50 protein-coding genes and 1 other RNA gene (1 of these 51 running past the window's edge) are annotated in these 57,671 nt (G+C 40.1%); 35 read left to right on the top strand and 16 right to left on the bottom strand.

Annotated elements, in window-relative coordinates; all coding sequences use genetic code 11:
- The 3 genes in view from AAEY68_RS04640 to pspF are tightly spaced (at most 15 nt apart) and all read right to left on the bottom strand, a layout consistent with a single transcriptional unit that may run on beyond the window.
- On the bottom strand, positions 1–837 hold the 5' portion of the coding sequence (locus AAEY68_RS04640) for an ABC transporter permease (protein WP_007580956.1). The gene continues 198 nt to the left of window position 1, outside the view; the window shows 837 of its 1,035 coding nt (coding positions 1–837); the start codon lies at positions 835–837; its stop codon lies off the left edge, out of view.
- Positions 837–2,444, bottom strand: a complete 1,608-nt coding sequence (locus AAEY68_RS04635) for an ABC transporter substrate-binding protein (protein WP_007580958.1) — start codon at positions 2,442–2,444, stop codon at positions 837–839. The genes AAEY68_RS04640 and AAEY68_RS04635 overlap by 1 nt, the downstream gene beginning before the upstream one ends.
- A gap of 15 nt (positions 2,445–2,459) precedes the next feature.
- Positions 2,460–3,524 (bottom strand): phage shock protein operon transcriptional activator, encoded by a 1,065-nt coding sequence (gene pspF / locus AAEY68_RS04630; RefSeq protein ID WP_010553754.1) that lies wholly within the window; start codon positions 3,522–3,524, stop codon positions 2,460–2,462.
- Positions 3,525–3,710: 186 nt separating this feature from the next.
- On the opposite strand from pspF, the gene pspA reads away from it, so the two are divergent.
- The 8 genes from pspA to AAEY68_RS04590 all read left to right on the top strand — a co-directional run bounded on the left by pspA (position 3,711) and on the right by AAEY68_RS04590 (position 10,326).
- Entirely contained in the window at positions 3,711–4,370 is a 660-nt protein-coding gene (gene pspA / locus AAEY68_RS04625) for a phage shock protein PspA (RefSeq protein WP_002958333.1), read from the top strand.
- Between the two features lie 72 nt (positions 4,371–4,442).
- Positions 4,443–4,676 (top strand): envelope stress response membrane protein PspB, encoded by a 234-nt coding sequence (gene pspB / locus AAEY68_RS04620; RefSeq protein ID WP_024590985.1) that lies wholly within the window; start codon positions 4,443–4,445, stop codon positions 4,674–4,676.
- Positions 4,673–5,074 (top strand): envelope stress response membrane protein PspC, encoded by a 402-nt coding sequence (gene pspC / locus AAEY68_RS04615; RefSeq protein WP_007580963.1) that lies wholly within the window; start codon positions 4,673–4,675, stop codon positions 5,072–5,074. The genes pspB and pspC overlap by 4 nt, the downstream gene beginning before the upstream one ends.
- Before the next feature lie 63 nt (positions 5,075–5,137).
- Positions 5,138–6,556 (top strand): YcjX family GTP-binding protein, encoded by a 1,419-nt coding sequence (locus tag AAEY68_RS04610; RefSeq protein WP_350585591.1) that lies wholly within the window; start codon positions 5,138–5,140, stop codon positions 6,554–6,556.
- Positions 6,553–7,578: a TIGR01620 family protein gene (locus AAEY68_RS04605; RefSeq protein ID WP_350585590.1), complete on the top strand. Its 1,026-nt coding sequence runs from the start codon at positions 6,553–6,555 to the stop codon at positions 7,576–7,578. Before AAEY68_RS04610 ends, AAEY68_RS04605 begins: the two co-directional genes overlap by 4 nt.
- Positions 7,579–7,727: 149 nt before the next feature.
- Positions 7,728–8,909 carry a methionine gamma-lyase gene (gene megL, locus AAEY68_RS04600; protein ID WP_350585588.1) on the top strand — a complete coding sequence of 394 codons (1,182 nt, stop codon included), beginning with the start codon at positions 7,728–7,730 and terminating at the stop codon, positions 8,907–8,909.
- Positions 8,910–9,146: 237 nt separating this feature from the next.
- Positions 9,147–9,944, top strand: coding sequence for a phenylalanine 4-monooxygenase (gene phhA / locus AAEY68_RS04595; RefSeq protein WP_002958327.1), 798 nt, complete (start codon positions 9,147–9,149; stop codon positions 9,942–9,944).
- A 37-nt stretch (positions 9,945–9,981) separates the two neighbouring features.
- Positions 9,982–10,326 carry a 4a-hydroxytetrahydrobiopterin dehydratase gene (locus AAEY68_RS04590; RefSeq protein WP_024592779.1) on the top strand — a complete coding sequence of 115 codons (345 nt, stop codon included), beginning with the start codon at positions 9,982–9,984 and terminating at the stop codon, positions 10,324–10,326.
- 152 nt (positions 10,327–10,478) lie between these two features.
- On the opposite strand, the gene AAEY68_RS04585 is transcribed toward AAEY68_RS04590, so the two are convergent.
- The 4 genes from AAEY68_RS04585 to map all read right to left on the bottom strand — a co-directional run bounded on the left by AAEY68_RS04585 (position 10,479) and on the right by map (position 16,195).
- Positions 10,479–11,657 carry a coiled-coil domain-containing protein gene (locus AAEY68_RS04585; protein WP_010553749.1) on the bottom strand — a complete coding sequence of 393 codons (1,179 nt, stop codon included), beginning with the start codon at positions 11,655–11,657 and terminating at the stop codon, positions 10,479–10,481.
- A gap of 230 nt (positions 11,658–11,887) precedes the next feature.
- Entirely contained in the window at positions 11,888–12,715 is an 828-nt protein-coding gene (gene dapD, locus AAEY68_RS04580) for a 2,3,4,5-tetrahydropyridine-2,6-dicarboxylate N-succinyltransferase (RefSeq protein ID WP_002958324.1), read from the bottom strand.
- Positions 12,716–12,724: 9 nt separating this feature from the next.
- Positions 12,725–15,343: a [protein-PII] uridylyltransferase gene (glnD, locus tag AAEY68_RS04575; RefSeq protein ID WP_007580974.1), complete on the bottom strand. Its 2,619-nt coding sequence runs from the start codon at positions 15,341–15,343 to the stop codon at positions 12,725–12,727.
- Between the two features lie 66 nt (positions 15,344–15,409).
- On the bottom strand, positions 15,410–16,195 hold the full coding sequence (gene map, locus AAEY68_RS04570; RefSeq protein ID WP_007580976.1) for a type I methionyl aminopeptidase: 786 nt from the start codon (positions 16,193–16,195) through the stop codon (positions 15,410–15,412).
- Positions 16,196–16,466: 271 nt separating this feature from the next.
- On the opposite strand from map, the gene rpsB reads away from it, so the two are divergent.
- The 14 genes from rpsB to AAEY68_RS04500 all read left to right on the top strand — a co-directional run bounded on the left by rpsB (position 16,467) and on the right by AAEY68_RS04500 (position 30,093).
- Complete coding sequence (gene rpsB, locus AAEY68_RS04565) at positions 16,467–17,195, top strand: 30S ribosomal protein S2 (protein WP_007580978.1); 729 nt, start codon at positions 16,467–16,469, stop codon at positions 17,193–17,195.
- Positions 17,196–17,298: 103 nt separating this feature from the next.
- Positions 17,299–18,150 carry a translation elongation factor Ts gene (tsf, locus tag AAEY68_RS04560; RefSeq protein ID WP_007580981.1) on the top strand — a complete coding sequence of 284 codons (852 nt, stop codon included), beginning with the start codon at positions 17,299–17,301 and terminating at the stop codon, positions 18,148–18,150.
- Positions 18,151–18,307: 157 nt separating this feature from the next.
- Positions 18,308–19,057: a UMP kinase gene (gene pyrH / locus AAEY68_RS04555; RefSeq protein WP_007580982.1), complete on the top strand. Its 750-nt coding sequence runs from the start codon at positions 18,308–18,310 to the stop codon at positions 19,055–19,057.
- 49 nt (positions 19,058–19,106) lie between these two features.
- Positions 19,107–19,628 carry a ribosome recycling factor gene (gene frr, locus AAEY68_RS04550; RefSeq protein WP_206008562.1) on the top strand — a complete coding sequence of 174 codons (522 nt, stop codon included), beginning with the start codon at positions 19,107–19,109 and terminating at the stop codon, positions 19,626–19,628.
- 324 nt (positions 19,629–19,952) lie between these two features.
- Positions 19,953–20,732 (top strand): undecaprenyl pyrophosphate synthase, encoded by a 780-nt coding sequence (gene uppS / locus AAEY68_RS04545; RefSeq protein ID WP_007580985.1) that lies wholly within the window; start codon positions 19,953–19,955, stop codon positions 20,730–20,732.
- A gap of 19 nt (positions 20,733–20,751) precedes the next feature.
- Positions 20,752–21,618, top strand: a complete 867-nt coding sequence (locus tag AAEY68_RS04540; protein ID WP_007580986.1) for a phosphatidate cytidylyltransferase — start codon at positions 20,752–20,754, stop codon at positions 21,616–21,618.
- Positions 21,615–22,820, top strand: a complete 1,206-nt coding sequence (gene ispC, locus AAEY68_RS04535) for a 1-deoxy-D-xylulose-5-phosphate reductoisomerase (RefSeq protein ID WP_024590724.1) — start codon at positions 21,615–21,617, stop codon at positions 22,818–22,820. Before AAEY68_RS04540 ends, ispC begins: the two co-directional genes overlap by 4 nt.
- A 1-nt stretch (position 22,821) precedes the next feature.
- Complete coding sequence (gene rseP / locus AAEY68_RS04530; RefSeq protein ID WP_010553745.1) at positions 22,822–24,174, top strand: sigma E protease regulator RseP; 1,353 nt, start codon at positions 22,822–22,824, stop codon at positions 24,172–24,174.
- Between the two features lie 96 nt (positions 24,175–24,270).
- A complete protein-coding gene (gene bamA, locus AAEY68_RS04525) occupies positions 24,271–26,742 on the top strand; it encodes an outer membrane protein assembly factor BamA (RefSeq protein ID WP_007580991.1) in 2,472 nt (823 codons plus the stop codon).
- Positions 26,743–26,753: 11 nt separating this feature from the next.
- Positions 26,754–27,272 carry an OmpH/Skp family outer membrane protein gene (locus tag AAEY68_RS04520; protein ID WP_007580993.1) on the top strand — a complete coding sequence of 173 codons (519 nt, stop codon included), beginning with the start codon at positions 26,754–26,756 and terminating at the stop codon, positions 27,270–27,272.
- A 7-nt stretch (positions 27,273–27,279) separates the two neighbouring features.
- Entirely contained in the window at positions 27,280–28,302 is a 1,023-nt protein-coding gene (gene lpxD, locus AAEY68_RS04515) for a UDP-3-O-(3-hydroxymyristoyl)glucosamine N-acyltransferase (protein ID WP_007580995.1), read from the top strand.
- A 26-nt stretch (positions 28,303–28,328) separates the two neighbouring features.
- A complete protein-coding gene (gene fabZ / locus AAEY68_RS04510) occupies positions 28,329–28,781 on the top strand; it encodes a 3-hydroxyacyl-ACP dehydratase FabZ (protein WP_007580997.1) in 453 nt (150 codons plus the stop codon).
- 2 nt (positions 28,782–28,783) lie between these two features.
- Complete coding sequence (lpxA, locus tag AAEY68_RS04505) at positions 28,784–29,554, top strand: acyl-ACP--UDP-N-acetylglucosamine O-acyltransferase (protein ID WP_007580998.1); 771 nt, start codon at positions 28,784–28,786, stop codon at positions 29,552–29,554.
- A gap of 146 nt (positions 29,555–29,700) precedes the next feature.
- A complete protein-coding gene (locus tag AAEY68_RS04500; RefSeq protein WP_010553743.1) occupies positions 29,701–30,093 on the top strand; it encodes a septal ring lytic transglycosylase RlpA family protein in 393 nt (130 codons plus the stop codon).
- Here the strand turns inward: AAEY68_RS04500 and cydC are convergent.
- From cydC to AAEY68_RS04475, 5 genes are read right to left on the bottom strand one after another with little or no spacing between them, the layout of a single operon-like run.
- Complete coding sequence (gene cydC / locus AAEY68_RS04495) at positions 30,076–31,821, bottom strand: thiol reductant ABC exporter subunit CydC (RefSeq protein ID WP_024592780.1); 1,746 nt, start codon at positions 31,819–31,821, stop codon at positions 30,076–30,078. The two genes, AAEY68_RS04500 and cydC, sit on opposite strands and share 18 nt — an antisense overlap.
- Positions 31,814–33,607, bottom strand: coding sequence for a thiol reductant ABC exporter subunit CydD (cydD, locus tag AAEY68_RS04490; RefSeq protein ID WP_024592781.1), 1,794 nt, complete (start codon positions 33,605–33,607; stop codon positions 31,814–31,816). The genes cydC and cydD overlap by 8 nt, the downstream gene beginning before the upstream one ends.
- A complete protein-coding gene (gene cydX / locus AAEY68_RS04485; protein WP_002958303.1) occupies positions 33,597–33,761 on the bottom strand; it encodes a cytochrome bd-I oxidase subunit CydX in 165 nt (54 codons plus the stop codon). The genes cydD and cydX overlap by 11 nt, the downstream gene beginning before the upstream one ends.
- A gap of 12 nt (positions 33,762–33,773) precedes the next feature.
- On the bottom strand, positions 33,774–34,913 hold the full coding sequence (gene cydB, locus AAEY68_RS04480; RefSeq protein ID WP_024592782.1) for a cytochrome d ubiquinol oxidase subunit II: 1,140 nt from the start codon (positions 34,911–34,913) through the stop codon (positions 33,774–33,776).
- Positions 34,910–36,493, bottom strand: a complete 1,584-nt coding sequence (locus AAEY68_RS04475) for a cytochrome ubiquinol oxidase subunit I (protein ID WP_007581009.1) — start codon at positions 36,491–36,493, stop codon at positions 34,910–34,912. The genes cydB and AAEY68_RS04475 overlap by 4 nt, the downstream gene beginning before the upstream one ends.
- 301 nt (positions 36,494–36,794) lie before the next feature.
- Between AAEY68_RS04475 and lpxB the strand changes: the two genes are divergently transcribed.
- The 6 genes from lpxB (at position 36,795) to AAEY68_RS04445 (ending at position 44,752) form a co-directional block, all read left to right on the top strand.
- The gene (gene lpxB / locus AAEY68_RS04470) at positions 36,795–37,952 is read left to right on the top strand and encodes a lipid-A-disaccharide synthase (RefSeq protein ID WP_350585586.1); all 1,158 of its coding nucleotides are present in this window, start codon (positions 36,795–36,797) and stop codon (positions 37,950–37,952) included.
- Positions 37,942–38,544, top strand: a complete 603-nt coding sequence (rnhB, locus tag AAEY68_RS04465) for a ribonuclease HII (protein WP_350585584.1) — start codon at positions 37,942–37,944, stop codon at positions 38,542–38,544. The genes lpxB and rnhB overlap by 11 nt, the downstream gene beginning before the upstream one ends.
- 2 nt (positions 38,545–38,546) lie before the next feature.
- Positions 38,547–42,038 carry a DNA polymerase III subunit alpha gene (dnaE, locus tag AAEY68_RS04460; protein WP_010553736.1) on the top strand — a complete coding sequence of 1,164 codons (3,492 nt, stop codon included), beginning with the start codon at positions 38,547–38,549 and terminating at the stop codon, positions 42,036–42,038.
- Positions 42,039–42,054: 16 nt separating this feature from the next.
- Complete coding sequence (gene accA / locus AAEY68_RS04455) at positions 42,055–43,011, top strand: acetyl-CoA carboxylase carboxyl transferase subunit alpha (protein WP_007581016.1); 957 nt, start codon at positions 42,055–42,057, stop codon at positions 43,009–43,011.
- A gap of 82 nt (positions 43,012–43,093) precedes the next feature.
- The gene (gene tilS, locus AAEY68_RS04450; RefSeq protein WP_024592784.1) at positions 43,094–44,398 is read left to right on the top strand and encodes a tRNA lysidine(34) synthetase TilS; all 1,305 of its coding nucleotides are present in this window, start codon (positions 43,094–43,096) and stop codon (positions 44,396–44,398) included.
- Complete coding sequence (locus AAEY68_RS04445; RefSeq protein WP_010553734.1) at positions 44,399–44,752, top strand: hypothetical protein; 354 nt, start codon at positions 44,399–44,401, stop codon at positions 44,750–44,752. It begins immediately after the preceding gene.
- A gap of 29 nt (positions 44,753–44,781) precedes the next feature.
- Here AAEY68_RS04445 and AAEY68_RS04440 read toward each other — a convergent pair whose 3' ends face one another.
- The gene (locus tag AAEY68_RS04440; protein WP_024590733.1) at positions 44,782–45,678 is read right to left on the bottom strand and encodes a GGDEF domain-containing protein; all 897 of its coding nucleotides are present in this window, start codon (positions 45,676–45,678) and stop codon (positions 44,782–44,784) included.
- A gap of 133 nt (positions 45,679–45,811) precedes the next feature.
- Between AAEY68_RS04440 and AAEY68_RS04435 the strand changes: the two genes are divergently transcribed.
- Positions 45,812–47,785 (top strand): monovalent cation:proton antiporter family protein, encoded by a 1,974-nt coding sequence (locus tag AAEY68_RS04435; protein ID WP_024592786.1) that lies wholly within the window; start codon positions 45,812–45,814, stop codon positions 47,783–47,785.
- Positions 47,786–47,794: 9 nt separating this feature from the next.
- Here the strand turns inward: AAEY68_RS04435 and AAEY68_RS04430 are convergent, their stop codons facing one another.
- Complete coding sequence (locus tag AAEY68_RS04430; RefSeq protein ID WP_007584072.1) at positions 47,795–48,940, bottom strand: patatin-like phospholipase family protein; 1,146 nt, start codon at positions 48,938–48,940, stop codon at positions 47,795–47,797.
- A gap of 239 nt (positions 48,941–49,179) precedes the next feature.
- Here AAEY68_RS04430 and AAEY68_RS04425 point away from each other — a divergent pair, with 239 nt between their 5' ends.
- The 5 genes from AAEY68_RS04425 (at position 49,180) to AAEY68_RS04405 (ending at position 53,874) form a co-directional block, all read left to right on the top strand.
- Positions 49,180–50,055, top strand: a complete 876-nt coding sequence (locus AAEY68_RS04425; RefSeq protein WP_024590734.1) for a DUF3014 domain-containing protein — start codon at positions 49,180–49,182, stop codon at positions 50,053–50,055.
- A 139-nt stretch (positions 50,056–50,194) separates the two neighbouring features.
- An RNA gene (gene ffs / locus AAEY68_RS04420) (signal recognition particle sRNA small type) lies at positions 50,195–50,291 on the top strand.
- Positions 50,292–50,424: 133 nt separating this feature from the next.
- The gene (locus AAEY68_RS04415) at positions 50,425–51,054 is read left to right on the top strand and encodes a TnsA endonuclease N-terminal domain-containing protein (RefSeq protein WP_350585583.1); all 630 of its coding nucleotides are present in this window, start codon (positions 50,425–50,427) and stop codon (positions 51,052–51,054) included.
- Entirely contained in the window at positions 51,047–52,870 is a 1,824-nt protein-coding gene (locus AAEY68_RS04410) for a TnsB C-terminal domain-containing protein (RefSeq protein ID WP_350585581.1), read from the top strand. Before AAEY68_RS04415 ends, AAEY68_RS04410 begins: the two co-directional genes overlap by 8 nt.
- A 2-nt stretch (positions 52,871–52,872) precedes the next feature.
- Positions 52,873–53,874 carry a TniB family NTP-binding protein gene (locus tag AAEY68_RS04405; RefSeq protein ID WP_350585580.1) on the top strand — a complete coding sequence of 334 codons (1,002 nt, stop codon included), beginning with the start codon at positions 52,873–52,875 and terminating at the stop codon, positions 53,872–53,874.
- Positions 53,875–53,953: 79 nt separating this feature from the next.
- Here AAEY68_RS04405 and AAEY68_RS04400 read toward each other — a convergent pair whose 3' ends face one another.
- Positions 53,954–55,405: a protein kinase domain-containing protein gene (locus AAEY68_RS04400; protein ID WP_350585579.1), complete on the bottom strand. Its 1,452-nt coding sequence runs from the start codon at positions 55,403–55,405 to the stop codon at positions 53,954–53,956.
- Between the two features lie 14 nt (positions 55,406–55,419).
- Positions 55,420–57,009 carry a hypothetical protein gene (locus tag AAEY68_RS04395; protein ID WP_350585577.1) on the bottom strand — a complete coding sequence of 530 codons (1,590 nt, stop codon included), beginning with the start codon at positions 57,007–57,009 and terminating at the stop codon, positions 55,420–55,422.
- Between the two features lie 141 nt (positions 57,010–57,150).
- On the opposite strand from AAEY68_RS04395, the gene AAEY68_RS04390 reads away from it, so the two are divergent.
- On the top strand, positions 57,151–57,480 hold the full coding sequence (locus AAEY68_RS04390; protein ID WP_350585576.1) for a helix-turn-helix domain-containing protein: 330 nt from the start codon (positions 57,151–57,153) through the stop codon (positions 57,478–57,480).
- Positions 57,481–57,671: the final 191 nt, after the last annotated feature.

The raw sequence follows: 57,671 nt of genomic DNA, 5'->3' as shown, positions 1-57,671 counted from the left end.
CGCAAGCGTTATTAGCGTACTAAATTGCAAACCAATTTGCTTAATTACCGGCAGTAATGCATTACGCAGTGCATGGTGCATGATAAGTTGGCGGCGGTTAAGGCCTTTTGCCCTAGCTGTTTTAATAAAGTTTTGATCCATTACTTTAAGCATAGACTCGCGAGTAAAGCGCACTAATACAGTGGTTGGATACATAGCCAGTACAATAGTCGGAAGTGTTAAATGGCGCAGCGCATCAACAAAGGCCATTCCTTTATATGGAAAGCCAGCCAGTGCAATATCAATTAAAATAAAACCAGTACTGGCGGGTATTTCGTAAAGGAGCCCCATTCTTCCCGACATAGGAAACCAGCCAAGCTTTAATGAAAAAACCATTATTAATAACAATGCGAGCCAAAATACAGGCATTGAATAACCCACCATAGTGGTGGAATTTATAAGCTTGTCTGGCCAACGTTTATGATACCCAGAGCCTAAAATGCCAGTCGGTACACCAATAACAACCGATACAATTAATGCGTATACGCTTAGCTCTAAAGTAGCCGGTAACAAATCAACAATATGGCTAAACACACTATTACCAGAGGCAAACGAAAGCCCCCAATCACCCTGAAATATTCGCCCTAAAAAGGCAATGTATTGCATAAAGTAATTGCTGTTATATAAATATTTGTCTTCAAGCTCACTATGCTGTGCAAAGTTACTACTTGGTATGCCACTTAAATTACTTAGCGGGTCACCGGGAAATAAATACGCTAGTGAAAACGTAAATACGCTGAGCATCAGTATCATAAAAAAGAATAAACCAAGGCGACGTAAAATATAATCTAAGATCATTATTTTTTCCTCGCATTGGCAAGCGAAATAGCACCAAACGGGCCAAGTGTTATACCTTCCACATCGGCGCTACTCGCTTGAAAGCGCAGGCCATGAGCAATAGGTAACAACGGCAGCTCTTGAATAATTAAGCTTTGTGCGTCTTCGTAGTATTTTTTACGTTTGTTTAAATCAGTGGTGTCTAGCGCTTGAGTGAGCAATAAGTCAAATTGGGGATTACACCAGTTTGCTGGGTTTTTACCACTAAAAGTAGCGGTGCAACTTAGCAGTGGGCTAAAAAAGTTATCAGGGTCGGGTGTATCTGCGGCCCAACCAAGTAATACACTGTCGTGCCTGTGCTCGCCAATACGTTGAATAAACGTGTTCCACTCATATTCTACAATGCTTACATTAACGCCCACTTTGCGTAAATCACTTTGCATAAGCTCAGCCATTTTACGCGCGTTAGGGTTATAAATACGACTCACCGGCATAGCCCATATCGTCATATCAAAGCCATCAGGTAAGCCTGCTTCAATAAGTAACTTTTTAGCAAGTTCTGGATCAAACGTAGGTATATCTTCTTGTGGTTCAAACGCCCAAGAGGTTGGCGGCAAAATAGATTGTGCGCGAGTACCATTACCGTAATAAACCGCCTGCATTATTTTATCTACATCTATTGCATGCGCGAGTGCTCGGCGTACGCGCAAGTCGTCAAACGGGGCACGTTCTGTATTAAACGCCCAATAACCTATGTTTAAGTTCGTTTCTTTTTCAACGTTTATATCATCACGTTGCGCTAAAATACTCAATTGCGCACTACTTGGATGAGCCGTTACATCGCACTCTTTAGTCAGCATTTTTGCTATACGCGTAGTGCCGTTAGGGGTTATGTCGTAAACCAATTGTTCAAGTGCAACGTCGTGCTTCCAATAAAGTGGGTTACGGTAAAAGCGTACAAGGTGATCTCGGCGGTATTCTTTATAAATATAGGGACCAGTGCCAATAGGGTACTGATCAAATAAGTTTTCTTCGTTTTTTTTCTTAAGTTCCATGGCGTATTCTTCTGAAAGCACCACGGCAAAGTCGGTGGCCATATTAGCTAAAAAGCTGCTTTCAGGATTAAACAGTTCAAAACGCACTTGGTAGTCAGACACACGCACAATTTTACGAATGAGTTGATCAATTCCCACACTTTGAAAATACGGGTAATTAGCATCGCCCACAAAGTGATATGGATTGTATACATCGAATAATCGGCTAAAGGTGAATATAACGTCGTCGGCGTTAAAATCCCGCGATGGGGTAAAATAAGAAGTTGTATGAAACTTTACATCTTTACGCAAGGTAAAGGTAACCGATTTACCATCTTTACTAATTTTCCAATCGGTTGCTAACTCACTTTGAAATTCTGCCGTAACAGGGTCAATGCTAATTAAACGGTCGTATAATTGGTTAGCAATTATATCAATAGTTGAACCGGTGGTCGTGACTTGCGGATTAAACGACACAGGGTTAGCTTCAGCGCAATAAACTAAGCCTTGGTTTTTTTCTTCTATGATTTCTTCTTTGCTATCAAGGCAACCAACTAAAGTGGTGGCAAGCAAAACAAGTAATAATTTATGCACCCGCATAACCTCTGACTATTGTTGATCCAACAAGTTGTATTTTTTAAGATAACCACGTAATTGATGATACGTTAAACCAAGTACTTCTGCAGTTTTCTTTTGATTAAATTGGCTATGTTCGAGCGCTTTATTAATCATGTTTATTTCAAAGTCGTTAGAACGCTCTTTTAAGCTGCACGGAAATTGAATATCAACGGCTGAATCATTGCTTGTTTGAGTAATCGGCGGCGCAACAACAATAGGCTCGGCATTAACAGTTTGAGCCGCTATAGGTGCTTTAATGCGCGCTTTTGGTCTAAATGGGCTATCGAATGGGTCTAAAATAATCTGGTGAACGGGGATATGTTCACTACCGTGGCGATACAAACTGCGTTCAACCACATTTTTAAGTTCACGAATATTACCAGGCCAATCATAACTAAGCAGTGTTTCTGTTGCGCTTCGGGTAAAACCGCTAAAGAGTTCCCACTCTAAATCGCGCGCCATATTCATCGCAAACTGCTCAGCAAGAAGCATAATATCGTCTTGGCGTTCGCGCAGTGGCGGCAGGGTAATTACATCAAAGGCAAGGCGATCGAGTAAGTCACTTCTAAATTCACCTTGCTCAGCTAAATAAGGAAGATCTTCGTTTGTAGCACACACTAAGCGTGTATCTACTTTTACAGTTTGTTTGCCGCCAACACGTTCAAACTCACCGTATTCTATAACGCGCAGCAATTTTTCTTGTACCATAGCTGAGGTATTAGCTAATTCATCTAAAAACAGTGTGCCGCTGTTAGCGCGTTCAAAACGACCTTCGTGGCGTTTGCTTGCCCCCGTAAAAGCACCGCTTTCGTGGCCAAACAATTCACTTTCGAGTAAGTTTTCGTTAAGTGCTGCACAGTTAAGTTTTACGTAGTTTTGGTCCCAACGTTTTGATAAAAAGTGTAAGCGTGCTGCTATTAGCTCTTTACCTGTGCCGCGTTCACCAATAATAAGTACCGGTTTATCTAAATTAGCCAGTTGCGATACCTGATCTAATACAGACAGAAAGCTATCTGATTGGCCGAGTAAATTATCCTGTTGGCGATATTGACTCATATTTCCTAACTCTTGGTCATTTTTACTAACAGTTAGTGTATTTCATAAGTAGGGATAACTAAAGAAATTTGTATATTTAGTTTAACGCAATGAAAATAAAGTGTATTTTAACTTTTAAAAAGTTGGCAAGCATATTGATACTAGTTATAGCAGACTAACTAAGTTTTAATTACAGAGGTAAATGTTATGGGAATTTTTTCACGTTTTGCAGATATTGTTAATTCTAATATCAACGCCATTTTAGATAAAGCAGAAGACCCAGAAAAAATGGTTCGTCTGATTATTCAAGAAATGGAAGATACGCTTGTTGAAGTACGTTCTACATCAGCTAAAACATTAGCTGAGAAAAAAGAAATTGTACGCCGCTTAGATACGCTTAAAGCACAAGTAAGCGATTGGCAAGATAAAGCCGAACTGGCTTTAAGTAAAGACCGAGACGATTTAGCGCGTTCAGCCCTACTTGAAAAGCAAAAGTCGGCAGATGCCGTTGCTTCAGTCGCTAGTGAACTTGAACATGTAGAGTCTCATATTGAGAAACTACAGCAAGAAGTAACGACACTACAAGAAAAGCTAGCAGATGCGAAATCTCGTCAAAAGGCAATTATACTTCGCCAACGTTCGGCTGAGTCGCGCCTTGAAGTGAAAAAGACACTTGATAGCTCAAAAGTAGAAGACGCACTTAATCGCTTTGAACGTTACGAAACTAAAATTGATGGACTAGAATCTCAAATTGAGTCTTACGATTTAGGTAAAAAGACGTTAGCGGACGAAATTGCTAATCTACAAAAAAATGAAAAGATAGATGATGAGCTAGCCGAACTTAAAAAGAAGCTAGCTGATAAATAATTACATATAAAAATATATGGGGCCCATGTGCCCCAGCTTAAAAACATCAAAACGGATTGTCAGGAGAGGATTATGTTTGATCCAGAGATACTAGTTGCACCATTTATCTTGTTTATGATTTTTGTTGCTCCGCTGTGGCTAATTTTGCACTACCGTAGCAAAAAACAAGTAAGCCAAGGTTTAAGTGAACACGAGCATCGCCAATTACTTGAGCTTGCGCAAAAGGCAGAAAAAATGGCCGATCGGTTAGAAACACTTGAAGCATTGCTTGATCAAGAGTCACCACAATGGAGACGCAAAGTATGAGTGCCAAACGCGAATTATTAAGAGACCCACAACGCGGTAAAATAGCCGGAGTATGTGCGGGATTAAGTGACTACTTTAATATGGAGTTATGGTTAGTTCGCATTATATTTGTTAGTGCGGTACTGCTAACGGGTGGCCCATTATTTGTGGTAGCGTATATTGCAGCCTGGTTCATTTTAGATAAAAAAGAGCCCGCAACAGTGCAAACTAAAAGCTCAACTAAAACTGACGATCCGCTAGAAGTAAAATTTAAAGTATGGCAAAAGGGCGAGCCACCGCGCCGCGCATTGCAAGATTTAAAAGAGCGTTTAACGCGTGTAGATACTCGCCTTCAAGATATGGAGCGCCATGTAACTTCAAGCGAGTTTACGGTGAGCCGTGAAATTAACAAACTTTAAAGGATTTAATAGCACCTTATTTGCAGCGTGATAAATTACGGCAAATTAGGTGCAAGACACTTTATGAGCCAATCATTTGCAAAAAAGACCTTTAAAAGTATTAAAGGCAAAGCACAAAAAGCGCTTCATCGCAGTTTAGACCAACACGTAAAACTTGCCGTAACGGGCCTAAGTGGTAGTGGTAAAACAGCCTTTATTACCGCGCTTGTTAAACACTTAACAACCCAAGCAGACGATAAAAACTTACCTTTTTTTGATGTAATGCGCGAGCACCGCCATGTGGCCACTAAAGTTGTGCCGCAAGAAGCGTTAAAAGTCCCTACGTTTAATTATACGCGCGCGCTAAATTCATTATTACCCAGCGATGGGATGCCTACATGGCCTGCATCAACCGAGCGGATTAATACGCTGCGCTTGGCAATAAAGTATCAGAGTAATGCAGGGCTGCGCGGCCACTTTTCGCCGCAATCAACGCTTTATTTAGATATTATTGACTACCCGGGTGAATGGCTCCTTGATTTACCTATGCTTGAGCAAAGCTATGCTCAATGGTGCGAGCAGCAATATCCGTTATTAACTCAGCCTTCGCGCGTAAACACATCAAGTGATTTTTTAATGGCCGTTGAGCAACTTGACTTAAACGCTCCCGTTGATGAAAACGCACTTGCCCATATTGCTCAGCTTTATCAAAGCATGTTAGTCGGGCTTAAAAAAGACACCAAACTTGCCATGTTACAACCTGGGCGCATGCTAATGCCTGGCGACTTACAAGGCGCGCCATTGCTATTGTTTTTCCCGGTATCGGGTGAAGTAAATAGTGACGATGTCGTTGCGGGTTCTAATTTAGCGCATTTAATTAAGCGCTTTAACGCTTATATAAAAGAAGTTGTAAAACCATTTTATAATGAGCATTTTAGACACTTTGATCGCCAAATCGTACTTGTAGATGTACTTAGTGCGCTAAACGAAGGGCACGAAACACTCCAAGAGCAAAGCAGTGTAATAAACCAATTACTCGCACACTTTAATTACGGTGAGTCAGGCTTTTTTAAACGTTTATTTAAGCCCAACATAGACAAAATATTATTTGCAGCTAATAAATCAGATCATATAAGTGCTAAGCACCATAAAGATTTAGCACTGCTACTTGATTCGCTCGTGCATGAGCAAAGTAATCATTTAAAGTTTGATGGTGTAAAAATAGAAACCATGGCTATGTCGTCAATTACAGCAACGCAGCCGCGCCAAATTGCCGACAAAGGCCAAACACTTGACTGCATTTACGGCAAACCATTACACGAGCCTGATTGGCTTACGTATTTACCGCCGCAACCTCCCTCGCGGATGCTTAATAAAAATGAGTGGCCAGCACAGGGATTTGAGTTTTTATCGTTTTCTCCAATACCGAGCCCCGATAAACAACTAAAACATATTCGATTAGATCATGTCATGCAGTACCTGCTAGGAGACAAATTAACATGAGTGAGTCAAACCAACCATTTCAAGCAGGGCGTCGTATAGATACGCAAAGCATTGAGCAAAACGAACCCGTTTTAGCACCTGCAAAAATTATTCAGCACGGACAAAGTGATTACGAAGAACTTGAAGATGAAGCACTAGAGCCAGAAATAGATCTAGAACCTGTGTACAAAAAGTCAAAGTGGCAAACGCTTAAAGGTGTTTTTGCTATTAGTTTTATAGTGCTGGTGCTTTTAGAGTTTGCATACTCGTTATTATTTGCTTTCGAGCAGTCAATTATTTTAGGCAGTGTTTATTTAACAGCGGTTGTAAGTGGTGTGCTGCTAATAGGGCGCTTATTGTGGCGAGAGTACCGAATGCTGCGCAGTTTAAAGCGTAACCAATTGCACCGAGTTGAAGCCGACAGGCTTTTAAACAGCGAGCAAGTAGGCGGTGCATTACCTTGGCTTGAAAAGCTTAATAAACACCAGGAGCTTGATAACTTTGAAATCTTTAAAAACCAAGTAGCGACGCATCACAGCGACAAAGAAATAATGACGCTGTACGCCAATAGTTTATTAATAACCCAAGACACCAAAGCTAAAAAGCTTATAAATCGTTTTGCGACTGAATCTGCACTGCTAGTTGCCCTAAGCCCACTTGCGCTGGTGGATATGATGGCTGTGCTTTGGCGCGGTACTAAGTTAATAGAACAAATTGGTAAAATTTATGGCATTGGTTTTGGCTACGCGAGCCGTATAAAGTTATACCGTATGCTGATAAAACAAGTAATGTTTGTAGGCAGTGCTGAGCTTGTGTCTGACCTTGCTGCAACTGCATTGAGTGCTGAGCTTTTAGGTAAGCTTTCGGGGCGGGCAGCGCAAGGTGTCAGCGCCGGTATTTTTACAGCGCGTATTGGTTACAAAGCAATGGAGCTTAGTCGCCCATTACCACGGCTTGAAAACAAACGCAGCTTACTAAAAGGCACTGTGCAAAGCATCGCAGGTAAAATTATGAGCCGTAAAAAGGCTGAACCAACACACTAGATTAGCAGTGGCAATATTTGTGTACAAACGTGCGCTGCATGGTTTTTACACAAATAGCCATCTGAGCATCCGGCATGCTTGCTGTTTGTAAGCGCATACGTTTTGATTGTTGAATCGCAAAAACATAATAATCAAAAAATGAGCCTACAATGAGCAAGCATCATATAAACACCCAGTGTATTCACGGACCACAAAAAGCAAACGACCCGCACGGCGCACTCACTTCTCCTTTGTATCAAACCTCTACCTTTCATTTTGAAAATGCCGCACAAGGTGCTGCGCGTTTTGCAGGCGACGAACCTGGCTATATTTATACGCGTTTAGGAAACCCCACAACCACAGAGCTTGAACAAAAAGTTGCTCAACTAGAGAGCTGTGAAGCAGCTGCTGCAACCGCAACGGGTATGGGGGCTGTATCTGCCTCAGTACTGAGCTTTTTATCGCAGGGAGATCATCTTGTTGCTTCAAGTGCTTTGTATGGTTGTACCTTTGCGTTTTTCTCGCATATGTTGCCGCGCTGGGGAATCGAAGTCACTTTTGTTGATATGACCAACGAGGACGAACTACGCGCTGCCATCAAACCTAATTCAAAAATGATATTTGTAGAAACGCCAATCAACCCCACTATGGCGGTGATTGATTTGGCACTCATTGGCGCAGTTGCTAAAGAGCACAACTTAATTAGTGTGGTCGACAACACCTTTTTAACGCCGCTACTGCAATCGCCCAAAAAATACGGTATCGACATAATAATGCACAGTGCGACCAAGTACTTAAACGGCCACGGAGACGTAGTCGCCGGTATTGTATGTGGATCGCTTGAGCACATAACACACATTAAAATGACCGTACTAAAAGACATTGGTGCAACCATAAGCCCGCACGACGCATGGCTAATTAATCGAGGCCTAAAAACACTCGCTATTAGAATAGAGCGCCATTGTCAAAGCGCACAAACAATAGCCGAATATCTAGAAGCGCATCCACAAGTAAGCACCGTATATTACCCGGGGCTTAAATCGCACCTAGGTTATAAGTTCATTGGTAACCAAATGAAAGCCGCTGGTGGTGTTATTGCGTTTGAAATAAAAGGTACGCTACAAGATGGCGCACAATTTATTGATAGTATGAAACTTTGTACACTTGCAGTAAGCCTTGGCGACGCTGAAACACTGATTCAGCATCCTGCATCTATGACTCACTCGCCTTATACGCCAGAGGAGCGAGCTGCCGCTGGAATAAGTGATGGGCTGATCAGACTCTCGGTTGGGCTTGAAGATGTTAACGACATTATTAGTGATTTAAACCAAGCCTTTACTAAAATTAGTTAGGTGTAATTAATTCTATACACATAAAAGCAAGCTACAGGCCTTTATTTAAAGGCCTGTATTTTTATTGTTCCACAGGTGTAATTTTAACTTTACGATTTAGGTGATCGCGCCAAATACTGATGTTAGCCTATCTATTAAACTTTTCTTCACTTTTGCATAGTATGGGGTCATTCGATATTCATTAGGTTTGAGTATCACACTGACACCGATTTAGGGCTCACACCCAAGAAGGTACTTATGGCTAAAGCAAGTAAATACACATCCAAAACACCAGATGAAAATGGTGTTATACACTGGAGTGATGAAGAAAATAAAATTTGGTCAGAGCTTGTAGCGCGCCAACTTGCATGCATTGAAGGCAAAGCCTGCAACGAGTACATGCAAGGGTTAAAAAAGATTAATCTGCCGCACGATCGTATTCCGCAGTTAAGCGAACTAAACGAAGTGTTACTAGCCACTACCGGTTGGCAAGTAGCGCCAGTACCTGCACTTATCGACTTTGATGAGTTTTTTAGATTACTGGCAAACAAGCAGTTTCCGGTAGCTACATTTATTCGTAGCCGCGAAGAGTTTGATTACCTACAAGAGCCAGATATTTTTCATGAAATATTTGGCCATTGCGCCATGCTAACTAATCCTGATTTTGCCGAGTTTACGCATAAGTACGGGCAATTAGGTTACGCAGCGCAGAAAAAGGACCGTGTATACCTTGCGCGTATATACTGGTTTACGGTTGAATTTGGTTTAATGCAAACCGAAGATGGCCTGCGTATTTACGGCGGTGGTATTTTATCAAGCCCAGGTGAAACTCAGTACGTATACTCAAACACGCCAGAAATTAGCCCAATGAATGTGCTTGATGTACTGCGTACGCCGTACCGTATTGATATTATGCAACCACAGTACTACACCATAAATTCGATTCATGATCTGTTTGATATATCGCAAATGGATATTATGACTTTGGTTGAGCGAGCTAAAGAGCTTGGTTTGCACGACCCAAAATTTCCACCAAAAGAAAAATTAGCCAGTTAAATATTAATGCTAAAAAAGCTAAAAGTAAGGATTTAGAATGTCTTCATTAAGTGCACAAAAATGCGAAGCCTGTCATGTAGATGCGCCAAAAGTATCTGGCGAAGAGTTAGCACAATTAATTACTAAAATCCCAGACTGGGTACCAGAAGTACGCGACGGCATTATGCAGCTTGAGCGTGTTTATAAATTTAAAAACTTTAAACAGGCTATCGCGTTTACTAACAAAGTAGGCGACATGGCAGAAGACGAAGGCCATCACCCAGGTTTATTAACCGAGTGGGGCAAAGTAACGGTTACATGGTGGAGCCATTCAATTAAAGGCTTACACAAAAACGACTTTATTTGCGCAGCTAAAACAGACGACGTATTTAACGCGCTGTAAACCACACTAATTGAGCAAACCAATAAAAGCACTTATTTTATAAGTGCTTTTTTGGTTTTTGGGAGGGGGTTTTTAGCTGACAATAGCAAGCAAAGTTACATTAACTTAATTAAGTAAAACTGAAATTATTTGATTTCTAGTATATTAAATTTTTAGAACTCTATTTTATATTTTTCAATTTCATCACTAAACTCAACCTCATAAACATCCGTAGCGAGGTCTGGGTTACCACGCCAGGTAGTAACAAGTTCGATAAACTTGTTACTACTTAAGTCAGCTTCTTCAGTTGTGTATGGTACAAGGGTACCTTCATATGGAATCGGATGAATTATATTTGAATCTGGAAATCTAAAACCATAGAGTAGGTCAGTATCTTCGAAAGAGTTAATAATCTTAATGAACACACTTTCATTTTTATAGTTATCTGGGATGTATATCAATTTGCCAGCTTGATATAAGCAATCATTAATAACGATACCAATAAATGGAGTGTTCATTATTTGACTGTAATTCTCAATGAAATAGGTAGGGGTTGAGCTTGTTTTCTCTAGTTTACTAATTATTTCAGCTTTTTTGCTTGGAGCTAGGTTTAAGTTTGAATTCTTCTGATGAGAATTCATATAAAACTCATGTATTTGTTCAGAGTGTTTTTTCTCCAAAGTTTTATTTTTAGAAACTAGCTGATTATATTTTTTCTCTATCTCTACTTTTTGCTCTTTATACTTTTCCAGTGTATTACTGAGATCTAAATGAGCTTGCGATAAATTGTTGAACTTATCTGACATACTATCGAATTGCTCACTGCTTTTTAGCAATTTCTCCTTCGTATTTGTATCTTGTATACTAAGCTTATGAAGGTGATCATTTAGTTCATCTTTTTCACTAGTTAATGCCTTTATTCGATCCTGTTTTTGTGTGAGTTCGTCATTTAGGTGCCTAGCTTGATTCATAGCCCCCGTAGCACTTTTAATCTCATCCTTTAACTGTTTATTTAACTTTTCATATTCTTTTTTAGCTATAAATTTAGTTGGCTCTCGATTAGCTTTGAAAGTGTCATATTTATTTTGCCACACACCTCTAAAAAAATCGGGTATATGCACAGTCAATGGGTAAAAAATTGTAGCAAAGACTGTCCAGAGAAGAGGCACCCAAAGGCAAAAGTCAAAACCTAACTGTTCATATGTATCTAGCTTTATACTGAATTTTAAAGGCTCAGTTAAAAACCACCAAATACTCTTCCAATTTGATAAGCAGAACACCCATGCAAAAGTAAAAATAAGTGGTCTATCCTTAAAAAGTTCAAAAAAACTACCTTGTTCTTGGTTATGCATATTATTTATCTATTTAAGTTTTTAATAATTTAACGTAATAATCTGGTTATGTAAAAGTTTAGCGAATTAGAAACTGTGAATCATACTTATTGCTTATCACCCTATTATTAATAACAAAAAAGCTCTAAACCCAAAGGGCTTAGAGCTTTTCTATATACAATTAAAGTTTAGCTAAAATACTTAACTTCAAAGTATCGTTGGGTTTCGTTTCACTCAACCCAACCTACGTGTTACTCATCAATTGAGCGTAGTAGGGCGTTTATGCCTACTTTTTCACGTGTTTGTTTATCTACTTTTTTCACGATGATTGCAGCGTAAAGGCTGTGGGTGCCATCTTTTGACGGTAGTGCGCCTGGTACAACTACTGCGCCTGCTGGTACGCGGCCGTAGTGAATTTCGCCAGTTTCGCGGTCATAAATACGGGTGCTTTGGCTGATGTAAACGCCCATTGAAATTACGGCGCCTTCTTCAACAATTACGCCTTCAACAATTTCAGAACGTGCGCCAATAAAGCAGTTGTCTTCAATGATGGTTGGGTTAGCTTGTAGAGGCTCTAAAACGCCGCCTATGCCTACGCCACCTGATAAATGTACGTTCTTGCCAATTTGTGCACACGAGCCTACAGTCGCCCATGTATCAACCATGGTGCCGTCGTCAACATATGCGCCAATGTTTACGTACGATGGCATAAGTACGACGTTTTTACCTACAAAGCTGCCTTTACGCGCTACAGCGTTTGGTACTACGCGCATACCACCTTGTTGAAATTGCTCTGGCGTATAGTCGCTAAATTTAAGTGGTACTTTGTCGTAAAACTGGTTTACGCCGTCGTTCATTGGTTGGTTGTCGCGAATACGAAACGACAGTAAAACTGCTTTTTTAAGCCACTGGTGTACAACCCATTCACCTGATATTTTTTCGGCAACGCGTGCTGCGCCGCTATCAAGTAAATCAAGTGCGTCGATAATGGCTTGTTTTACGTCGCTTGATACTGTGCTTGGGCTAATGCTATCGCGGTTGTCCCATGCGTTTTCGATCATCGTTTTTAAATCTGACATGTGTGTCCTCTATTCTGTTTCGGCGTTGAATTTTTTACGTAATGCCTGATGAATTTTTGCTTGTTCTTCATCAGTCAGCGCTTGGTATTCGTTATTAGATACGACAAAGAAATCCTCGGCACGTTCACCTACCGTTGTAATACGGGCAGCGTGAATGTGTAGTAAATGCGCTTGGAAAACTTCGGCTATTTTGGTTAGTAAACCTTGTATATCGACGGCTTGAATTTCTATTAAGCTACGGTCTTTGCGTGCATGTGGGCGCAACACAATTTTAGGTTTAATATTAAAATCTTTAAAGCGTTGAGAGCGGCTCTTTTTAAAGCGAATCTTTTTACGCGGATCGCTTAGTGCTTGCTCAAGCCCACGTTTAATTGATTGCGCTCGACCACTTGCAATAGGGTCGCCACTTACTTCAAGTATTACAAAGCTAAACAAGACGTAACCGTCTTTTGTGGTCAGTACTTGCGCATGTTGTATTTGCGCTTTTTTAGAGCCAATCACACTTACTAATCGGGCAAACAGTGGGCCAGAGTAGGGGCTGTATACAAATACTTGTGTGCCACCATGCATAGCTTTGTTAGATACAACAACACTTGGCTGGCTTAAGTCTGTGCTACTTAATAAATGCTCACTTTGCCATGATATTTGCTGTTCGCTAAAGGCGGTAAAGTAGTTGGCTTTAAAGCGGCTCCAAATTAAATCAATTTTTTCCTCTTGATAACCCAGATTTATTAAGCGTTGTTTAGCTTGGTGCTTTTTGTCGCGAATTTGGTCGCGTTGATCCATTGGGTTTTCGAGCCCTAGGCGCAAAGCGCGCTGCGTGTGTAAGTAGAGCTCACGCAGTAGGGTGTTTTTCCAATCGTTCCATAAGTTGTCGTTGGTTGCACGTATGTCGGCAACGGTTAAACAATATAAGTAGTCGAGTTGGCGCTCTGTTTTAACGCGTGTAGCGAAGTCTTTTATTACAGCAGGATCGTTAATGTCTTTACGCTGTGCGGTAACAGACATAAGTAAATGATTACTTACAAGCCATGCAACGAGCTTTGCATCCACCGATGAAAAACCATGTAATTTAGCAAATGCTATTGCGTCAACAGCGCCAAGTTCTGAGTGGTCGCCACCTCGGCCTTTAGCAATGTCGTGAAATATACCGGCTAAATAAAGTAGCTCTGGTTTGTCCATTCGAGTGACTATCTCACTACAAATAGGAAACTCGCTAATGCCTGTTTTATCAAAATATTCGTAAATGTTTTTGATTAATTTGTGAGTGTGCTCATCTACGGTGTAGGCGTGAAACAAATCAAACTGCATTTGCCCAAATATATTACGCCACTGCGGTAAGTAGGCGGCAAGCATGCCGTGCTTGTGCATGAGCGTAAATGCGCGGCCCATGCCGTTAGGATGTTTAACTAAGCGTAAAAAGGCTTCGCGACAGGCTGCGTAATCTTGCAAATCGCCCAATAAACGACGGCGCACTTGGCGGATAGTACGAATAGTACTTGGGTAAATATGCGTTATTGCTGGGTTATCGGCTATGTGCTCAAACAATACAAAGAGTTGGTCGCGTCTAAAAAATACCGACGGATCTTTTACGCGTATTTGATGACCTACTTGCTCAAAGTTTCTGTCGAGTTCAATTGCTGCCACAGCACTACTTTCGGGCATTATACTTTGTTCAAAGTATGAAAGTAGCATTTGGTTCAGTTCGCGCACGCGGCTCATTATTCTAAATAAGCGTTTCATCATACGCTCAACGGAGGCTTTGCCGTCGCTACCAAAACCTAAAATTTCGGCAGCTTGCGGTTGATGATCAAACAATAAGCGGTTTTCAGCTCGACCTGCAGCTAAATGCAGTGCAAAGCGAATGTTCCATAGGTTTTCTAGGCACTCAGAAAGCTCTTGAAACTCTTCGTGAGTTAAGTATCCGTGGCTTATTAACTCTTGCAGGGTTTCGGTTCTAAAATGCTTTTTTGCCACCCAAATAATAGTTTGTAAGTCGCGCAGACCACCGGGGTTTTCTTTAATGTTTGGCTCAAGATTATACGCTGTGCCGTGGCACTTTCTGTGGCGTAAGTTTTGTTCTTGAACTTTGGCAGTAAAAAATTCACCTGAGCGCCATACTGGCGTTTCAAGAATATGCATTTTGAGTTTTTCAAACTCAATGTGGTTACCAAAAATAAGGCGGCTTTCGAGCAAGCTGGTGGCAAAAGTAACGTCTTCACGTTTTTGCTCAATGGCTTGTTCTATCGTACGCACGCTGTGACCAATCTCTAAGTTGAGATCCCATAGCATGGTGACAAACTGGCCTATTTTTTCGCATATTTCTTCGCTTGGCGGTTTAGTTACAAGCAATAAAAAGTCGATGTCGGAGTAGGGATGTAGCTCACCACGTCCGTATCCGCCTACCGCTATTAATGCTAAATCAGGTTCGCGCGCTAAGTCGTAAACATGAAAAAGCTTAATGAGTAGGCGGTCAATAAACTCAGCCCGGGCATTAATTAAATTCCCAACCGGTTGTTTAGAGAATTCGTTATGTAACCATTTATAAAAATAGCTAGAACAATCGCGATAATCACTAAGTTGCTCTGCATCGCTAAGCAACTTTTTTACTTTGTTGGGTAATGCCACGTGGGCTGGCTCCTTGTTGAACCTTTCACACGGATAAGAATTTTCTTATCAAGTGTTTCGGTTTTATTAGTGTTCTATGATCCGCTCGATAGTATCATCTGATCGTAGCGTTAAAATTTCAACACCATTTTCAGTCACTAATAAAGTATGTTCCCACTGCGCAGACAAACTACGGTCGCGTGTTACTACTGTCCAATCATCTTTAAGAAGCTTACATTGGCGTTTACCCGCATTAACCATAGGTTCAATAGTTAAACACATACCTGCTTTTAAGGCCTCGCCGGTACCGGCTTTACCGTAATGCATTATTTGTGGTTCTTCATGAAATCCTGCGCCGATACCGTGGCCGCAATATTCACGTACAATTGAGTAGTTAAAGCTCTCTGCATATTTTTGAATTGCTGAGCCAATATCACCCAAGCGCACACCTGGTTTTACCATTTTAATAGCAAGGTATAAGCTTTCTTGTGTTACTTCTGCAAGACGCTTAGCTTGAATGTTTGGTGTACCAACGTGGAACATTTTAGATGTGTCGCCGTGGTAACCATCTTTAATGACAGTTACGTCGATATTTACACTGTCGCCTTCTTTTAATGCTTTGTCATTTGGAATTCCGTGACAAATAACATGATTAACTGACGTACAAACTGATTTTGGAAAGCCATGATAATTTAACGGAGCAGGGATTGCTTGTTGCACATTAACAATATAATCATGACAAAGTGTATTTAGCTCATCGGTGGTAACACCTGGCACTACATGAGGGCCGATCATTTCAAGTACATCGGCCGCTAAGCGCCCAGCTACGCGCATTTTCTCTATTTCTTCAGGGGTCTTGATAATAGCGCTCATTGAGGCTCCAAAGTTGAGTTTTTAACATTTATCGTCGAACAAATTTTGCACGCGACGTTGAGTATTTAATTTTAATATGGTATAAAGCGCGCCGTCTTTTTACAAATAAATTCTTAAATGATTTTTTGTATTTAAGGCAAACACAATTTTATTTTAACACACACACGTATCGTCACATACACTTGGGTGCATTTGAAGTTTAATTACTTCGGTGTTGGTGCTATGGGATATGTGGAGGCCTAACCCTAAACAACTATAGAGGATCTATAAAATGGCAAACGTTTCAATGCGCGATATGCTTCAAGCTGGTGTTCACTTTGGTCACCAAGCACGTTACTGGAACCCTAAGATGAAGCCTTTCATCTTCGGCACACGTAACCGTGTACATATCATCAACCTTGAGCAAACTGTACCAATGTTCAACGACGCACTTAAGTTTTTATCAAGTGCTGCAGCAAACAAAGGTAAAGTTCTTTTCGTTGGTACTAAGCGCGCAGCAAGCGACGCAGTTAAATCAGCTGCTTTAGAAAGCGACCAGTTCTTCGTAAATCACCGTTGGTTAGGTGGTATGTTGACTAACTGGAAAACTGTACGTCAATCAATCAAGCGTCTTAAAGACCTTGAAGCACAAAGCCAAGACGGAACTTTCGAGAAATTAACTAAGAAAGAAACGTTAACGCTTAACCGCGAAATGGAAAAGCTTGAAAAGAGCCTTGGTGGTATCAAAAACATGGGCGGTCTTCCAGACGCGCTTTTCGTTATCGATGCTGACCACGAGCACATTGCTATCCGTGAAGCAAACAACCTAGGTATTCCAGTTGTTGCAATCGTAGATACTAACTCTAACCCAGACGGTGTTGATTACATCGTACCTGGTAACGATGATGCTATCCGTGCTGTAAGCCTTTACACTAGCGCTGTTGCAGCTGCTATTACTGAAGGTCGCGAGAATAACATCGTTGCTCAAGCTGAGAAAGACGATTTCGTTGAAGCTGAGTAATTAGCTGTCATCAAGTCTTCATCTTTTTAAGGTGAAGACTTGCTATTCTTGTCGAGCGGGTAACCCGCTTATCTAACCTGATTTCAGATTTGAGGATTTACTAATGGCTGTAACTACTGCCCTAGTTAAAGAATTACGCGAGCGCACAGGCGCTGGCATGATGGATTGTAAAAAAGCGTTAACTGAGACTGATGGCGACATCGAGTTAGCGATTGAAAACATGCGTAAAAGTGGCGCTGCTAAAGCTGCTAAAAAAGCAGGTAACATTGCTGCTGAAGGTACTATCATCATCAAGCAAAACGCTGGTGTTGCAGTACTAGTAGAAGTTAACTGTCAAACAGATTTCGTTGCAAAAGACGTAAGCTTCTTAGCATTTGCTAACAAAGTTGCTGACGCTGCAATTGCTGACACTATCTCTATCGAAGACTTACAAGCTAAGTTTGAAGAAGACCGTGTTGAGCTAGTTACTAAAATTGGCGAAAACATCAATGTACGTCGTTTACAGTACGTAACTGGTGAAAACCTAGTTGAGTACCGTCATGGCGATCGTATCGGTGTTGTTGTTGCGGGTGTTGCTGATGAAGAAACACTTAAGCACGTTGCAATGCACGTTGCTGCATCTAGCCCTGAATACTTAACACCTTCAGATGTACCAGCCGATGTTGTTGCTAAAGAAAAGCAAGTACAAATCGAAATCGCGATGAATGAAGGCAAGCCTGCTGAAATCGCTGAGAAGATGGTTGTTGGCCGCATGAAAAAATTCACTGGTGAGGTTTCTCTTACTGGTCAAGCTTTCATCATGGAGCCTAAGAAAACTGTTGGCGATATTCTTAAAGAGAAAAACGCAACAGTTACTAGCTTCGTACGTGTAGAAGTTGGTGAAGGTATCGAGAAGAAAGAAGAAGATTTTGCTGCTGAAGTTGCTGCTCAAATTGCTGCTGCTAAAGCTAAGTAAGATTACTATTTGTGAAGGATAATGAAATTAGATGCAATTAAAGTACTATTTGGTTTTGCTTCGCAGCTAGAAATTCTTTAAAATAACCGCGCTTTTATGTTTAACATAAGCGCGGTTATTTTTTATCCATAATTCAATAAAAGTTGGCCCCAATACTATGACTATCAATCGCAAACCTATTTTTAGACGTGTTCTTCTCAAATTAAGTGGTGAAGCTTTAATGGGAGACGAAGGCTTCGGCATCGATCCTAAAGTTTTAGACCGTATGGCACAAGAAATTAAAGAGCTAGTAGAGCTCGACGTAGAAGTGGGTTTAGTTATTGGTGGAGGTAACTTTTTACGCGGTGGATCACTTGCAGAAGCAGGTATGAATCGCGTAGTAGGCGATCACATGGGTATGCTTGCAACGGTTATGAACGGCCTTGCAATGCGTGATGCGCTACACCGTGCATTTGTAAATTGTCGTCTTATGTCGGCTATTCCACTTAATGGTGTATGTGACGCTTATAACTGGGCTGAAGCAATTAGTTTATTGAAAACTGGCCGCGTAGTTATTTTTGCAGCGGGTACTGGTAACCCATTTTTTACTACCGATTCTGCAGCATGTTTACGCGGTATCGAAATTGAAGCGGATACAGTAATTAAAGCGACTAAGGTTGATGGCGTATACAGTGATGACCCTGTTAAAAACCCAGATGCGACGCTTTATACCCACTTAAGCTACAATGAAATCATTGAAAAAGAATTAAAAGTTATGGATTTAGCGGCATTTACTCTAGCCCGCGATCACAATATGCCATTGAGCGTATTTAACATGAATAAATCAGGCGCGCTAAAACGCGTAATTATGGGTGAAGAAGAAGGTACACTTATTTCTTCACAAGCCTCAGATGAAATAATCAAATAATTAGGATTAAACCGTGATTAACGATATTCAAAAAGACGCGCAAGCGCGCATGCAAAAAAGTGTAACTGCACTAGGTAGCCAATTATCTAAAATTCGTACTGGCCGTGCACATCCTGCAATCCTAGATGGCATTATGGTGTCGTACTACGGTGCACCAACGCCTTTAAACCAAGTTGCTAACGTAACAATTGAAGATTCTCGTACACTGGCTATTGGTGTATTTGATAAGTCTTTAGCGCAAGCTGTTGAAAAAGCAATTATGGCGTCTGACTTAGGTTTAAACCCTATGTCGGCAGGTACTGTTATTCGCGTACCACTTCCTCCACTTACAGAAGAGCGTCGTAAAGACCTAATCAAAATTGTACGTGGCGAAGTTGAAGGCGGTCGTGTTGCTATTCGTAACATTCGTCGTGATGCTAATGGCGATGTAAAGGGTTTATTAAAAGATAAAGACATATCTGAAGATGAAGCGCGTCAATCAGATGATGCGATTCAAAAGCTTACTGATAAGTTTATTAAAGAAATGGATACTTTATTAGCTGCCAAAGAAACAGAATTGATGGAAATCTAAGTAAGGTCCTGTTTATCTTTCGAGGTTGAATTTGCAGCAGTGTGTTTGGTTTTTAGGCAAGGCAGAGCCTATGTTGTGTGGTTATTCCCCATAATTAGGCTATAACGATGCATAAAAACCAAACACGCGCTGCCCAAAGGGTTCTGCCTAGGGGCGATTAACTCTTTGTTACTCGATTTTTGCTTAGTCCACTAGGTTACAAATCTCGCGCCGCGATTAAGTCGCCCCTAGATTGAACAAATTACAATCCTGAAAGGTCGACAGGACCTATTAAAATTATTAGTTTTGAAACGCCGTCTAGGGTATACTAGGCGGCGTTTTTTTATGGAATACTCGATATTTATGGTTCTAGATGCTGACACAATTTCACAGCAATGTTTACCCAAACATGTTGCTATCATCATGGATGGGAACGGACGTTGGGCGCAAGCTAGAAATAGACCTCGTGTGTATGGGCATAAAAAAGGCGTAGACGCAGTTCGTCAATCTGTTCAGTTTTGTACTAAATTAGGGATACAATCGTTAACCTTATTTGCTTTTAGTAGTGAAAACTGGCGCCGCCCTGAAGACGAAGTAAACACTTTAATGGAGCTTTTCTTATTTGTTTTAACAAAGGAAGTTAAAAAGCTTCATAAAAACAATGTAAAACTGACCATTATTGGAGACTTATCACGATTTTCTGAAGGATTACGTAGCAAGGTAGACGCTGCGCATAAGCTGACTGAAAATAACACCGGGTTGCGTTTAAATGTTGCAGCTAATTACGGTGGTCGTTGGGATGTTGCCAATGCGGCAAAACAACTTGCTTTGCAAGTTGCGCAGGGCACACTAAACGCAGAAGATATTACAGAAGAGCGCTTAGCACAGCATATGAGCATGGCAGATCAGGCAGAACCTGATTTACTTATTCGCACTGGTGGCGATGTTCGTATTAGTAATTTTTTACTATGGCAAGTTGCTTATGCAGAACTTTACTTTACCGAGACACTTTGGCCAGATTTTAATGAAGCAGCATTTGCTGAGGCCATTGCGTGTTACGTTGCCAGAGAGCGACGTTTTGGTTGTACGGGCGAACAAATAAAACAATTACTCGCTCAAACCTAAATAGAATAAGGGTCACATTTTGTTAAAACAACGAATTTTAACCTCTCTAGTGCTAGCTCCATTAGCATTGGCTTTGGTTTTTTATACACCGCTTACGTTATTTAGTTACTTTGCTGGTGCAATTGTATTATTAGGCGCATGGGAATGGTCTGCATTTATGGGCCTTTGCGACAAGCTTAAACGTGCTGCCTTTGTTGTGTTTATTGGCGCTTTACTTGCCTTGCTTAATTTACATTGGCCTATTGAATCATTATGGGAAAATGGCAAGCTAGTCGGTGATGCAAATTACGTATTTACGCTTTCGTTTGCTTGGTGGATTGTTGCTAGCTATTTAATTTGGCGCTACCCAGAAATGGCTAAAGCGTGGAATGAAGGCCTAGTTATGCGCGGCATTGCAGGATTATTAACGCTTGTGCCGTTATGGCTTGCACTAAATACACTACGTAGCGCGCAATATGCTGAATCAACTCATTTTGGTTCGGTGCTAATTTTAGTGGTACTCGGTATTGTATGGAGCGCAGATGTGGGTGCTTACTTTACGGGTAAAAGTTTTGGTAAACATAAGTTAATGCCTAAAGTAAGCCCTAATAAAACAATTGAAGGGTTAGCAGGCGGTGTAGTCGCTTCTATTATTTTTGTATTAGCATTTTGTCACTTTACCGATGTTGATTTAGTTGTATGGCCTGTGTACGCGATAATGACAGCATTTATTGCGTTGTTTTCTGCGGTAGGTGATTTACTGGAAAGCATGTTTAAACGTGAAGCTGGTTTAAAAGATAGCGGTCGATGTTTACCAGGGCACGGCGGTATTTTAGATAGAATTGACAGCTTAACGGCTGCTGCTCCAATGTTTGTTATGTGCTATGCGTGGACTCTTAGTTTATGAGCCAAAAGCAATTGCTGGTTATTTTAGGCGCAACGGGCTCAATTGGTTTAAGTACACTTGATGTTGTGTCGCGCAATAAAGAGTTATTTGATGTTTTTGTTTTGGCTGCAGGACAAAATGCAAAGAAAATGGCGGAGTTGTGTATTGAACATGAACCGCTTTATGCGATTATGGCTAACCAGCAGGCCGCAGAGCAATTATCTGCGTATTTAGCTAATACTCAGTGCCAAACTCTTGTTATGCACGGTGAGCAAGCAATGAGTGACTTATGTGCTCATCCTGATGTTGACATTGTAATGTCGGCAATTGTAGGTGCAGCTGGTTTACTACCCACATTAAGTGCTGTTGAAGCGGGTAAAAAAGTACTACTAGCTAATAAAGAATCTTTAGTTATGTCAGGTCAGTTGTTTATTGATAAAGTTAAACAACATAAAGCCACTTTGCTGCCAATAGATAGCGAACATAATGCAATTTTTCAATGCCTACCGTCTTCGTTACAAAATGCCAAAGGCGATCAAAAACTACAGCAACATGGCGTAAGTAAAATTTTGCTTACCGGCTCTGGTGGCCCATTTTTAACGCGTGATATAAATACGTTAAAAGATGTAACCGTAAGTGAAGCCGTTGCACACCCTAACTGGTCGATGGGTCAAAAAATATCAGTAGATTCCGCAACTATGATGAACAAAGGCTTAGAGTTTATTGAAGCTAAGTGGTTATTCAATTGTGATGCGAGTGATATTGATGTGGTTATTCATCCACAAAGTATCATTCATTCAATGGTGCAGTACCACGATGGTTCTATTTTAGCGCAAATGGGTAACCCCGATATGCGCACGCCAATTGCCCATGCACTTGCGTATCCTGAGCGAATTAATGCGGGTGTTAAACCGTTAAACTTCTCTGATATTTGTGATTTTTCGTTTACTAAACCTGATTTTTCTCGTTATCCAAATTTACAATTAGCAATTGATGCGTGTAGTGCAGGGCAGGGCGCGACAACAACGGTTAACGCAGCAAATGAAATAGCTGTGGGCGCATTCTTAAACGGTAAAATTGGTTTTACCGATATATACAAAATAAATGCACAGACACTAGAAGCTGCAACTTACACCAATGTGCAAAGCCTAGATGAAATTTTAGAGTGTGATAAATTAGCGCGTATTAGCGCTTCAGAATTTATAACAAAAGTGGCGCATTAATATGTTTGATTTTTTTTGGAATCTTGGCTCATTTATTTTAGCGCTTGGTATTTTAGTGGCCATACATGAATATGGCCATTTTTGGGTTGCACGAAAAATGGGCGTCAAAGTGCTGCGTTTTTCAATTGGTTTTGGTAAGCCACTGTTAAAATGGCATGACAAATATAATACCGAATACGTGATTGCCGCTATTCCATTAGGCGGATATGTAAAAATGCTTGATGAGCGAGTTGATGACGTACCAGCAAATCAACGACACTTGTCGTTTAACTCTAAATCTGTACAAGCGCGTATTGCTATTGTTGCTGCGGGACCAATGGCTAACTTTCTGTTTGCCATTTTTGCTCTTGCGGTGATGTATATGGTAGGAGTGCAATCGGTTAAGCCAGTTGTTGGCAGCATAACCGAAGGCAGTCGCGCAGAGCAGGCGGGCATTATGCCTTCTCAACATATTATAAAAATTGGTGATGATGACATAACGACATGGCAAGATGCCACGTTTGCGCTTATGTCTAACTTAGGCGAAGAAAGCGTTGAAGTTATTGTTCGTGATAAAAACCTTCAACCACGCGTTAAAACGCTTAATTTAGAGGGTTGGAAGCTTGACCAGCGAGACGTACCACCATTAAGTTCGTTAGGTATTGTGCCATTTAGACCTCAAGCAACTTTAACAATTGCCGCCGTAACTAAAGACTCAGCCGCAGAACACGCTAATTTACAAGTTAACGACACAATTTTGGCTGTAAACGGTGAAACAATAAGCAATTGGCAGCAATTAGTTAATCTTATTACGCAATCAGCTAACAAATCTTTACAATTTAGTGTAAAAAGACAAGATACTATACAAGCCATTACAGTTACCCCTAAAGGGCGCATTGATAATAACGGTATTGAGCAAGGCTTTTTAGGTGTTGCTCCTGTTGTACAGCAATGGCCTGATGGCTATGTAGAGACAAGGCATTACGGCCCGCTCGATAGTATTGTGCGAGGCACAAAAGAAACGTGGCGCTTAATTACACTCAGTTTTGACATGATTGGTAATTTAATTACAGGCCAGGTTTCGGTTAAAAATTTAAGTGGTCCTGTGGGCATTGCAGTAGGCGCTGGAACTAGCGTAAGCTATGGGTTAGTGGCCTTTTTAAGCTTTTTAGCCTTAATAAGCGTTAACTTGGGTGTATTTAATTTATTACCCTTACCAGTGCTTGATGGCGGACACTTAATGTATTACATAATTGAACTTTTTCGTAAAAAGCCGGTCTCTGAAAAGACACAAGAGTTTGGTTTTAAAGTGGGTGCCTTGTTGCTCATTTTTCTAACATGTTTCGCTTTGTTCAATGATGTATCGCGTTTGTAGTTACAGCGTGGCAAATTACTAATTAGAACACGATTGTAAAGCACCACTAGTAAGGTGTTATGCGGTAATACAGTTGTAAAGGATAAAGATAATAAAATGGCTATAAAAAAACATTTGGCAATAACAAGTTTATTGGGTGCAAGTTTTGCAGCCCTAGGCCAAAACTCCTTTATTGTTGAAGACCTGAAAGTTGAAGGTTTGCAGCGCGTAGCACTTGGTGCAGCGCTAACACATATTCCTATTAACGTAGGCGATAATGTTGATGACTATACGATTTCAAAAACAATAAAGTCACTTTATCGTTCTGGGCACTTTGATAACATAAAAGCACTTCGTGATGGCAACAACGTTATTTTTAAAGTAACGGAACGTCCTACCATCAGCTTTATTGAGTTTGAAGGCAATAAAGACATTAAAGACGAGCAGCTTAATGAGTCTCTTGATCAGCAAGATATTCGCCAAGGTGAACCACTTGATAAAACCGTTATCGATAGTATCGAAAAAGGCTTAGTTGAGTTTTTCCACAGCATTGGTAAATACAACGCTAAAGTAGACATCAGTATTACTAAGCTGCCACGTAACCGCGTTAAACTTAAGTTAGAGTTTGATGAAGGTGATGCTGCTTCTATCCGCCAAATTAACTTAGTGGGTAATGAACTTTTTTCTAATGAAGAGCTTCTTAAACTTGCTGAATCGCAGCAAGATTTACCTTGGTGGCAGTTTATGGGTAGCGACCGTTACCAAAAGCAAACCATTGAAGGCGATTTAGAAAAAATTCGCAGTTATTATTTAGACCGTGGTTACCTGCGTTTTAATATCGACTCAACGCAAGTTTCAGTGAGCCCTGAACGTGAATCAGTTTACGTTACAGCTAACTTAACTGAAGGCGTAAAATATAAAGTTAAAGGTTTTGACTTTATTGGTGACTTGCTTGGCCGTGAAGACTTAATTAAAAGTGTTATCCCACTTAGAGCGGGTGAGCTTTATAACGGTTCTGTAGTTACTTCATCTGAAGAGTTTATTAAAAGCTACTTAGCACGTTTTGGTTACGCTAATGCTGAAGTGCGTACAATTCCAGAAATTGACGACGAAAAGCAAGAAGTACAATTAACACTATCGGTTAATCCAGGTAAGCGTGTATACGTTCGTCGTATTATTGTTGGCGGTAACCAAAATACGGCAGATGAAGTACTTCGTCGTGAAATGACACAACTTGAAGGCGCATGGTTATCTAATCAAAACCTTGAGCGTTCAAAACTGCAAATTCAACGCCTACCTTACATGGAAACTGTTGATTTTAATGTAGTGCCTGTACCCGGTGTGGATGACCAAGTAGATGTAGACTTCACTGTAAAAGAGCAATCTGCAGGTAGCTTTAATGCTGGTCTTGCTTATGGTTCTTACTTAGGTCTGCAGTTTAATATTGGTGTAACAGAATCTAACTTTTTAGGCACAGGTAACCAAATTGGTTTAAACCTTAATACGTCTACAGGTTCTGAAAGCTTAAGCTTATCGTACACAGACCCATACTTTACGCCAGATGGTGTATCGCAAGGCAGTAGCATCTTTTACAGAAACTACGATGCAAGTAAATTCAGTCTTGTTGAATATAAATCGAAAAGTTATGGTTTAGGCACAAATATTGGTTTTCCAATTGATGCTGTAAATCGTGTTAACTTTGGCGCCCGTTGGATTAAAGAAGAGCTTTCGGATATTGCAGAGTACGAGCAAACGCGTGTACTTCGTGAAACATTCTTAGATCCAGATAACCCAGATGCAGGCTTTGACTTTACTAAGTATGAGCTGAGTGTTGGCTGGTCGCGTATCACCGTTAACCGTGGTTTATTCCCAACAGCGGGTTCGCGTCAAACTCTAAACTTAACAGCAACAACGCCTAACTCAGATCTTCAGTACTTTAAACTGAATTACGATTCGCGTTTTTACTGGCCTATATCAAATGACCACCGTTGGGTATTCTCAACGCGTGCAGCACTTGGTTATGGTAATGGTTATGGTTCTACAAACGGGTATGAGCAAACACTTCCATTCCAAGAGTACTTCCGTATAACGGAAATGGAACTACGTGGCTTTGACCGTAATACAATATTACCACGTGCTGTGTCGCGTATACCGCAGTCTATTCCGGGTACGCCAGGTGCAGACGGTACTACAACCGGTAGCATTGGTGGTGCATCAGAATTTGATATTCTAGTGCCACAAGGTCGTATTGGTGGTAATGCTAAAGCAGTGGCAGGTATGGAGCTAATTGTTCCTACACCATTCTTAGATGAAGAAAATACCAGCTCTGTACGTACTAGCTTCTTTGTTGATGCTGCAAACGTATGGGATACTGAGTTTAACGTAGACCGCTATCAAAACTTAGGCGTTGATGAACGTGCTAAATTAGATGACTATTCAGACCCAATGCGTTTTAGGGTTTCAACCGGTCTTTCATTACAATGGATCTCTCCAATGGGTCCAATGCTGATCAGTTTTGCGTATCCATTGCAAAAAGAAGAAGATGACGATACGAAAACCATCAGCTTTAACATTAGTAACACTTTCTAAAGGAGTTTTTTGTGAAAAAATTATTTAAATCAACAGCTGTAGCAGTTTTAGCAACGTTAATGATGGGTACTTCTGTGAATGCATTTGCACACAAAGTAGGTATTGTTGATATGCAGGAAATCTACAAGCAAATTCCTCAAATGGCTAAAATTGAACAGTCTTTACAAACTGAGTTTGCTGAACGTCGTCAAGAGCTTGAAAAGTTACAAGGCGATATTCGTTTTGAAGCTGAAAAATTTAAACGTGAAAGTACAACGATGAGCCAAGCTCAAAAAGATACTCTGCGTGAAAAAATTCAAGGCATGCAAAAAAATCTTGCTGAACAAGGTCGCCCTTTAGAGCAAGAAATTAAAGCGCGTCAAAACCAAGAGCTTGCTAAAGTTCAAGGTGTAATCATCAAAACAATTGAAGAGATTGCTAAAGACGGCGACTTCGACGAAGTTAAAGTAAAAGACACTACTATTTACTTTAATCCTAAAGAAGTGACTGATCTTTCATCTAAAGTTGTAGCCGCTGTTAGTAAGAAATAATCACTCTATGCAAAATTATACGCTTTCGCAAATTGCGGAACTTCTAGGCGCCGAACTTCAGGGTGATGGCGCTTTAGAAATAAAAAAAATAGCGACACTTGCAAATGCCCATTCTGGGCATATTGCATTTTTAGCGAACTCAAAATATCGATCGCAACTTGAGACTACTCAAGCTAGTGCTGTAATAGTAAGCCAAGCCGATGCAGAGTATTTTAGTGGTAGCAAAATTATTGTTGCTAATCCGTATGTAAGTTACGCAAAATTAGCGCAATTTATGGATACAACACCACGCTCAGCCTCGACGGGTATTCATCCAAGTGCAACTGTTCATTCAACAGCGATTGTTAGTGATAGCGCCGCTATTGGTGCTAACGCAGTCATTGAAGCTCATGCAGTGATAGGTGACAACGCGCAAATTGGTCCGAACAGTTTTATCGGGGAACGTGTTAAAATAGGTTCTGGCACTAAGCTTTGGCCTAGTGTGACTATTTATCACGATGTTGAAATTGGTTCAGATTGTTTGTTTCAAGCAAATAGTGTTGTAGGTAGTGATGGGTTTGGCTATGCAAATGAGCGCGGGCAGTGGGTTAAGATACCTCAGCTTGGTTCAGTGATCATAGGCAACAAAGTTGAAATTGGTGCAAGTACGACAATTGATCGTGGTGCACTGGACAATACCATCATTCATAGCAATGTTATTATCGATAATCAGTGCCAAATAGCGCACAACGTTGAAGTTAATTCAGGCACCGCAATAGCGGGCTGCACTGTACTTGCAGGAAGCGTTACCATTGGCAAGAACTGTCAAATTGGTGGCATGGTTGCAATTAATGGTCACATGTCTGTATGTGATGGTGTTATAATTACCGGCATGAGTATGGTGACAAAATCAATCACCGAACCAGGTATTTACTCATCTGGTATGCCCCATACAACAAACAAAGAATGGCGTAAATCAATAGCTCACTTGCGTAACCTTTCAGACATGAAATCTCGTCTTAAAGCGCTTGAAGCATTGGCTAAGTCATAACGTTGAACACTAATAAGGATGCTATTTTGGCAAACGAATTAAATAGCCTTGATATTCAAGAAATTTTAAGTTTATTACCGCACCGTTACCCGATGCTATTAATTGATCGTGTTATTGATTTTACACCTGGCAAGTCTTTACATGCTATTAAAAATGTTTCTATAAATGAACCAATTTTTACTGGGCACTTTCCAAATCAGCCAATTTTTCCTGGTGTGCTAATATTAGAATCAATGGCGCAAGCAACGGGTTTATTAGGTTTTAAAACAGTAGAAAACCGTAGCGAAAACGAATTATATTTGTTTGCTGCTGTTGATAACGCACGTTTTAAACAACCTGTAATTCCTGGTGATACAATGCATCTTCATGTTGAGTTTTTAAAAGAACGTCGCAACATTTGGAAGTTTGCTGCAGAAGCTAGAGTCGACGGCAAAATAGTGTGTAGTGCCGAAATTATGTGTGCGAGAAGAGAGTTTTAATAGTGATCCATTCTACAGCAATAATCGAACCTGGCGCTAAACTAGGCAACAATGTCTCAGTTGGTCCGTATAGTTATATTGGCAATGATGTTGTTATCGGTGATAACTGTATTATTGAGTCTCACGTTGTTGTTAAAGGGCCGTCAACTATTGGCTCTGGCAATCATATTTTTCAATTTGCGTCTGTGGGTGAAGCCTGCCAAGACAAAAAATACAACAACGAGCCAACCACTTTAATCATGGGTGATAACAACGTTATCCGTGAATGTGCCACTATTCACCGTGGTACGATTCAAGACCAAGGTGTTACTAAAATTGGTAGTAATAATTTGTTTATGGCTTATACACACGTTGCACATGACGCGGTAATTGGCGATAACGTAATTTTTGCTAACAACGCAAGTGTGGCCGGCCATGTACATGTAGGCGATTGGGTTATCCTTGGTGGTAATTCGGGTGTTCATCAGTTTTGTAAAATTGGTGCACATGCCTTTATTGGTATGTATTCAGGTGTTAACAAAGATGTACCACCATTTGTTACTACCATTGGTATGCCTGCAGGTCCTGCAGCTATCAATAAAGAAGGCATGAAGCGTCGTGGTTTCGAAAGTGATGAAATTATGGCTGTACGCCGTGCATACAAAGCATTTTATCGTAAAAGCTTAGGTGCTGAAGAAGCTATTGAGTCGCTTAGTGAAGATGCCGCAAAGTATCCTGCTGTGAAATTGATGGTCGACTTTGTTAAAAACTCAGAGCGCGGCATCGTAAGGTAATTACAGGCTTTGCTTTAAGCATTAAAAAAACCACCCTAGATGATAAATCGAAGGTGGTTTTTTATTGCTCTGCTTTAAGCTAATTCAGTTAATACTCAGGGTAATTGAGTTAGTATGCGGGTAATTTATATAATAAAAGCCGTCCTATGCGTTTACCTAAGTTAGTTGTCACTCTTTTTATTACTTCAGTTTTAGCCGCTTGTAGTAGCCAGCCTATTGTTAAATCATCTGCTGGAGAAATCACTCAAGTTGGGAAAGCATCTTTTTATGCTGATAAATACCACGGGAGAACAACCGCCAACGGAGAGCGCTTTAGCCAACAAGCCGCCACTGCAGCCCATTTAGAATTCGATTTTGGTACTACGGTGGTTGTTACTAATCTAGCTAATAACAAATCAGTCACGGTAAGAATTAACGATAGAGGCCCGTATGTGCGAGGTCGTATTATTGATTTATCAAAAAGTATGTTTAAAAAGATAGCCGACCCTAAGGTCGGCGTTATTGATGTATCAGTAAAGGTTTTAAAACCGGGTAGTTAGCGCAACATAACCAGGATAAGCCCCACTGAGCTCTTTATGAGAGCCTTGTGCGACTACTTTACCGCCTTCCAACCATACAACATTATCCATTTGAGCAAGTAGAGCGGGATCGTGCGTAATTGTGAGCACGCTCGCGTTATTCATAACATGCATTATTGCTTGCATTACCCCTTGCTTAGACTGATTATCAAGACCTTCTGTTGGTTCATCAAGAACTAAAATAGCCGGACTTTTAAGTAATGCTTGTGCAATAGCTATACGTCTAGACTGACCTTGCGACACATTACGCCCGCCAGTGCCTAATCGTGTTTTTAAACCTTCTTTTAGTTCATTAAACCATGGGCTTAATTGCGCTAATGAGAGCGCTTCAATCATTTGCTCTTTAGTTGCATTTGGCGCGGCATAACGTAAATTTTCACTCAGTGTTCCATCAAAAATATGGTGCTGCTGAGCTAATATATTTATCACACTTGCGCGTATATCATTATTTAACGAATGTAAGTTAACAACGCTATTTTGATTATTTAGCGTTATGCTGCCTTGTTGTAAAGGCCATAAACCAGTCAGTAAATTTACAAGCGTCGTTTTACCGCTGCCGCTTCTACCTACAATTGCTACTTTTTGCTGGGGCTTTAGTTCAAAACTGATATCAGTTAGTGCTGTTTGCTCACCATATTGGTAGCTAATATTGTTAAGTGCTAGCGTGTGGTTTTGCGAGTTAAAGTTTTCATCAACGTCTACATGTGTATCTTTAACTTGTGAGCTAGCTGCTTTATCTTCAAGTGTAAACAACCGCTCTGCAGCTTTTAATACACTAGGAAGCTCTATAAAAGCATTGGGTAGTAGCAATACGCTTTCAAAGCTTGCCAGTACAAATAAACTTAACATAGCAAGTTCTACATTTACCATACTGCTTGCGTAAACCAGCGGGACTATGGTTACTATGCTAGCAAGCATCGCTAATTGAACAACCAACAAGCTTAACCCATCTGAGTTTGCCAGTGCTTTGTGGCGAATAAATAATTGCTGATTGTACTGCTCGCTTAATTCGTCGCACTTATTAAGTTGCTGCGAACGGGCTTGATAAATACTAAGCTCTCTAAGTCCTGTGAGTGTATCTGAAAGCTCAGAGCGAAGTTGTGCACTAAGTTGTGTTTCTTTGTGGCTGTTTTTATTGAGCTTTGCGCTGAGTAGGGCAGGTATAACCACACCAATAAGTATAATGCCAGTAAAGCAAATAAGGGCGACGTTGCCATTATAGGCCGACATAAACAGCATGATGATTGGCACACTTAAAAGAGCGACTAGCATAGGCAGTAAAACGTTTAAATAAAATTTGTCGAGTGCGTCTACATCGTTTTGTAATCGGTTAACTAGATCAGCGCTGCGGCTCATTGCTAAATCAACATTGTTAAGCTTACTTAACGTTGCAAATACATTGGTACGTATTTCACTTAGTAATAAAAACGTGGCGTTATGAGTAACTAGGCGTTCGCCATAGCGCGATGCAGTTCGTACAATTGCTAAAAACCGAATCGTTCCTGCTGGAGTAAAGTAGTTCATTTGCACGCCCGCAAGACCTGCAGCCGCCATTGACGCTAAAAACCAGCCAGAAATAGCCAACAAGCCCACATTAGCTAATACCGTAATCGTTGCTAAAAATGTACCCAATAGCATAGCTTTATAATGAGGAGCACAAAGCTTTAATAAGCGAATAAAATTATGCATGCGCAACCCCTTGTTTAGCCGTTTTTAGTAAGTTAGCAAATGCACCATTTTGCGCTGCAAGTGTTTCAAAGTGTCCTTGCTCAGCTATTTTTCCATCGTGCATAACAATGATATTGCTGGCATGTTTAACGGTATTTAATCGATGAGCAATGACTAATACTAAGTTATTTTTAGCATATTCATTAATAGCATCTTGAATAAGCTGCTCTGTTTGGCTATCAAGGTGCGCTGTAGGCTCATCAAGCACTAAAACTGGTGCTTGTTTTATGAATGCACGTGCGAGTGCGATGCGTTGCTTTTGTCCGCCAGAAAGCCCTTCGCCTTGCTCACCTATCAGTGTGTTAAAACCATCGGGTAGGGTATTTATAAATTCAAGCACACCAGCTTGCTTTGCTGCATGTTCAAGCTCTTGCTGTGTGGCAGTTGGTTTGGCCAATTTAATGTTGGCAGCAATGGTGTCGTAAAACAGCGTCGCTTTTTGTGGTATCCATGCAATGTTATTTTGCAGGTAAGTAATATCGGTTGTACTTAAACTCTGCCCATTAATAGATAGGTGGTTAATCACCTCAGGGTGAAACCCTAATAGGCAATCAAACAACGTACTTTTACCTGAGCCACTACTGCCCACAACTGCAATTAAGCCTTTATTTGGCAGTGTTAAATTTATATTTTTAATGCCTTCGTTACTATCTGGGTATATAAAATTAAGGTCGGTAATACTTAAGGAGTTAATTGCATTTAAAGTTAAATTGTTTTCAGGCGAGCTTGTAGTCACTGACGCATTTTCGTCACTTGGCAGTGGTGCATTTAAAATCGCAACCATATCGGCAGCGGCACTAATGCCTTGTAAACGTGCATGGTAATGGCTACCTAGCTGGCGCAGTGGTAAATAAAATTCAGGCGCTAAAAGTAGCACCACAAAGCCAGTAGCAAAATCAAGAGTGCCAAAAAACAGTCTAAAACCAATAATTACTGCGACTAATGCCACGCTAATGGTGGCTAAAAACTCAAGTGCAAATGATGATAAAAACGCGATTTTTAAAACATCGAGTGTAGCGTGTCTAAAATCATCTGAAATTTTAGCTATTTGTTTAAGCTCGGTACGTGTTGCATTAAATAGCTTGAGTTGAGTTAAACCTTGTACGCGGTCAAAAAAGTAATTGCCCAGTACAGCAAGTTGCTTCCAGCGTTTTTGGTTTAAAGCTTCGGCTTTTGAGCCTACTAAAATCATGAAAAAAGGAATGAGCGGGGCGGTTAATAAAAATATCAGCCCAGCTTTATAATCTGTCGGAAAAATAACAACCAATATTGCCAGCGGAATAAGCGCGCTGTAAGCAGCACCAGGTAGGTATTTAGCATAATAGTCGTGGAGTGCTTCTACGCCATTATGTAGGGTATTTAATGTAGCGCCTTGGCCGTGTTGTTCTATATAGCTTGGGCCAAGTAAGCTGAGCTTATTTAGAAGTGTTTGGCGCATAGCCGATTTTATTTTAAGTGCAGCATATGCACTCAAGCGTTCGCTTAATGCTAAAAACACCGCGCGCAATAAAATAATGCCTGCTAAGGGCCATAATAAATGAGTAACTTGGGCTAAATTATTACCTTCAAACATAACGTTGTGAATAGTTTGCGCAAGTAAATAAGCACCTGCAATCATCAGTAATGCGTTAAAAGTACCCAGTGCAATGCTTAACTTTAACCACACTGCAGCGGGTTTACTTTGACGCTTTAAAAAAGCGCGCAGTGATTGCTGCTGCGCGCGATCTGGTCGGGGGTTAGTCGTCATCTTTTGTGTTGTTAGCATCGTTTAATAAATCGTGCATGGCTTGTTCATCATCAGCAATGCTGTTTTTATTTTGATGAAATTCGTACCACATTACATTTATTACACCTAAGGTACAGGCCAAAAGTACACCTAAAATCCAAGCGAAATACCACATAGTTTAGTCTCCTTAGTAGCTACCGTGAGTGTTGTTTTCAATTTCTTCAACCGTTACTCTGCGCCACATTTTTACATAACACCAGGTGGTGTAAGTTAAAATAAGTGGAACAAAAATACACACTGCAACAAACATTACATTGAGCGTTTTATGGCTCGATACCGCATCCCAAATTGTTAAGCTAATATTTGGATTGTTGCTTGATGGCATAATAAATGGGAACAGTGAAACACCGGCCGTCATAATCACGCCAATTAACATTAAGCTTGTTGAAATAAGTCCAAGTGCTGGTTTGTTCAATTTAGAAAACAATAGCGCACTTAGTGCCATTACAAACGCTAAAATAGGAAAGGTCATAGTCCATGGGCGTTCACTGTAATTGCTAAGCCACGCGCCTTGGGCTGTTGTTACTACTTTAGCTAATGGATCTGCATGGCTTTGTGTATCAGGCATAGATACAATTTGGTAACCCGTTAAATTAGCAACCCAAAAACCAGCGCCTGCAAACAGTATAATAAACACAATCAGTGAATAACGACCATATTGCCCTGAGCGTTCTGCTACTGCATCAGCTGTACGAAGCTGCAACCACATCCCCGCATGAGCAACTAACATAGTAATACTGACTAAACCAGCAAGTAACCCAAACGGGTTAAGTAAACCAAAAAATGAACCTTGGTAGCTAACACGCATTAGATTATCAATATTAAACGGTACGCCTAAAAATAAGTTACCAAAAGCAACACCAAAAACTAATGCTGGAATTGCGCTGCCTGCAAGCAAGCCCCAATCCCAGTTATTGCGCCAGCGTTTTGAGTCTACTTTACTGCGGTAATCAAACCCAAGTGGTCTAAAAAACAAAGCAAAGAGTACTAGCATCATGGCAAAGTAAAAGCCCGAAAATGCAGCTGCATAAACCATAGGCCACGCCGCAAATAACGCGCCGCCTGCAGTTATAAACCATACTTGGTTACCATCCCAATGCGGGCCAATTGTGTTTATTACTGTGCGGCGCTCTGAATCTGTTTTACCAACGAGGCGAAGCAACATAGCAACGCCCATATCCATGCCATCGGTAATAGCAAAGCCAATAAGCAGCACACCAATGATCAACCACCAAAGCATTTTTAATGTTTCATAATCAAAAATCATGATTGCTCTCCTTCAGTTTGATCAGTTTTATTTGGCAATTCAAAATGATATTTACCAGTATGTAGCGAGCTTGGTCCTTGCTTAACAAAGCGGATCATCAACCAACCTTCAACAATGGCTAAACCAGTATAGAAAACAATAAATCCAGTTAAGCTAATTAAAATATCGTTCACTGTTAATGACGACGTGGCTAAAAAAGTCGGCAGTATTTCAGATATAGCCCAAGGTTGACGTCCATACTCAGCAACTATCCAGCCAAATTCAATAGCTATCCAAGGTAGTGGAATGCTCAATACGGCAGCCCATAACAACCAGCGTTTTTGCTCAATAACGCGATGTGCGTTGTAGTAAAATGCCAATATAAATACACCCAACATGGCTACACCACAGGCAACCATAATCCTAAATGACCAAAACATAGGGCCTACTTTAGGGAAAGAGTCTTTAACCGCTTTTTGAATGTGCTCTTCGGTAGCATCTACAACATCAGGTGTGTAGCGCTTAAGTAGCAAGCCATAACCTAAATCATCTTTTAGGGTATTAAATTTGGCAATATTATCTGGCGTATCTTCACCGTTTCTGAGTTTTGTAAGGTATTCATAAGCAATCATACCGTTGCGAATACGTACTTCGTGTTGTTTTTCTAGGTCGTTAATACCCGTTACTTGCTCATCAAGTGAGCGCGTAGCAATTAACCCAAGTGCGTAAGGTATTTTAACCGCAGCATGTGTTACTTGCTCTTCTGAATCAGGAAAACCAAATGCGGTAAACGCAGCCGGAGCTTCTTCTGTGTGCCATTCAGCTTCAATCGTGGCAAGTTTTACTTTTTGAACTTCACCTACTTCGTAGCCTGATTCGTCACCGAGTAAAATTACACATAAAATTGACGCCAAACCAAAGCCCGATGCGACCGAGAAAGAACGTTTAGCAAACGCTAAATCACGGCCTTTCAAGATGTACCAACTGCTTATGCCCAGTACAAACATAGATGCAGCTACATAACCTGCCGATACGGTATGAATAAACTTAACTTGTGCTACAGGGTTAAACACAAGCTCAGCAAAGCTGGTCATTTCCATGCGCATGGTTTGATAGTTAAATTCAGCACCGACTGGGTTTTGCATCCAGCCGTTGGCTATTAAAATCCACAGCGCCGACATGTTGGTACCAATGGCCATTAAAAAGGTTGCACCTAAATGTTGGCGTTTAGAGAGTCTGTCCCAGCCTAAAAAGAACATACCTACAAAGGTCGATTCTAAAAAGAATGCCATTAAACCTTCAATAGCAAGGGGAGCACCAAAAACATCACCTACGTAATGGGAGTAATAAGACCAGTTAGTACCAAACTCAAACTCCATGGTAAGGCCTGTGGCCACACCAATTGCAAAGTTAATACCAAACAATTTTCCCCAAAACTTAGTCATATCACGATAAATTTCGCGACCGGTCATTACATAAACCGATTCCATAATAACTAAAATCCAGGTCATACCTATCGTTAACGGTACGAATAAGAAATGAAAGAGAGCGGTAACAGCAAACTGTAATCGCGATAGATCCACAAAGGTTTCATCTATCATTATTGGCTCCTTGAGAGTGACGGATTAACAGGGCAACATTTAATTGGCAAAGTTAAGGTTTAATGAACTTTCAGTAATTACTGAAAGTTTGTAATAGTATTTACTTTTGTGCAATTTTTGTCAACATACATATTAGTAAAACTTAATATATATTTCCTATGCTACATCAGTATTAAAAACAAACAACATAAAGCCTTAACTTACGTGATAAAAAACCAGTTATTTAAAGCGTTTAACCAAACAGTAAAACACGGTAAACTAACAAGCATGAACGCCTGGTTTACTTGTGAAATAAAATCAAATGAATAAAGATAAAAAACAACTACGAATTGGTATTGTGGCAGGTGAACTGTCGGGCGATATTTTAGGTGAAGGTTTAATTAAAGCCCTTAAAAAACATTTTCCGGACGCTATTTTTGAAGGAATAGCAGGACCTAAAATGCAAGCGCAGGGCTGTAAAACACTTTACGACATGGATGAGCTTTCGGTAATGGGGCTTGTTGAGGTGCTAGGGCGTTTGCCGCGTTTGCTTAAAATACGTAAACAACTCGTGCAGCATTTTGTAGATAACCCACCTGATGTATTTATTGGTATAGATGCACCCGATTTTAACTTACGTGTAGAAAAGCCACTTAAAGATGCGGGCATTAAAACAGTACAGTATGTAAGTCCATCTGTTTGGGCGTGGCGCGAAAAGCGAATTCATACAATAAGTGCAGCGACTAATTTAGTGCTTGCGTTACTGCCATTTGAAAAAGAATTTTACGATAAACACCAAGTGCCATGTACATTTGTGGGTCATACCTTGGCTGACGACATAGCACTTGAGCACGACGATACTAAAGCACGTGCAGAACTCGGCTTAAGCCTTGATGACAAAGTACTGGCGCTGCTACCTGGTAGTCGAGGCTCAGAAGTTGGTTTACTAAGCGAAACTTACATTAAAACAGCTGCAGAGCTGCAAGCTAAAAATCCCAATCTTAAAGTTGTGGTGCCATTGGTTAACGAAAAACGCAAAGCGCAGTTTACTGATATATTAAACGCTACCGCGCCAAACCTTAATGTTAACCTGCTTGATGGACAATCAAAATTAGCGATGCAAGCCGCCGATGCTATTTTATTAGCGTCGGGCACTGCAACACTTGAAGGTATGCTTTATAAAAAGCCAATGGTAGTCGGTTATAAAATAAAGCCGTTGAGCTATTGGATTTTTAAAACCTTATTTACGTTTAATATTAAGTATTTTTCGTTGCCTAATTTATTAGCCGACGAAGAGCTAGTGCCTGAGTTTTTACAAAGTGAGTGTAATGTGGCTAATTTAACCAATGCGCTTACTCCTATGCTTAATACAGATAACATTGAGCTAAAAGCACGCTTTTTAGCTATTCACGAAAAAATTAGATTAAATGCCAGCGAACAAGCAGCCAACGCTGTGGCGGAGTTAATAAATGCAAATTGATAGACCTAATGTATCCTTAATTGCCGGTGTAGATGAAGTAGGGCGCGGCCCGCTTGTGGGTGATGTAGTTACTGCCGCCGTCATTTTAGATCCCACTAAACCAATTGCAGGCTTAGCGGATTCTAAAAAATTAACAGATAAAAAACGCCAAGCGCTTGCGATTGAAATAAAAGAAAAAGCATTGTGTTATGCCTATGGTCGCTGCAGCCCAACAGAAATTGATGAGTTAAATATTCTGCACGCAACTATGCTTGCCATGACTCGCGCAGTAGAGGCATTAAGTAGGCAACCTGAATTTGTATTTATAGATGGTAATCGCTTACCAAAACTCACTATGGCTGCGCAAGCTGTTGTTAAAGGCGATAGCTTAGTGGCAGAAATTTCAGCCGCGTCTATTTTAGCTAAAGTAGCACGTGATGATGAAATGATTGAGCTTGATAAACGCCACCCTGAATATGGCTTTGCAGGGCATAAAGGGTATCCAACAAAAGCGCATTTTGCCGCGCTTGAGCAGTACGGCGCAATTGACGAACATCGTAAAAGCTTTAAACCTGTGCAGCGCGTTTTAGCGCAAGCCAATGGTGAGGGCTAAGCATGGCTGCTCCTGATTTTGTTCATTTAAGAGTGCATTCAGATTTTTCGATGGTTGACGGCCTTGCTAAAACAAAGCCGATAGTCGCAAAAGCGCAAGAGCTGCAAATGCCCGCTATTGCGATTACCGATCAAATGAACTTTTGTGGCTTAGTGCGCTTTTATGGCGCAACACATAACGCCGGTATTAAGCCTATTGTGGGTGCTGACTTTTGGGTTCGTAGCCCAGAATTTCCTGACGAGCCAAGCCGCTTAACCATATTAGCCAAAGACAACGACGGCTATAAAAACATTACCTTATTAATATCTAAAGCGTATCAACGTGGGCATGTGTTTCATCGCCCAGTGATTGACCGAGAATGGCTGGTGGAGCATAAAACGGGCTTAATTATTCTCTCGGGCGCTAAAGATGGTGACTTAGGTAAAGCGTTACTAAAAAATAATCCAAGCGTTATTGAATCGGTTGTTAGCTTTTACAAGCAGCATTTTAGCGACAACTACTACCTTGAGCTTGTGCGCACCAATCGACCGCTTGAAGAAGACTACTTACACATGGCGGTAGAGCTTGCTACCAAAGAGCAGCTACCTGTTGTAGCGACCAACGAAGTGGTATTTTTAAAGCCTGAAAACTTTGAAGCACACGAAATTCGCGTTGCTATTTTTGACGGCTACACGCTTGACGATAAACGCAGACCTAAACGGTTCTCTGAAGAACAATACCTAAAAACATCAGAGCAAATGGCTGAGCTGTTTAGCGACATTCCAGAAGCCCTACAAAACACAGTAGAAATAGCTAAACGTTGTAATGTAACAGTTCAGCTAGGGACTTACTTTTTACCTGATTACCCAACCGGCTCACTTAAGATTGATGAGTTTTTAGTTAAAGTGTCAGAAGATGGTCTTGAAGAGCGACTGCAGTTTTTATTCCCCGACGAAGAAGAGCGAAAAGTAAAACGCGTTGAATACGATGAGCGACTTGATATAGAGCTTGGCGTAATTAACCAAATGGGATTCCCAGGTTACTTCTTAATCGTAATGGAGTTTATTCAGTGGAGTAAAGATAACAATATTCCTGTTGGACCTGGTCGTGGTTCAGGTGCGGGTTCGTTAGTTGCGTACGCACTTAAAATTACCGATTTGGACCCACTCGAATTCGACTTGCTTTTTGAGCGATTTTTGAATCCAGAACGTGTATCAATGCCCGATTTCGACGTCGATTTTTGTATGGATAGACGAGACGAAGTAATTGATCACGTGTCGGCTTTGTATGGGCGTAATGCGGTATCGCAAATTATTACCTTTGGTACTATGGCTGCAAAAGCGGTAATTCGCGATGTAGGGCGAGTGCTTGGACACCCTTACGGGTTTGTTGATCGTATTTCTAAAATGATTCCAGGCGATCCTGGGATGACACTTGCTAAAGCGTTTGATATAGAACCGCGCTTGCAAGAAGCCTACGATGGCGATAATGAAGTAAAAGATTTAATCGACATGTGTCGCATCCTAGAAGGGTGTACACGTAACGCCGGGAAACATGCGGGTGGCGTAGTAATATCGCCAACCACTATTACCGACTTTGCCGCGCTTTATTGCGATGACGAAGGTAAGTTTCCGGTAACGCAATTTGATAAAAACGACGTAGAAACTGCAGGCTTAGTTAAGTTCGATTTCTTGGGTTTACGTACACTGACTATATTGCAGTGGGCGGTCGAAATGACCAATGTGCGCATGGAGCGCCAAGGTAAAGACCTCGTTGATATAAATACCATCCCACTGGATGATAAAAAAAGTATTGAGTTGCTACTTCGCGCTGAAACGACTGCTGTATTCCAGCTAGAGTCGCGCGGTATGAAAGACTTAGTACGCAGACTTAAGCCCGACTGCTTTGAAGATATGATTGCACTCGTGGCCTTGTTTCGACCAGGTCCGCTGCAATCAGGCATGGTAGATAACTTTATCGATCGAAAACTGGGCCGCGAAGAAATCTCATACCCAGATGCGCAGTATCAGCACGAAAGCTTAAAACCAATACTTGATCCAACGTACGGCATTATCTTGTATCAAGAACAAGTAATGCAAATTGCGCAAGTACTAGCAGGTTACACGCTAGGTGGCGCCGACATGCTGCGTCGTGCAATGGGTAAGAAAAAACCCGAAGAAATGGCAAAGCAGCGTTCAACGTTTGAAGATGGCGCAAGAAATAACGGCATTGACGGCGAACTCGCAATAAAAATCTTCGACTTGGTAGAAAAGTTCGCAGGTTACGGTTTTAATAAATCTCACTCGGCGGCGTATGCACTTGTTTCGTATCAAACGCTGTGGATGAAAACGCATCATCCTGCAGAGTTTATGGCTGCGGTAATGTCGGCTGATATGGATAACACCGACAAAATCGTTATTTTGGTGGATGAATGTGAAAACATGAAGCTCACCTTATTGCCGCCAGATGTGAATGCAGGTGAGTTTAAGTTTACAGTAAACTTGCAAGGCGAGATTGTTTACGGCATTGGCGCGATAAAAGGTGTGGGTGAAGCACCGGTTGATGCAATATTAGAAGCGCGTGCAAAAGGGGGCCCATTTAAAGATTTATTTGATTTTTGTGCCCGAGTTGATTTAAAACGCTTAAATAAACGCGTGACCGAAAAATTAATTTATTCAGGTGCACTCGATAATTTAGGGCCAGAAAAAACCCAAGCTGGCCGTGCTACATTACTAGCGAGTTTAAAAAGTGCAATGCGGGCAGCCGACCAACACAACAAAGCTGAGCTATTAGGGCAAAGTGATTTGTTTGGTTTATTAGCCACTGAGCCTGATGAGGTTGAACAAGCCTTTATTAAAGCCACAGGCCTAACTGATAACGAATGGTTAGATGGTGAAAAAGAAACCCTAGGCCTTTATTTAACTGGGCATCCGATAAATCAGTACCGCCGTGAGCTTAGGCATTATACCAGCGGGAAAATAGTTGATTTACAGCCAACGAACCGCGATGTATTTGCAACAGCCGCAGGTTTGGTGATTGCTTCTAGGGTATTAATTAATAAAAAAGGAAATCGTTGGGCCTTAGTAACTTTAGATGACAAGAGTGCACGGATTGATGTACGCTTGTATTCAGACGAGTTTGAAAAGTACCAAGATATGCTCCAAGTTAACAATATCTTGGTAATATCTGGACAGGTCAGCTTTGATAACTTCTCCGGTGGTATTACAATGACCGCCAGAGAAATAAACACCATTGCTCAAGCGCGTGAAAAGCGTATTAAAGCGATTAAAATGACGCTGAACATGGTGCAAGTCGAGGCAGGTTTCTTCGATAAATTACAAAAAGTACTCGAACCCTATAAAATGGGAACGTGTCCGATCAAGGTTTATTACCAACGTCCAGATGCGTTGGCGCAATTAACTCTTGGGATCGAATGGTGTGTTACGCCAAGTGACGATTTAATTCATAAGTTATCACTAATGGCTGCGCAAGATGTAGAACTAGAATTTAACTGATTAGGTAGTTTAGAGCATGAGCCTCAATTATCTTGATTTTGAGCTTCCAATTGCAGAATTAGAAGCAAAAATTGAAGAATTACAAAATATAAGCCGCGCTGGCGAATTAGACCTTGAGTTAGAAGAGGAAGTCAGCAAATTAAAAGAAAAAAGTGCCAAACAAAAACAGGAGATTTTTTCTAATTTAGGCGCTTGGCAAGTATCACAGTTAGCACGTCATCCGTTGCGTCCTTACACTCGAGATTATATCGAGCGCATTTTCACGGAATTTGACGAGTTTGCTGGCGATCGTACTTTTGCTAACGATCCGGCTATTTTAGGAGGCGTTGCGCGTTTAGATGGCGAACCAGTAATGGTTATTGGCCAACAAAAAGGCCGTGACACTGCTGAAAAAATTAAACGCAACTTTGGTATGCCAAAGCCAGAAGGTTACCGTAAAGCATTGCGCTTAATGGAAATGGCTGAGCGTTTTAAAATGCCAATCATGACTTTTATCGACACGCCGGGTGCATACCCAGGTGTTGGCGCTGAAGAACGTGGTCAATCTGAAGCAATCGCGCGTAACTTAAAAGTAATGGCGACACTTAAAGTGCCGACAATATGTACGGTTATTGGTGAAGGCGGTTCAGGTGGTGCATTAGCGATTGGTGTTGGCGACAGAGTTAACATGTTGCAATACAGCACTTACTCTGTAATTTCGCCTGAAGGTTGTGCGTCTATTCTTTGGAAAAGCGCCGACAAAGCCCCACTTGCAGCAGAAGCAATGGGTGTAACCGCAGAGCGAGTTAAAGAACTAGATTTAATCAGTAACTTAATTGATGAACCTCTAGGTGGCGCGCACCGCAATTACGATGCTATGGCACGTAACTTAAAAGTTCGCCTTAAACGTGACTTAGCAGACCTACAAGCGCTTACGCTTGAAGAAATGCTTGATCAACGTTACAAACGTTTAATGTCATTTGGTTATTGCTAAATACATTAAATGTTAAAAAAAGCCGCTTATGCGGCTTTTTTGCTTTAAAATGTTCAGAGTTTTTATATAAAAGTGCGCCCATATGCATACATCAGCAATTTATCAGCAATTAAAAAAATCATTAAATAGCTATATTGAGCAAGGTAACACCGCTTTTACAGTGGCGCTTTCTGGTGGCGTTGATTCTGTGGTGTTGTTGCATTTAATGCGCACTTTAAAAGTAGATAACCCTGCAATTAATGTATCGGCTATTTATGTCCACCATGGCTTGAGCCAGTATGCTGATGACTGGCAACACTTTTGCAAAAACGTATGCATTGAGCTTAATGTGCCTTTTGAAGCTGCGAAAGTTGTTATTGAGCAGCAGTCGCGCACAAGTCTTGAAGCCCAAGCACGCGACGTCCGTTATAAAGCACTTGATGAACTAAGCCCACAAGGCAGCATTATTTTACTGGGCCAACACTTAAACGACCAAGTAGAAACGTTTTTACTGCGCTTAAAGCGTGGCTCAGGTTTAAAAGGGCTTGGTTCTATGTATAAAGAGCGCTTGCTGCAAAGTGGGCGTATATGTTTTAGACCATTACTAAATGTAGCTCGCAGCGATATAGAAGCGTTTGCAACGCAGTTTAGTATTAGCCACATAACCGATGACTCTAATACAGATGAAAGTTTTGATCGTAACTTTTTACGATCGAAAATAGTACCTGTGTTAGCTGAGCGCTTTAATGGGTTTGAACAATGCACTGCACGAAGTATTGAGCTACTACAGCAGCAACAAACATTACTTGATGAATATACTCAGCTTGATTTAAATAAGTGTATTAACGAGCATCAAGCACTTTGCATTGGCCAGATAAGCGAATACAGCGCAGCGCGCATTGCAAATATAGTACGTGCGTGGCTTGCACTATTTACACAAGTGATGCCATCGCAAAAGCAGCTCGAGCAAATTATTAATCAAGCAATGTGCGCAAAAAACGATGCACAAATGCGTATTGATTTGCTCGATGGGCAAATACGTCGTCATCAAGGTTATTTGTATTTTGTAACACCAAGTGAAGTATTAACAGATATTGAGCTGAATCATTCACAGCTAAAACTGGCAGACGGGCGCTTATTAATTAAAAGCACCGGTTGCGGAGTAAGACCTCCACACGCTAATGAGCAAGTAGTAGTGCGCTTTGATTGCAATAGCGCACGCATTAAACCACTTAAAAAGCCTGGTAGTAATACAGTTAAGCATTGGTTTAAAGATGCAAAAATAGCGCCCTGGCTTCGCGCCAGTGTGCCGCTTATTTTTTATAATGATGAATTAGTTCAAGTGGTTGGTTATTTTATAAGTGCTAAACATATTGATGAAAATGGTATTTTTTGGGAGTGTAAATAAATGAGTAAACAGCCGCATGTTGGTTTGTCGTTAGTTACTAAAGCGCCAGTGGGTATGCTAATAACGGCCGTTATAGCTATTATTGCTAATATTTTACTTGAGCTAAATATAGTTACGCTAGGTTATGCAGTTGCGGGTGGAATTGTATCTGCAGTGCTTTTATTAGCTTATTGGTTAGGTAAAGGTGGATTGTTTTTTATTTTAGGCGTGAGCCTGCCACTGCTTTTAGTATTATTTACACCGCTTGCTACTATTACCGCATTACTTAATTTAATTAGCGGATTCTTTTTTGGTTTTTGTGCCGCGTTGTTTATTTATAAATTGGTAAGTGCAAAGCCTAGCGGGGGAAGCTAGGCTTTTTATTTAATGCAGTTAAGTAAAGACTAATATGCTTTTGCGCAGTTTCTACCAGATGCTTTTGCTTTGTATAAACCTTTATCGGCGCGAGCAAATATTTCAGTTTCGCTGTCTTGGCTGTTAGCTAAAGTAAAACCAATACTGGTTGTTACTTTATACTTAGACATTAGGGGCGATTTTCTTACTAAGCACATTATCCGCTCAGCAATCACTTTATTCGTTGTAAACTCAGGGTCTTCAATAAGTAAAGCAAACTCATCACCACCAAATCTAAATACCGAATCAGTACCGCGTATGCTGCTACACAGTACTTTTGAAAACTCTTTAAGTGTATCGTCACCAATTTTATGGCCAAAGTTGTCGTTAACTTGTTTGAAATTATCTAAATCAAGCAGCATTAAACTAAATGGACGCTGGTAACGACGGCAGTTTTCAAGCTTTTGTAGTAAAAAGTCATTAAACTGACTACGGTTATTTAAGCCTGTTAACGCATCTTTTGTGGCAAGTTTTAATACTCGGCTATACATCATCGCATTACGAAGTGGATAAACCAGCGCAGTATGCAAAGTATGTAGCTTTTTCTCAATGGCTTGACCAAGCGGGAATTTACTAAAATAAATTAGCTGCCCTAAGTGTTCTTTACCAATCGCCAAATCAAAAATATAGGGTGTACTATTTGTATCACTCTGTGATGTTTGCGTAGTTCCCAGTGTTGACTGAAACTGTAAACCAGAGAAATTTAACAATTGTTTTGTAAATTTTGCGTATATAGCTAAAACATCCTCAATCACTAAGCTAGTTTGTAGCTCTGTAACGAGTTTATGTGTTTCTGTTATTTCATTTGTTGGCGAATGTTCAGCCGAAAACGGCAAAAAATCACCGCGACCAGACACACGCTGCGTCAAAATATGGACGTTTTCCATTAAATTCTCCCCCGAGGGTGTTACTTTGCAATTACTAAGCGATTTTTGTGCCATATTTTAAAACTGGCTGAAAAACAGAAGGTTGCTATATTTAAAGTAAGTCCCTTGGTTTAATTGACGCGTGAGGCCGAATTTGCAGAGTATTAACGTTCAAATTTTTGGCTTGCTAGTGGCTGCAGTTCTTTTTGTGTGGTTTTTTAAACGCATTGGCTTGCCGCCTATTTTGGCGTACCTAGCAACGGGGGTTTTAGCCGGTAGTCATGGTATTGGTTGGTTAGCGCAATCTCATGAAATAGAGTTTGTAGCAGAGCTTGGGATTGTGTTTTTGTTATTTAGTTTGGGGTTAGAATTTTCTATTTCGCGGCTAATGGCAATGCGAAGCCTAGTATTTGGGCTGGGCTCGTTACAAGTAGGTATAACCAGCTTACTCTTCATTATTATTTTATATTGTTTAGACTTTTCCCTACTCACCAGTTTTACCATTGGTACAATTATGGCGCTTTCTTCTACGGCTGTAGTGGTTAAGCTATTAAAGGAAACGGGTGAGCTTAATCAGCGCCGTGGGCAATTGGCCGTTGGTGTACTGCTTTTTCAAGATATTGCTGTTGTTCCTCTATTAATAATACTTCCTTTATTTGCATCAAGCGACTCTCAAAGTATTGGCTGGGCTTTAGCGTTTGCCCTAAGTAAGGGCGCATTTGTATGCGTGCTTCTTTGGGCAATTGGTAAATGGGTATTGCCCATTGTGTTTAAAGAAATAGCGCAAGTACGAACAGATGAGTTGTTTGTGCTTACCACTATATTAGTCGCCTTATTTGCGGGCTTTTTAACGTATATGTTTGGCTTGTCTATGGCATTGGGCGCTTTTTTAGCGGGAATGATGTTAGGTGAGAGCAATTACAGGCATCAGTTAGAGGCCGATATACGTCCATTTCGCGATATTTTAATGGGGCTGTTTTTTGTAACTGTGGGTATGCAGTTGGATATTTTATTTGTACTGGCGCATATAGTAATAATTATTGGCGCATTGCTTGGGTTACTCGTATTAAAAATTACAGTAGTAGCACTTAGTGCGCGGCTAATGCATGAGCGAAACCAAGACTCGCTCGCCTGTGGCATTATGCTGTGGCAAATGGGGGAGTTTGGTTTTGTACTTATCGCACTTGCTGGCCAGCATCAGTTATTAAACTCAGAGCAAGCTTCATTTTTAATTGCCCTTGGTGTGTTATCAATGGCATTTACACCATTTTTGATTGATAAAACGCCATTTATTTTAAAGCGTTTGGGTATACTCGATCGCCCTAGTTTAGCGCTGGAGAGTGAGCCACAAAGTAGTACACTTTATAGCGACCATGTTGTTATTTGTGGTTTTTCGCGAGTTGGGCAAACTATAGCGCGTTTTTTAAAGCCCGAAGCAATAGACTACGTTGCCATTGAAAGTAACCCAATTTTAGTACAAGAAGGCAAAGCGGCAGGTGAGCCTGTTATATTTGGCTATGTTAAACAAAAAGATATTTTAAAGTGCGCAGGAGTAGAGCGAGCTCGCTTGGTTATTATTACTTTTACAGAGCTTGATCACGCACAAGTTGTTATTGATGCCATAAAACAAATAGCGCCCAACGTTAAAATACTTATTCGTACTCGTGACGATAGCCAGTTAGATTATTTAAAAGGGCTAGGCGTAACCGAAGTAGTGCCAGAGTCGTTAGAGGCGAGCTTAATGCTCGTGTCGCATGTGTTGTCTATGTCGGGCGTACCGATGACGCGTATTGTGCGTAGAGTAAGTAAAGAACGTCGTAATCGTTATCCATTAATGCAAAGCTTTTACGCAGGGTATTTTAAAGATAGCGAAGATGCCTCAAGTGAACGATTAGAATACTTACATGTTGTAGCGCTACCTCAGCAAGCTTATGCCGTGGGTAAAACAATTGAAGATCTTAATTTAGAAAAGCGGCGAGTACTCGTAAAAGCACTGCGCAGAGAAGGAGCCGAAATAGATACGCCATCAGCGCAAACAACATTATTGGCTAATGACGTTTTAGTATTACAAGGTAAACCAAGGCGTGTTGAGCGGGTAGAGCACTATCTGCTCGACGGAATCGAATAGTGACTTAGATTAATCTAACTCTAAAAATTCACGCATCTTAGGTAGCTGCGCCATACCGTCTTCATAGCCAATTTGCATTAAATGCTGGGTGTAGCGTTTTTCAAACAATAGGTAACTGGTTAAGCTCGATTGCGAATGCTTTTTTACACCTATGGTACGTAGCAATACTTTAATGGCCCATGGCATATCGTCGTAATACTGCGCTGCAATTGCGTTAAAGTTTTGCGAAGGGTTAATGACAAAGGTATCTATTTGTTTAAGTTCTTGATGTTTGTCGCGAGCGGGTAATAGCCCTAATGTTCGGTTAACACGAGCCAAACGCTCTAAATCCGATTGCATAGTGTCGGTAAATACACTGTCGAGTAAATGCCCTGCAACAGCGGATAGACCCGGATAATGTGGCGAGTAACCCGGTGGGTGTAATTCTTTGGGTTGGTCGACCCCAATAATAAATATTTTTTCAGCGCCTAAATGAATCGACGGACTCAGCGGAGAAAGTTGATGTATAGAGCCATCCCCAAAGTAATGGTTATAAATATTTACACTTGGAAACACCATAGGGATGGCACTCGATGCCATTAAGTGCTCAACATTAATACGAGTTGCACGGCCTTCGCGTTTAGCACGCTGCCAAGATGTTTGCGTATTAGATTGAAAAAATGCAACCGAGTCACCCGTTGTATAACTTGAGGCTGTAATTGAAAGAGCATCTAAATAATTACGGTGTAAATTGCGCTCAATGCGGTGTAAATCTAAAATTTCGTTTAATAAACCACGCAGAGGGCGGTTGTTTAGCAAGCTCGCTGGTGGATGGTTAATATGTTCTGACTGAAAGCTCGTTAAAATATTACGCGCAATATGACCAAATACGCTTAAAAAATCACTTTTATAGACCATAGAGGTTGAAAAGTTTTTCCAAACTGATTCAAGCTTTCGTACAGCCAAATGCGCACAGGAGGCGTAACATGCTAACGCAGCTGAGTTAATAGCCCCAGCAGAGGTGCCATTTATTACTCTAAATGGCAATGGAGCGGTACGAGGCATACTATGAGCTAGCGCTTTAAGGACACCCACTTGATAAGCAGCACGTGCGCCACCACCTGTGAGTAATAAGGCAATTTTAGGTTTTTGTGGATCAACTTGCTTGATTTTCATATTGGTGGTTAAACTGTTCTACGTCTTTACTTTATTTATTAACTGTAAGTCTTTAAGCTAGAAGAATCAAAGGATAACTGCCCTAATACTTATTACATTGTTTAATCACCCAATTTAGTACTTAACTTACTTTGCTATAATTGCCGTATTATAAAATGTCATAGTATTTGTGTAAGAATGAATTTAATCCACTTAGCGTACTCTAAGTGATATCGCATTTTAATTTTTATGGAGTTCGTATGTCAGATAAACCAGAAGCATCAGATGTTCAAAAACGTCCACCTAATAACAATATTCTTTTCGCCGTTATTATTTTAATAGTCGTAGCATGTGCGGCCGCCTTCGTATTGCTAACACCCAGTGACGAGCAAGCAACACGCACTGAGGTAGAGCCCACAGTTAAAGAACAACCTATGATGGAGCTTAAACCCGAGAACGACCCTGTGGTAGATGCGCCGTCTGTAAATCCAGAAAAGCCAGCAGAGCTTGAAGTACCAGCACAAAGTCCAAGTGAGCCTGTGCCAGAAGCAGAGCCACTACCAACGCTTAACGAAAGTGATGCAGTTGTTGTTGCTAAAATGGACGAGTACCTAAGCGACTCAGTAATGAGCTTAATGGTGACCGACGATGTTATTCGTCGTGGTGTGGTATATGTAGATAACTTAGCAAAAGGAAAAATAGCTAAAAAACACATGCCTGTTGTACAGCCAGAAGAAAAATTTAGCGTGAATGAAGGTGATATCTTAACTATTAACCCTAACAGCTACGAGCGTTATACACCGTATGTGAAAATATTTACCAGTATGAGTGCAGCGCAAGCCGTTCGCATGTACGAAGAGTACAAGCCACTTATTAATAATGCATACAGTGAAATTGGTTACGGCGATGACGAATTTAATCAAACGCTAACCGATGCAATCGATTTATTACTTGATACGCCAGAGCCTGAAGGTGACTTGCCGTTACTTCGTGATTCAGTAACGTACCAGTATGCGTTTTCGGAGTGGGAGCAATTACCAGATGCACAAAAACAGCTTTTACGTATGGGTCCAGAAAACATGAAAAAAGTAAAAGCAGCATTACGTAATATAAAAGCGCAGTTAGAGAACAATTAATACGCACTAAAATAGCTAAATACGCCGCGATTGTATATGAAGTATGCAATCGCACTTTCTTTTTAGATTATCCCTTGAATAACAGAGCAAAAGTAGAGATAATCCCTCCCGCGCCAACCAAGGCCCTCAATGGTAGTCTTATTGGTCCTCTCGCAACACTAGCAGGCGAACCTGGTCAGGCCCGGAAGGGAGCAGCCACAGTTTGTGACGTGTGTGCCGAGATGTGGCTGGTAAGACTGCCACCCAAATTCCTCATTTGGGTGTTGTTTGAAGTATAAGTTGACATATTTGTACTAAAAGATGGCATAAATTGGAAGTATAAGGTGGCATAGTCTAGTATTTAACCAAATGGTTAGATGGTTGACTCACATGTACAGAAGAAAACTAAAACACTCCCGTGTTAAAAACCTCCATAAATTTGCTAGTCAAAAAAATAAATCTACATGTTTAGTTGAATCCTCTTTAGAGTTTGATGCGTGTTTCCATTTTGAATTTTTACCATCAATAGCCGCATTTGAAGCACAACCACTAGGTTACGAATATGAGCTTGATAACCGTACTTGCCGTTATACACCTGACTTTTTACTTACCCACACAGACGGTACGCAAAAATTTATAGAAGTAAAACCACAAAGCAAAATTGCCGACAAAGACTTTCGTGCACGTTTTATTGAAAAGCAAACCATAGCTAAGCAAGATGGACGCGATTTAATACTGGTTACTGATAAGCAAATCCGTGTATACCCAACACTCAATAACTTAAAGCTTTTACATCGCTACTCTGGTTTTCAGTCTTTAACAGAATTGCAAGCATCGGTGTTAGCACTTGTTAAGCAATGCGGCTCTATTAAAGTGGGCCAGTTAGTTAACTTTTTAAAAGTAACTGCCGGTGAACTACTTGCTACGGTGCTGCGCTTATTATCATTAGGGCAGTTATTTGCCGACTTAACTACAAATGAAATATCAATAGAAACAGCAATTTGGTCTAATAATGTTTAATGATGGTTTGTTTGATGATGAATTTAACCAGCCATTACCAAAAGTAGAGACCAAACTACCTCAAAATTACGCCAAAGACTTACAAGCCCTTCCTGAAAAAATTAAAACAACAACATTTGCTAAGCTTAAATATATTCAATGGCTTGAGGCTAATATTCAAGGCGGTTGGACACAAAAAAACCTTGAGCCTTTATTGAAAGTAATGCCCGAAGTTGAGGGAGAAAAAAAGCCCAGTTGGAGAACAGCAGCACGATGGTATAGCGCTTATACCAATGCGGATAAAAATATAATGGCGCTAATACCAAGCCACCAAAAAAAAGGTAACAGGGAGCACGATACAGCAACCGATAAGTTTTTTGAAAAAGCACTTGAACGTTACTTAGTAAAAGAAAAGCCATCAGTGGCTTCGGCTTACAAGTTATATAAAGACTTAGTTATTATTGAAAACGACAGTGTTGTAGGCAGTGTTTTAAAGCCTTTAACATACAAAGCGTTTAAAAACAGAATAGATAACTTACCACAATACGAAGTGATGATTGCTCGTTATGGTAAGCGCCTTGCTGATATTGCTTTTAATAAAGTAGAAGGGCATACACGGCCTACCCGAGTACTCGAAAAAGTTGAAATTGACCATACACCGCTTGATCTTATTTTATTAGATGATGAGCTCCATATTCCACTTGGTCGGCCAACACTCACCATGTTAGTAGATGTGTATAGCCATTGTATTGTTGGCTATTATTTTAGCTTCAGTGAGCCTAGCTATGATGCAGTAAGGCGAGCAATGTTAAATGCGATGAAACCTAAAAGTGAAGTGGCAAAACTATACCCTGATACGATTAATGAGTGGAAGTGTGCTGGTAAAATTGAAACACTCGTTGTTGATAATGGCGCTGAATTTTGGAGTAACAGCCTTGAACTTGCTTGTGAAGAGATAGGCATTAATACTCAATATAACCCTGTCGCAAAGCCTTGGTTAAAACCATTTGTAGAACGTATGTTCGGCACAATTAACACTGAATTATTAGACCCTGTTCCTGGTAAAACCTTTTCTAACATTTTACAAAAGCATGAATACAATCCCAAAAAAGATGCAATCATGCGTTTTACGACCTTTATGCAGTTATTTCATAAATGGGTAGTAGATGTTTACCATCAAGATGCCGACAGCCGCTTTAAGTACATACCTAGCCAATTATGGGATCAAGGCTTTAATACGTTACCACCAACAATGCTAAGTAATGATGATCTTCAACAACTAGATGTTGTGCTCAGTATTTCAAATCATCGGGTACTTCGTAAAGGTGGAATAAGGCTAGAAAATTTAAGCTACGACAGTACTGAACTAGCAAATTATAGAAAGCAATTTAGCCATAAAGTATCTCAAGAAGTTTTAATTAAATTAAACCCCGATGATATTTCTTATATATACGTTTACCTCGATAAGCTAGAGCATTACATAAAAGTGCCATGCATAGATCCAAACGATTATACCCAAAATTTAAGTTTGAATCAGCATAAAATAAATATACGTATTCATCGCGATTTTATTTCGGGCTCTATCGATAATGTAGGCTTAGCAAAAGCGCGTATGTTTATTCATAATAAAATTCAAAACGAGTTTGAAGAGTTAAAAAATGCGCCAAAAAACTCAAAGGTAAAAGGGGGTAAAGCGTTAGCTAAGCATCAAAATGTAAATAGTGATTCACAAAAATCAATAGCTCAGAGCGAGCCAGTAGAACCCAAAAAGGTCACCCCTAAAGAGCAACCAACAGATAGCTGGGATGACTTTATCTCAGATCTAGATGGATTTTAATTATGCTGACCGATAAACAAAAAGAAAAGCTTAACGAATTTCGTGATGTATTTATTGAATACCCAATAATAAGCACGGTATTTAACGACTTCGACAGATTAAGACTTGGTAAAGGGTTAGCGGGCGAAAAACCCTGCATGCTTTTAAATGGCGATACAGGCACAGGTAAAACAGCACTGATCAAGCAATATAAAGAACGACATTTACCGCAGTTTATTAATGGTGTTATGAATCATCCTGTATTAGTAAGCCGCATACCTAGTAACCCGACATTAGAGTCTACTTTAGCTGAGCTTCTTAAAGACTTAGGGCAAGTAGGCAGCACAGAGCGCAAGCTACGAATAAACGGCACTCGCTTAACGACATCATTAATAAAATGCCTAAAAACGTGTGGCACAGAGCTTATAATTATTGATGAGTTTCAAGAGTTGATTGAACACAACCAAGGTAAAAAGCGCCGTGAGATTGCCAACCGATTAAAATACATTAACGACGAAGCGGGTGTATCAATTGTATTGGTAGGTATGCCGTGGGCAGAAAAAATAGCAGACGAGCCGCAGTGGTCATCGCGTTTATTAGTAAGGCGGCAGCTGCCTTATTTTAAATTATCAGAAAACCCAAAGCATTTTATACAGTTAATAATTGGCTTAGCCAATCGTATGCCATTTACCGAAAAGCCAAATTTAAGTGAACAAGCTACAGTGTTTGCTTTGTTCTCACTATCAAAAGGCTGTTTTAGAACACTAAAATACTTTTTAGATGATGCCGTACTTTACGCATTAATGGACAACGCGAAAACCCTCACAACCAGGCATTTAGTCAAAGCATTTGAAGTACTGTTTCCTGATGTAGCAAACCTTTTTACTTTACCCGTTGCAGAAATTACAGCAAGCGAAGTCGAGCGCTATTCACTTTATAAACCTGAAAGCGCCCAAGATGAAGATCCATTTATAGCGACTAAGTTTACTGACCGAATGCCGATTAGTCAGTTGTTGAGGAAGTGACAAGTAATTATAAACTAAAGAGCTTTAGCTTTTTTAGTAAAGAAAGCCGATAAAATACAGGTTTATCTTTGCAGAACAGTTAATCATTAGATTTATTAAAAAAACGTTTAGCGGCTTCTCCAATGTACCTACAAAATTCCTCTTCGGTCATCATATTGTGACGCGCATCATAAGTAGCACTGATACTATTATATATGGAACTAGTACCAAAAAAGACAAACGAACCAGATAAGAATCGCTCTACAGGTCTAGCTGTTTCTGGTAATTCTTGTCCTTCATAATCATTATATGTCCAGCAGCTATAATCAACATACTCACCGTCTTCAATTTCGCATAAAGACTGGCAAATACCCTCTGAATGGATAGAATTATCTATATTAATAGGTTTAATTTTTTCTAATTCAAGCCTGAAATAGTTCCATTGAGGATCAAAACCAAATGACTCAAAAGTTAACTTTTTAGGTTTCATTATATCTGCACGTGTTCCACTACCAGAGTGAAGTGCAATCATTGAAGGCTCTGAAGGTGTTGTAATCCTATTAATAGTATTTCCTCCTCCATTTGGGTAAAACATATGATTTAAACTTTTTGTAAACGCAATTTGATTGAGAATAGAAATGATTGCATTCTTATCAGTCCATGTAATACTTTTTGGTGTGCCAAGTGGAAATATTCTATTTTGTAGCTCTAGCCACTCTAATAAATTACGCTGTTCAAAGTCTTTATTTAAGCTAATCCATTTTGACAATCTGTTTAAAAAACTCAAAATACTAGGGCGACGTTTTGGGTCATTATCAGTACATTCGATAAGTAAATTATCTAGTTCAGTCGTATAAATGTCAGGGCAATATTGGCTTATTCCAATTACAGAGTTAGGATTATATTGTCCATCAAAACCTTTATGTTGATCAGTGATAAGTATCCATAATGATTTAGCTAAAGAGTACACATCTGCTGGCAGACCATCAGATCTATCAGCTTGCCTTCTCATTTCTGGCGCCATAGTGTACTTGGCTCCTATATCTCTTCTTTCTGGTGTTATATCCTCTTTTCCAGGGTATTGAACTAGGCCAAAATCAGTGAAGTATGGTCGGTTATTGTAAATGAGCATATTTGCTGGTTTTATATCTCTGTGTGCTATTTTTTGCGAGTGAAGTTCTTTGAGTGTTATCGCCAACTTTATAAATTCACTCGCAACCTCTATTGGGGTGAGATTTTCACAATATTTACTAAAATCTTGCGCGACCGGCATCATAAACCAAGGAAATTCACTTTTTGGATCATCAGGTAAATAAGAATCTATCACATGCATAACGCCATCAATTTTTAGCTTTGAAAGAATAGAGACTTCATTTTGAAAACGTTTATAGTTAACTACATCTATATTTATTAAAAACTTTATAGCGTAGAAGGCTTCTTGCTCGTGGTTAACCACTTTCCATACTTCTCCATTACCTCCTTTTCCCAATAGCTCTAGTAATTCACAACCATTAAAAATAGTACCAATTTTGATTTTTCTTCTTTTACTCATGAATTTTCCATAATTTAATTTTTTGCAGGTAGTATTTGTATTTTTAAATCGTACTTGCGTACAAAATAATTGGATTCTTTTACCACTGCTAGCTTTTCTTCAAAAAATGATAAGCAAGTATTTATAATGCTTTCAGGCTTTAGTAAGTGCTCTAATTTATATGAAACATTCATTTTATCTGCTTGCTCGACAAAAAAGTTGTAATTACGGGAAAGTGGAAATTCGTTTTTTAATAGTTCAAATATGTATTTTGTATCTATGGGGGTATTGATTGGATAGCCGTCAATAAACTCTGCTAACTTACTAAATATTAATATATACCAGCGATCAAACATCCAAAGTTGAGGGTGTGTATTATTTGTTTTTAATAAAGCCGGATACTTGGGGTTTTTAACATTAAAATTTTTGTTGGAAGCTATATCGCTTTGTGAAGCAAGCCAAATTTTCCATTTTGGGTAATCATTTGAAAAATATCTATCTTGTTCTAATGTATAAACTTCAGCATGGTTTGTTACATGATCTATAAACTTATATTTTTCTAGCTGTTCTTCTTTTTCAGCAATAGCTATAAATTTGGCTCTTTCTAAAGCCGAATCTGGTGGTGTAAAGTTAAGCCATTCGAACTTAAATCGTTTTGATTTTTTTATTCGACCTACGATGATTTGGCCTGAATCTTTTTTGAGGATATCGGGGATATCATGTTGAAATAAAAGGGCAACATTTAACACTCGTTCTTGGTTAGAATTATTAAGAGCTACGCACTTCAATAGTAAAAAATGTTCATGCTCTGCTTCAAGAAAAACTTCTTTAAAATGTATACTTTTACTTTTTACTACTTGGGCAGATAAATCGTAATTTTTACCACTGATATTATGGTTAAATCCAATGTTGTGGCTGGGTATCTTTAGTCGTTGTCGCTTTTTTAAGTTATCAAATTTGCGTAGAGCTTGTTTTCTAGACTCTTCAATTTGTTGTCGAATTTTTTTATTCATTTCTATTTGGTTGAGTTCAACTTTTTGATTAATCTCTTCTCTTAATTGATCCTCACACCAACCAAATAACCAATTAGACGTATCATCATTATGCTTAAGAGCACAATCTACATCAGCATAATCCGAATCAATATAAACTGATAAATCATACTCTAAGGAAGCGATTTTTTCGTCACGGTAAAAGTTAATTTTTTCTGCGGAGCAAGGCGATGTTACCTTGATTTCAACTAATAAATCACCGATATCAGTTTCTAACTTCACATCGGCGATGTATTTGTTATGAATGCTATATTCAAGTTTTGCAGAGTTAATAAAGGCTTTTCTACTAGGTTCAGTTTTACTGTAACCTCGATGATAAATAGTAATTTCTGGAAGGTTTATTGTTTTAACCGTTAAAAAATATTCTTGAGCGTACCGATGCAAAGCGGTCATTAAGCATGTTCTAGACTCTTCTTTTGTAGTATGAGCAAATGAGTGCGCTTTTATTTTGCCGCCATTGCGTGCAATTAAAGGGTCATTACATGCGATGCAAAAACAGTTACATGCTTTACCATTTTTAACATTATTTATTAAAACAATCTTACCAGAAGCATCACTAGCAAAAACAAGCATAAAATTCCTTTTAACTCATAAATATATAGTTTAAGACATTACTAATTAAGTGTATATTTAAAAACTAAAATATCCTTAGTACACTTATAGGTTAGATACTAAGAGAATCTTAGCAAGATATAATTTACAGCTAAGGTTCACATGGAAACTCCAACACCTTCACGCCTAAAAGCTGCAAGAAAAGCAGCTGGCCTTACTCAGCAACAGCTAGGTATGGCATTAGGCATGGAGCCAAACACGGCTAGTGCTCGCATGAACCAATACGAAAAAGGCAAACATGCCCCTGATTTTTTAACTATGAAACGCATTGCTAAAGAGCTGGATGTACCAGTAGCTTATTTTTATTGTGAAGAAGATGACTTAGCTACACTTATTATTCAATTTAATAAACTAGAAAAAAATAAAAAAGTGGAGTTTCTAGAAGCTCTTAACACCTTAAGTGAAAGTTTTGTTAAGGATATTAAACTATGACCATACAAATAGAACTATCCAAGTATGGGGTAAGGGATTATGAATAGAGAAGACAGTTTGTTAGCTTGTCTTTACGAACTTAGTGAAGACTCATTTACAAAAGATATATTAGTCTATCTAGCGTCAATTAACTTGGCCGGTTCCGCGTCAATTATCGTGGCCGGTTGACACCGAATTTCATTTGCTCTTAT

Source organism: Pseudoalteromonas sp. RB2-MNA-CIBAN-0110 (genome assembly GCF_040309305.1).
GTDB lineage: Bacteria > Pseudomonadota > Gammaproteobacteria > Enterobacterales > Alteromonadaceae > Pseudoalteromonas > Pseudoalteromonas arctica.
The sequence above is the reverse complement of the archived record's forward strand: the minus strand, read 5'-3'. Positions and strand labels throughout refer to the sequence as shown.

What these genes read in the sequence shown, in the direction of transcription:
- pspF (WP_010553754.1), bottom strand. Translation starts at nt 3,524, where the DNA reads ATGAGTCAATATCGCCAACAGGATAATTTACTCGGCCAATCAGATAGC.
- pspA (WP_002958333.1), top strand. Translation starts at nt 3,711, where the DNA reads ATGGGAATTTTTTCACGTTTTGCAGATATTGTTAATTCTAATATCAAC.
- pspB (WP_024590985.1), top strand. Translation starts at nt 4,443, where the DNA reads ATGTTTGATCCAGAGATACTAGTTGCACCATTTATCTTGTTTATGATT.
- pspC (WP_007580963.1), top strand. Translation starts at nt 4,673, where the DNA reads ATGAGTGCCAAACGCGAATTATTAAGAGACCCACAACGCGGTAAAATA.
- AAEY68_RS04610 (WP_350585591.1), top strand. Translation starts at nt 5,138, where the DNA reads ATGAGCCAATCATTTGCAAAAAAGACCTTTAAAAGTATTAAAGGCAAA.
- AAEY68_RS04605 (WP_350585590.1), top strand. Translation starts at nt 6,553, where the DNA reads ATGAGTGAGTCAAACCAACCATTTCAAGCAGGGCGTCGTATAGATACG.
- megL (WP_350585588.1), top strand. Translation starts at nt 7,728, where the DNA reads ATGAGCAAGCATCATATAAACACCCAGTGTATTCACGGACCACAAAAA.
- phhA (WP_002958327.1), top strand. Translation starts at nt 9,147, where the DNA reads ATGGCTAAAGCAAGTAAATACACATCCAAAACACCAGATGAAAATGGT.
- AAEY68_RS04590 (WP_024592779.1), top strand. Translation starts at nt 9,982, where the DNA reads ATGTCTTCATTAAGTGCACAAAAATGCGAAGCCTGTCATGTAGATGCG.
- AAEY68_RS04585 (WP_010553749.1), bottom strand. Translation starts at nt 11,657, where the DNA reads ATGCATAACCAAGAACAAGGTAGTTTTTTTGAACTTTTTAAGGATAGA.
- dapD (WP_002958324.1), bottom strand. Translation starts at nt 12,715, where the DNA reads ATGTCAGATTTAAAAACGATGATCGAAAACGCATGGGACAACCGCGAT.
- map (WP_007580976.1), bottom strand. Translation starts at nt 16,195, where the DNA reads ATGAGCGCTATTATCAAGACCCCTGAAGAAATAGAGAAAATGCGCGTA.
- rpsB (WP_007580978.1), top strand. Translation starts at nt 16,467, where the DNA reads ATGGCAAACGTTTCAATGCGCGATATGCTTCAAGCTGGTGTTCACTTT.
- tsf (WP_007580981.1), top strand. Translation starts at nt 17,299, where the DNA reads ATGGCTGTAACTACTGCCCTAGTTAAAGAATTACGCGAGCGCACAGGC.
- pyrH (WP_007580982.1), top strand. Translation starts at nt 18,308, where the DNA reads ATGACTATCAATCGCAAACCTATTTTTAGACGTGTTCTTCTCAAATTA.
- frr (WP_206008562.1), top strand. Translation starts at nt 19,107, where the DNA reads ATGCAAAAAAGTGTAACTGCACTAGGTAGCCAATTATCTAAAATTCGT.
- uppS (WP_007580985.1), top strand. Translation starts at nt 19,953, where the DNA reads ATGGAATACTCGATATTTATGGTTCTAGATGCTGACACAATTTCACAG.
- ispC (WP_024590724.1), top strand. Translation starts at nt 21,615, where the DNA reads ATGAGCCAAAAGCAATTGCTGGTTATTTTAGGCGCAACGGGCTCAATT.
- rseP (WP_010553745.1), top strand. Translation starts at nt 22,822, where the DNA reads ATGTTTGATTTTTTTTGGAATCTTGGCTCATTTATTTTAGCGCTTGGT.
- bamA (WP_007580991.1), top strand. Translation starts at nt 24,271, where the DNA reads ATGGCTATAAAAAAACATTTGGCAATAACAAGTTTATTGGGTGCAAGT.
- lpxD (WP_007580995.1), top strand. Translation starts at nt 27,280, where the DNA reads ATGCAAAATTATACGCTTTCGCAAATTGCGGAACTTCTAGGCGCCGAA.
- AAEY68_RS04500 (WP_010553743.1), top strand. Translation starts at nt 29,701, where the DNA reads ATGCGTTTACCTAAGTTAGTTGTCACTCTTTTTATTACTTCAGTTTTA.
- cydC (WP_024592780.1), bottom strand. Translation starts at nt 31,821, where the DNA reads ATGCATAATTTTATTCGCTTATTAAAGCTTTGTGCTCCTCATTATAAA.
- cydD (WP_024592781.1), bottom strand. Translation starts at nt 33,607, where the DNA reads ATGACGACTAACCCCCGACCAGATCGCGCGCAGCAGCAATCACTGCGC.
- cydX (WP_002958303.1), bottom strand. Translation starts at nt 33,761, where the DNA reads ATGTGGTATTTCGCTTGGATTTTAGGTGTACTTTTGGCCTGTACCTTA.
- cydB (WP_024592782.1), bottom strand. Translation starts at nt 34,913, where the DNA reads ATGATTTTTGATTATGAAACATTAAAAATGCTTTGGTGGTTGATCATT.
- AAEY68_RS04475 (WP_007581009.1), bottom strand. Translation starts at nt 36,493, where the DNA reads ATGATAGATGAAACCTTTGTGGATCTATCGCGATTACAGTTTGCTGTT.
- lpxB (WP_350585586.1), top strand. Translation starts at nt 36,795, where the DNA reads ATGAATAAAGATAAAAAACAACTACGAATTGGTATTGTGGCAGGTGAA.
- rnhB (WP_350585584.1), top strand. Translation starts at nt 37,942, where the DNA reads ATGCAAATTGATAGACCTAATGTATCCTTAATTGCCGGTGTAGATGAA.
- dnaE (WP_010553736.1), top strand. Translation starts at nt 38,547, where the DNA reads ATGGCTGCTCCTGATTTTGTTCATTTAAGAGTGCATTCAGATTTTTCG.
- accA (WP_007581016.1), top strand. Translation starts at nt 42,055, where the DNA reads ATGAGCCTCAATTATCTTGATTTTGAGCTTCCAATTGCAGAATTAGAA.
- tilS (WP_024592784.1), top strand. Translation starts at nt 43,094, where the DNA reads ATGCATACATCAGCAATTTATCAGCAATTAAAAAAATCATTAAATAGC.
- AAEY68_RS04445 (WP_010553734.1), top strand. Translation starts at nt 44,399, where the DNA reads ATGAGTAAACAGCCGCATGTTGGTTTGTCGTTAGTTACTAAAGCGCCA.
- AAEY68_RS04440 (WP_024590733.1), bottom strand. Translation starts at nt 45,678, where the DNA reads ATGGAAAACGTCCATATTTTGACGCAGCGTGTGTCTGGTCGCGGTGAT.
- AAEY68_RS04430 (WP_007584072.1), bottom strand. Translation starts at nt 48,940, where the DNA reads ATGAAAATCAAGCAAGTTGATCCACAAAAACCTAAAATTGCCTTATTA.
- AAEY68_RS04425 (WP_024590734.1), top strand. Translation starts at nt 49,180, where the DNA reads ATGTCAGATAAACCAGAAGCATCAGATGTTCAAAAACGTCCACCTAAT.
- AAEY68_RS04415 (WP_350585583.1), top strand. Translation starts at nt 50,425, where the DNA reads ATGTACAGAAGAAAACTAAAACACTCCCGTGTTAAAAACCTCCATAAA.
- AAEY68_RS04410 (WP_350585581.1), top strand. Translation starts at nt 51,047, where the DNA reads ATGTTTAATGATGGTTTGTTTGATGATGAATTTAACCAGCCATTACCA.
- AAEY68_RS04405 (WP_350585580.1), top strand. Translation starts at nt 52,873, where the DNA reads ATGCTGACCGATAAACAAAAAGAAAAGCTTAACGAATTTCGTGATGTA.
- AAEY68_RS04400 (WP_350585579.1), bottom strand. Translation starts at nt 55,405, where the DNA reads ATGAGTAAAAGAAGAAAAATCAAAATTGGTACTATTTTTAATGGTTGT.
- AAEY68_RS04395 (WP_350585577.1), bottom strand. Translation starts at nt 57,009, where the DNA reads ATGCTTGTTTTTGCTAGTGATGCTTCTGGTAAGATTGTTTTAATAAAT.
- AAEY68_RS04390 (WP_350585576.1), top strand. Translation starts at nt 57,151, where the DNA reads ATGGAAACTCCAACACCTTCACGCCTAAAAGCTGCAAGAAAAGCAGCT.